At 52.9% G+C, this 57,671-nt stretch carries 55 protein-coding genes; 41 read left to right on the plus strand and 14 right to left on the minus strand.

Annotation, left to right across the window (positions count from 1 at the left end):
* Positions 1-47 precede the first annotated feature (47 nt).
* Together pheA and FH871_RS08000 are read right to left on the minus strand one after the other, a co-directional pair.
* The gene (gene pheA, locus FH871_RS07995; protein ID WP_138990900.1) at positions 48-1,124 is read right to left on the minus strand and encodes a prephenate dehydratase; all 1,077 of its coding nucleotides are present in this window, start codon (positions 1,122-1,124) and stop codon (positions 48-50) included.
* A 101-nt stretch (positions 1,125-1,225) separates the two neighbouring features.
* On the minus strand, positions 1,226-3,118 hold the full coding sequence (locus tag FH871_RS08000) for a DNA topoisomerase IV subunit B (protein WP_138990901.1): 1,893 nt from the start codon (positions 3,116-3,118) through the stop codon (positions 1,226-1,228).
* 319 nt (positions 3,119-3,437) lie between these two features.
* Here FH871_RS08000 and FH871_RS08005 point away from each other — a divergent pair, with 319 nt between their 5' ends.
* The 22 genes from FH871_RS08005 (at position 3,438) to FH871_RS08110 (ending at position 27,810) form a co-directional block, all read left to right on the plus strand.
* The gene (locus tag FH871_RS08005) at positions 3,438-6,014 is read left to right on the plus strand and encodes an SLBB domain-containing protein (protein ID WP_138990902.1); all 2,577 of its coding nucleotides are present in this window, start codon (positions 3,438-3,440) and stop codon (positions 6,012-6,014) included.
* A gap of 35 nt (positions 6,015-6,049) precedes the next feature.
* Positions 6,050-7,147, plus strand: a complete 1,098-nt coding sequence (locus tag FH871_RS08010; RefSeq protein ID WP_138990903.1) for a hypothetical protein — start codon at positions 6,050-6,052, stop codon at positions 7,145-7,147.
* Positions 7,148-7,228: 81 nt separating this feature from the next.
* Complete coding sequence (locus FH871_RS08015) at positions 7,229-8,068, plus strand: ABC transporter permease (protein ID WP_114405824.1); 840 nt, start codon at positions 7,229-7,231, stop codon at positions 8,066-8,068.
* Positions 8,069-8,161: 93 nt separating this feature from the next.
* The gene (locus FH871_RS08020) at positions 8,162-9,433 is read left to right on the plus strand and encodes an ABC transporter ATP-binding protein (RefSeq protein ID WP_138990904.1); all 1,272 of its coding nucleotides are present in this window, start codon (positions 8,162-8,164) and stop codon (positions 9,431-9,433) included.
* On the plus strand, positions 9,426-10,499 hold the full coding sequence (locus FH871_RS08025) for a DegT/DnrJ/EryC1/StrS aminotransferase family protein (RefSeq protein WP_138990905.1): 1,074 nt from the start codon (positions 9,426-9,428) through the stop codon (positions 10,497-10,499). The genes FH871_RS08020 and FH871_RS08025 overlap by 8 nt, the downstream gene beginning before the upstream one ends.
* Positions 10,500-10,643: 144 nt before the next feature.
* Positions 10,644-12,686, plus strand: coding sequence for a glycosyltransferase family 39 protein (locus FH871_RS08030; RefSeq protein WP_138990906.1), 2,043 nt, complete (start codon positions 10,644-10,646; stop codon positions 12,684-12,686).
* Positions 12,687-12,744: 58 nt separating this feature from the next.
* A complete protein-coding gene (locus FH871_RS08035; protein ID WP_138990907.1) occupies positions 12,745-13,443 on the plus strand; it encodes a WbqC family protein in 699 nt (232 codons plus the stop codon).
* 91 nt (positions 13,444-13,534) lie between these two features.
* Positions 13,535-14,188 (plus strand): acetyltransferase, encoded by a 654-nt coding sequence (locus tag FH871_RS08040; protein WP_138990908.1) that lies wholly within the window; start codon positions 13,535-13,537, stop codon positions 14,186-14,188.
* An 11-nt stretch (positions 14,189-14,199) separates the two neighbouring features.
* Entirely contained in the window at positions 14,200-15,396 is a 1,197-nt protein-coding gene (locus FH871_RS08045) for a glycosyltransferase family 4 protein (RefSeq protein ID WP_138990909.1), read from the plus strand.
* Positions 15,380-16,090, plus strand: a complete 711-nt coding sequence (locus FH871_RS08050) for an NAD(P)-dependent oxidoreductase (RefSeq protein ID WP_229317122.1) — start codon at positions 15,380-15,382, stop codon at positions 16,088-16,090. Before FH871_RS08045 ends, FH871_RS08050 begins: the two co-directional genes overlap by 17 nt.
* Positions 16,087-17,070 (plus strand): glycosyl transferase, encoded by a 984-nt coding sequence (locus tag FH871_RS08055; protein ID WP_138990910.1) that lies wholly within the window; start codon positions 16,087-16,089, stop codon positions 17,068-17,070. The genes FH871_RS08050 and FH871_RS08055 overlap by 4 nt, the downstream gene beginning before the upstream one ends.
* 102 nt (positions 17,071-17,172) lie before the next feature.
* Positions 17,173-18,006: a DUF5672 family protein gene (locus FH871_RS08060; RefSeq protein ID WP_138990911.1), complete on the plus strand. Its 834-nt coding sequence runs from the start codon at positions 17,173-17,175 to the stop codon at positions 18,004-18,006.
* Positions 17,990-19,018, plus strand: coding sequence for a glycosyltransferase family 2 protein (locus FH871_RS08065; RefSeq protein WP_138990912.1), 1,029 nt, complete (start codon positions 17,990-17,992; stop codon positions 19,016-19,018). The genes FH871_RS08060 and FH871_RS08065 overlap by 17 nt, the downstream gene beginning before the upstream one ends.
* 7 nt (positions 19,019-19,025) lie before the next feature.
* The gene (locus FH871_RS08070; protein WP_138990913.1) at positions 19,026-19,988 is read left to right on the plus strand and encodes a hypothetical protein; all 963 of its coding nucleotides are present in this window, start codon (positions 19,026-19,028) and stop codon (positions 19,986-19,988) included.
* Positions 19,989-20,145: 157 nt separating this feature from the next.
* A complete protein-coding gene (locus tag FH871_RS08075) occupies positions 20,146-21,495 on the plus strand; it encodes a hypothetical protein (protein WP_138990914.1) in 1,350 nt (449 codons plus the stop codon).
* Positions 21,496-21,512: 17 nt separating this feature from the next.
* Positions 21,513-22,673, plus strand: coding sequence for a glycosyltransferase family 4 protein (locus tag FH871_RS08080; RefSeq protein WP_138990915.1), 1,161 nt, complete (start codon positions 21,513-21,515; stop codon positions 22,671-22,673).
* A 17-nt stretch (positions 22,674-22,690) separates the two neighbouring features.
* Positions 22,691-23,869, plus strand: coding sequence for a glycosyltransferase (locus tag FH871_RS08085; protein WP_138990916.1), 1,179 nt, complete (start codon positions 22,691-22,693; stop codon positions 23,867-23,869).
* On the plus strand, positions 23,866-24,789 hold the full coding sequence (locus FH871_RS08090; protein ID WP_138990917.1) for a glycosyltransferase family 2 protein: 924 nt from the start codon (positions 23,866-23,868) through the stop codon (positions 24,787-24,789). Before FH871_RS08085 ends, FH871_RS08090 begins: the two co-directional genes overlap by 4 nt.
* Positions 24,749-25,327 (plus strand): WcaF family extracellular polysaccharide biosynthesis acetyltransferase, encoded by a 579-nt coding sequence (locus tag FH871_RS08095; RefSeq protein WP_138990918.1) that lies wholly within the window; start codon positions 24,749-24,751, stop codon positions 25,325-25,327. Before FH871_RS08090 ends, FH871_RS08095 begins: the two co-directional genes overlap by 41 nt.
* A complete protein-coding gene (locus FH871_RS08100; RefSeq protein WP_138990919.1) occupies positions 25,324-26,076 on the plus strand; it encodes a glycosyltransferase family 2 protein in 753 nt (250 codons plus the stop codon). Before FH871_RS08095 ends, FH871_RS08100 begins: the two co-directional genes overlap by 4 nt.
* A gap of 138 nt (positions 26,077-26,214) precedes the next feature.
* Positions 26,215-27,423 carry a glycosyltransferase family 4 protein gene (locus FH871_RS08105; RefSeq protein WP_138990920.1) on the plus strand — a complete coding sequence of 403 codons (1,209 nt, stop codon included), beginning with the start codon at positions 26,215-26,217 and terminating at the stop codon, positions 27,421-27,423.
* Positions 27,424-27,501: 78 nt separating this feature from the next.
* The gene (locus FH871_RS08110) at positions 27,502-27,810 is read left to right on the plus strand and encodes a hypothetical protein (RefSeq protein WP_138990921.1); all 309 of its coding nucleotides are present in this window, start codon (positions 27,502-27,504) and stop codon (positions 27,808-27,810) included.
* A 107-nt stretch (positions 27,811-27,917) separates the two neighbouring features.
* Here FH871_RS08110 and msrA read toward each other — a convergent pair whose 3' ends face one another.
* The 6 genes from msrA to FH871_RS08140 all read right to left on the minus strand — a co-directional run bounded on the left by msrA (position 27,918) and on the right by FH871_RS08140 (position 31,919).
* Positions 27,918-28,574 carry a peptide-methionine (S)-S-oxide reductase MsrA gene (gene msrA / locus FH871_RS08115; RefSeq protein ID WP_138990922.1) on the minus strand — a complete coding sequence of 219 codons (657 nt, stop codon included), beginning with the start codon at positions 28,572-28,574 and terminating at the stop codon, positions 27,918-27,920.
* A gap of 84 nt (positions 28,575-28,658) precedes the next feature.
* Entirely contained in the window at positions 28,659-29,219 is a 561-nt protein-coding gene (locus FH871_RS08120; RefSeq protein ID WP_138990923.1) for a YceI family protein, read from the minus strand.
* A 1-nt stretch (position 29,220) separates the two neighbouring features.
* The gene (locus FH871_RS08125; protein ID WP_138990924.1) at positions 29,221-29,943 is read right to left on the minus strand and encodes a hypothetical protein; all 723 of its coding nucleotides are present in this window, start codon (positions 29,941-29,943) and stop codon (positions 29,221-29,223) included.
* Positions 29,944-29,962: 19 nt separating this feature from the next.
* A complete protein-coding gene (locus tag FH871_RS08130) occupies positions 29,963-30,802 on the minus strand; it encodes a DM13 domain-containing protein (protein ID WP_138990925.1) in 840 nt (279 codons plus the stop codon).
* Between the two features lie 49 nt (positions 30,803-30,851).
* Complete coding sequence (locus FH871_RS08135) at positions 30,852-31,388, minus strand: DinB family protein (protein ID WP_138990926.1); 537 nt, start codon at positions 31,386-31,388, stop codon at positions 30,852-30,854.
* Between the two features lie 30 nt (positions 31,389-31,418).
* Positions 31,419-31,919, minus strand: a complete 501-nt coding sequence (locus tag FH871_RS08140) for a YHS domain-containing (seleno)protein (RefSeq protein ID WP_138990927.1) — start codon at positions 31,917-31,919, stop codon at positions 31,419-31,421.
* Positions 31,920-32,216: 297 nt separating this feature from the next.
* On the opposite strand from FH871_RS08140, the gene FH871_RS08145 reads away from it, so the two are divergent.
* The 6 genes from FH871_RS08145 (at position 32,217) to FH871_RS08170 (ending at position 40,671) form a co-directional block, all read left to right on the plus strand.
* Positions 32,217-36,074, plus strand: coding sequence for a hybrid sensor histidine kinase/response regulator (locus FH871_RS08145; protein ID WP_138990928.1), 3,858 nt, complete (start codon positions 32,217-32,219; stop codon positions 36,072-36,074).
* Positions 36,075-36,078: 4 nt separating this feature from the next.
* Entirely contained in the window at positions 36,079-37,554 is a 1,476-nt protein-coding gene (locus FH871_RS08150; RefSeq protein WP_138990929.1) for a sigma-54 dependent transcriptional regulator, read from the plus strand.
* A gap of 173 nt (positions 37,555-37,727) precedes the next feature.
* Complete coding sequence (locus FH871_RS08155; protein ID WP_138990930.1) at positions 37,728-38,474, plus strand: NRDE family protein; 747 nt, start codon at positions 37,728-37,730, stop codon at positions 38,472-38,474.
* A complete protein-coding gene (locus tag FH871_RS08160; protein WP_138990931.1) occupies positions 38,452-39,570 on the plus strand; it encodes a hypothetical protein in 1,119 nt (372 codons plus the stop codon). The genes FH871_RS08155 and FH871_RS08160 overlap by 23 nt, the downstream gene beginning before the upstream one ends.
* Positions 39,567-40,190 carry a LysE family transporter gene (locus tag FH871_RS08165; protein WP_138990932.1) on the plus strand — a complete coding sequence of 208 codons (624 nt, stop codon included), beginning with the start codon at positions 39,567-39,569 and terminating at the stop codon, positions 40,188-40,190. The genes FH871_RS08160 and FH871_RS08165 overlap by 4 nt, the downstream gene beginning before the upstream one ends.
* Positions 40,191-40,224: 34 nt before the next feature.
* Positions 40,225-40,671: a YHS domain-containing (seleno)protein gene (locus FH871_RS08170; RefSeq protein WP_138990933.1), complete on the plus strand. Its 447-nt coding sequence runs from the start codon at positions 40,225-40,227 to the stop codon at positions 40,669-40,671.
* 23 nt (positions 40,672-40,694) lie between these two features.
* Here the strand turns inward: FH871_RS08170 and FH871_RS08175 are convergent, their stop codons facing one another.
* Both FH871_RS08175 and FH871_RS08180 read right to left on the minus strand, forming a co-directional pair.
* A complete protein-coding gene (locus FH871_RS08175; protein WP_138990934.1) occupies positions 40,695-40,982 on the minus strand; it encodes a hypothetical protein in 288 nt (95 codons plus the stop codon).
* A 95-nt stretch (positions 40,983-41,077) separates the two neighbouring features.
* Positions 41,078-41,341 (minus strand): hypothetical protein, encoded by a 264-nt coding sequence (locus tag FH871_RS08180; protein ID WP_138990935.1) that lies wholly within the window; start codon positions 41,339-41,341, stop codon positions 41,078-41,080.
* 214 nt (positions 41,342-41,555) lie between these two features.
* On the opposite strand from FH871_RS08180, the gene FH871_RS08185 reads away from it, so the two are divergent.
* Positions 41,556-41,765: a hypothetical protein gene (locus FH871_RS08185; protein ID WP_138990936.1), complete on the plus strand. Its 210-nt coding sequence runs from the start codon at positions 41,556-41,558 to the stop codon at positions 41,763-41,765.
* A 61-nt stretch (positions 41,766-41,826) separates the two neighbouring features.
* Positions 41,827-42,303, plus strand: coding sequence for an FKBP-type peptidyl-prolyl cis-trans isomerase (locus tag FH871_RS08190; protein WP_138990937.1), 477 nt, complete (start codon positions 41,827-41,829; stop codon positions 42,301-42,303).
* Positions 42,304-42,320: 17 nt separating this feature from the next.
* Here FH871_RS08190 and FH871_RS08195 read toward each other — a convergent pair whose 3' ends face one another.
* Complete coding sequence (locus FH871_RS08195; protein WP_229317123.1) at positions 42,321-43,349, minus strand: dienelactone hydrolase family protein; 1,029 nt, start codon at positions 43,347-43,349, stop codon at positions 42,321-42,323.
* Positions 43,350-43,691: 342 nt separating this feature from the next.
* Between FH871_RS08195 and FH871_RS08200 the strand changes: the two genes are divergently transcribed.
* The 9 genes from FH871_RS08200 (at position 43,692) to FH871_RS08240 (ending at position 50,191) form a co-directional block, all read left to right on the plus strand.
* Entirely contained in the window at positions 43,692-44,591 is a 900-nt protein-coding gene (locus FH871_RS08200; protein ID WP_138990939.1) for a bestrophin family protein, read from the plus strand.
* A gap of 111 nt (positions 44,592-44,702) precedes the next feature.
* A complete protein-coding gene (locus FH871_RS08205; protein ID WP_138990940.1) occupies positions 44,703-45,533 on the plus strand; it encodes a phosphatase PAP2 family protein in 831 nt (276 codons plus the stop codon).
* A 155-nt stretch (positions 45,534-45,688) separates the two neighbouring features.
* Entirely contained in the window at positions 45,689-46,318 is a 630-nt protein-coding gene (locus tag FH871_RS08210) for a Crp/Fnr family transcriptional regulator (RefSeq protein ID WP_138990941.1), read from the plus strand.
* 126 nt (positions 46,319-46,444) lie between these two features.
* Positions 46,445-46,843, plus strand: a complete 399-nt coding sequence (locus FH871_RS08215) for a DsrE family protein (protein WP_229317126.1) — start codon at positions 46,445-46,447, stop codon at positions 46,841-46,843.
* A 22-nt stretch (positions 46,844-46,865) separates the two neighbouring features.
* Positions 46,866-47,039, plus strand: coding sequence for a DUF1059 domain-containing protein (locus FH871_RS08220; protein WP_138990943.1), 174 nt, complete (start codon positions 46,866-46,868; stop codon positions 47,037-47,039).
* A gap of 245 nt (positions 47,040-47,284) precedes the next feature.
* Positions 47,285-48,025 carry a methyltransferase domain-containing protein gene (locus FH871_RS08225; RefSeq protein ID WP_138990944.1) on the plus strand — a complete coding sequence of 247 codons (741 nt, stop codon included), beginning with the start codon at positions 47,285-47,287 and terminating at the stop codon, positions 48,023-48,025.
* 102 nt (positions 48,026-48,127) lie between these two features.
* A complete protein-coding gene (locus FH871_RS08230) occupies positions 48,128-48,823 on the plus strand; it encodes a siderophore-interacting protein (protein ID WP_138990945.1) in 696 nt (231 codons plus the stop codon).
* 10 nt (positions 48,824-48,833) lie between these two features.
* Positions 48,834-49,700, plus strand: coding sequence for an AraC family transcriptional regulator (locus tag FH871_RS08235; protein ID WP_138990946.1), 867 nt, complete (start codon positions 48,834-48,836; stop codon positions 49,698-49,700).
* Between the two features lie 125 nt (positions 49,701-49,825).
* Complete coding sequence (locus FH871_RS08240) at positions 49,826-50,191, plus strand: hypothetical protein (protein WP_138990947.1); 366 nt, start codon at positions 49,826-49,828, stop codon at positions 50,189-50,191.
* A gap of 68 nt (positions 50,192-50,259) precedes the next feature.
* Here the strand turns inward: FH871_RS08240 and FH871_RS08245 are convergent, their stop codons facing one another.
* A complete protein-coding gene (locus FH871_RS08245; protein ID WP_171062795.1) occupies positions 50,260-50,868 on the minus strand; it encodes a GDSL-type esterase/lipase family protein in 609 nt (202 codons plus the stop codon).
* A 151-nt stretch (positions 50,869-51,019) separates the two neighbouring features.
* Complete coding sequence (locus FH871_RS08250) at positions 51,020-52,075, minus strand: dihydrodipicolinate synthase family protein (protein WP_212768204.1); 1,056 nt, start codon at positions 52,073-52,075, stop codon at positions 51,020-51,022.
* Between the two features lie 399 nt (positions 52,076-52,474).
* Between FH871_RS08250 and FH871_RS08255 the strand changes: the two genes are divergently transcribed.
* Both FH871_RS08255 and FH871_RS08260 read left to right on the plus strand, forming a co-directional pair.
* Entirely contained in the window at positions 52,475-55,666 is a 3,192-nt protein-coding gene (locus FH871_RS08255; RefSeq protein ID WP_138990949.1) for a SusC/RagA family TonB-linked outer membrane protein, read from the plus strand.
* Positions 55,667-55,692: 26 nt separating this feature from the next.
* Positions 55,693-57,261, plus strand: coding sequence for a SusD/RagB family nutrient-binding outer membrane lipoprotein (locus tag FH871_RS08260; RefSeq protein WP_138990950.1), 1,569 nt, complete (start codon positions 55,693-55,695; stop codon positions 57,259-57,261).
* Between the two features lie 96 nt (positions 57,262-57,357).
* Here the strand turns inward: FH871_RS08260 and FH871_RS08265 are convergent, their stop codons facing one another.
* A complete protein-coding gene (locus tag FH871_RS08265; RefSeq protein ID WP_212768205.1) occupies positions 57,358-57,621 on the minus strand; it encodes a hypothetical protein in 264 nt (87 codons plus the stop codon).
* Between the last annotated feature and the right edge of the window lie 50 nt (positions 57,622-57,671).

Below are 57,671 nucleotides of genomic sequence, written 5' to 3' on the forward strand. Positions count from 1 at the left end.
ACTTTTACATTTAGCATTCATCATTTTACAGTTGAAATTATCTTTTATCACCCCAGCGATCGCACATAACTCCCCAGCCACTTCACATCCGCGCCGTGGTGTTCCAGAATTTCCTGAACGCCGGGGTCGTTGGCGTGGCCTTCAAACTCGATCAGAAACCAGTATTTAAACGTGGCCCCTTCCCGCAACGGGCGGCTTTCTATTTTGGTCAAATTGATGCTTCGGGCATCGAACTCCTGAAGAAACTGCGCCAAAACCCCCGGTTTGTTCGTGTTTGGCAGCCGGGCCACAATGGTGGTTTTGTCGTGACCACTTCTCTGGTTTTCAAAATCCTTCGCCAGAACCAAAAACCGGGTCCGGTTCAGGTCCGTATCTTCGATGTTGTCGAACAAAACCGGTACGCCGAACAGCTTGGACGCGATGTTGGAGCAAATGGCGGCCGCCCGGGGTTGCTGGGCCGCCAGCTTGGCCGCTTTGGACGTCGACTCGACCGGAATCAGCTCGGCGGGCAAGCCCTCGAAATAATCCCGCAAAAATTTGCTGCACTGACCAAATGCAATGTCCTTGGAGTAAATGTGCGTGATTTCGCTCAAAACGTCGGTTTGGGTGGCAAACGTAAAATGGATCGGAATCTGCGCTTCGGCGGCAATCAGCAGGTCTTTTTCGAAGAGTAAATCAATCGTCTCATTGACCACGCCTTCCTGGTTATTTTCGATGGGCACCACGCCAAACCGGCTGCGGCCCGTTTCAACACTTTCGAACACCGACCGGATGGTGGGTAGGGCAATGTAATCGCTCATGGCCCCAAACCGGCTTTCGGCGGCCTGGTGCGTAAAACTTCCTTCCGGACCGAGATACGCCACCCGCTCCGGCATTTCCAGATTCCGTGAAACCGCAAAAATTTCGAGGTAAATGGCGTCGATGGCTGCCGGGGTCATCAACCCCTTGTTCAATTCGTGCAGCCGGTCCAGAATTTGCTTTTCCCGCTCGGGGCGGTAGATGACGGATTTGCTCGATTTCTTTAATTCGCCAACCTGCCGCACCACTTCCATGCGCTGGTTTAACAAATGCAACAATTGGTCGTCGATGGAATCGATCTGTGTACGGAGGGATTCGAGGGTCACTTTTTAAAAAGTTATGAGTTAAGAGTTAAAAGTTAAGAGTTTCATGCGTCAGCTAACTCTTAATTTTTAACTCTTAACTCTTAATTCATAACTCATATCACTTATTCCAGAACCAGCGCCACTTCCTCCATATCTTTTTCGATGCGGAGGTTGTCGATGATGAAACGCTGGCGATCCGGGGTGTTTTTACCCATGTAATAGCTGAGCAATTTCGGAACGGACGTTTCTTTTTCCATAATCACCGGCTCCAGACGCATGTTGTCGCCAATGAACAGGCCAAATTCTTCCGGTGAAATCTCTCCCAAACCTTTAAAGCGGGTAATTTCAACTTTTTTACCGCCTTTGGTCAATTTATCGGTGGCCTGCTGCTTTTCCATTTCGGAATAACAGTAAACGGTCTCTTTGTGGTTTTTCGGATTCCGAACGCGGAACAACGGCGTTTCCAGGATGTAAAGGTGGCCATTTCGAACCAAATCCGGAAAAAATTGCAGGAAAAAAGTCATCAGCAGCAATCGGATGTGCATACCATCGACGTCGGCATCGGTTGCCACCACGATGCGGTTGTAGCGTAGCGTATCCAGTCCGTCCTCAATGTCGAGGGCGTGTTGCAGCAAATTGAACTCTTCGTTTTCATACACCACCTTCTTGGTCAGCCCGAAACAGTTCAGCGGTTTTCCGCGCAGACTAAACACCGCCTGGTTTTGCACATTCCGCGATTTGGTGATGGAACCGCTGGCCGAATCCCCTTCCGTGATGAACAGCGTGGTGTTATAGCGGTCGTCGGACTTGATGTCGGGCAGGTGGTTCCGACAGTCGCGCAGCTTCTTGTTGTGCAGGTTGGCTTTCTTCGCCCGGTCGTTCGCCAGTTTTTTAATTCCCGCCAGTTCTTTCCGTTCCCGCTCCGACTGCTCGATCCGCTTTTTGAGGGCTTCCCGCGTTTCGGTGTTCATATGCAGGAAATCATCGAGTTGGTTTTTCACAAAATCGATGACAAACGAACGCACCGTCGTGCTGTTGGAGTCGGGGGCCATGTTGATGGACCCCAGTTTGGTTTTGGTCTGCGACTCAAAAACCGGTTCCTGCACCCGGATGCTGATGGCTGAAATGATCGAAGCCCGAATATCGGCCGCGTCGTATTCCTTCTTAAAGTATTCGCGGATGGTTTTGACGAAGGCTTCGCGCAAAGCCGCCAGGTGGGTTCCGCCCTGGGTCGTATACTGACCGTTTACGAACGAATAGTATTCTTCCCCATACTGATTGCCGTGCGTCAGGGCAATCTCGATGTCGGAGCCCTTCAGGTGAATGATGGGATACCGCAGGGCATCTTCGTCGGTTTTATTTCGCAACAAATCGAGCAGCCCGTTTTGCGAAATAAATTTCTGGCCGTTGAAACTGATGGTTAACCCGGCGTTCAGGTAACAATAGTTCCAGATCATGTTCTCCAGAAACTGCGGGATGTAATGAAAGTTCTTGAAAACCGTGTTGTCCGGTTCGAAAACGACCAGGGTTCCGTTGCGCTGGTTGGTGGCATCTTCGCCCTGCCGAACCAGGATACCGCGTTCGAACTCAGCCCAGACGGTTTTCCCCTCCCGGTACGACTGCACGCGAAACAACGTGGACAGGGCATTGACGGCTTTGGTACCAACGCCGTTCAGCCCCACCGACTTCTGGAACGCGCCCGAATCGTATTTCCCGCCGGTGTTGATTTTGGATACCACATCAACCACTTTTCCGAGGGGAATTCCCCGGCCATAGTCCCGCACTTCAACGCGGTGGTCGGTCACTTTAATGTCGATGAGCTTGCCATTGCCCATCACGTGTTCATCGATACAGTTGTCTACTACCTCCTTGATCAATACATAGATTCCATCATCCGCGGCCGACCCATCGCCCAACTTCCCGATGTACATCCCGGGCCGAAGCCGGATGTGTTCCCGCCAGTCGAGCGACCGGATGCTGTCTTCTGTATACTGAACCTGATTACTATCTGCCATATGACTATTAAACTGGTGTTACGTGAGAAAACACCCCAAAAACCGTTTTTTAACGCATTCGTCAGCGGTCTGCGGTTTATCGGGTGTTCGCAAAATATGAAATTTTGACCTTTAAAAAGAAAATGTTTAAAAAGTAGTAAAAGTTCGTTTACTTTGTAGCGCAAAGTGCGTCAAAAACCGTCAATGCACGATTTACTACTGATAGCAAACCAACGCAAATGAGATTGAGCGCCGGAAACCGGTCGTATACTTTCTTAAAAATATGCAAAAATATCCACATTTCCATTGTTTTAGCTCAAATTTTTCCGCCTACTCTTCGATGCAATTTTTCCGCAAAACCATTCTTGGTGTATTGCTGCTCTGTACTGGCTTCAATGCGGCAGCGCAGGTCATTCAGGCTCCTTCAGCCCCCACGTCGGCCCCCTCTACGCTCCCTTCCGGTATGCCGCGCCCCACGCAGGGTCAGGCACCGGCCGGACAGCTTCCGGGACAAACCGGTAACGCCCCCCGCGGTACGCAAGGTACCACCGGTACCACGCAACAGGGAACCCGCGGAACAACCGGCACTACCGGCACTACGCAACAGGGCGGTAACCAACAGGGAACCCGGGGCCAAACCGGGACGACCGGTCAAAACGGCACGACAGGCACCAACCAGAACGGGCAGCAAACCGCTCCCGACGGAAGCAGCCAGAATGCAACCGAGCAACCCCTGGACGACCAGAACGAGACTCAATTAAAAACGGAAGCCGAACTCTTGCGGGAACGGGAACTGGCCGCTCAACGGCGTAAATTATTCGGGTATCAGCTTTTCAACGATCCGGCCAACGGCAGCGTTTTTCAGCCGAACATCAACATTGCCACACCAAAAGGCTATGTAGTGGGTCCCAACGATCAGTTGAACATCAACATCTACGGCTATTCGGAAGCCGTTTACCAGACCACGGTCAACCCCGACGGGTTTATCTACCTCCAGCGGGTGGGACCGGTTCACGTTTCCGGTCTGACCATTGAACAGGCCCGGGGTCGCATTCTGGATCGGCTGGCGAAAATCTATGTCGGCTTGAAAAGCGGGCCTTACGGGGCGGCCAACACGTATATGATCGTAACCCTGGGTGACATTCGCAGCATCCGGGTAACGGTAACGGGCGAAGCCGTCCGGCCGGGAACCTACACGGTATCTTCGCTTTCGACGGCCATGAACGTGATTTACCAGGCCGGTGGCCCCAGTGAAATCGGGTCTTTCCGGAACGTTCAGGTGATCCGCAACAACCGGGTTGTGGCCTCCATCGATTTGTATGACTTCCTGACGACCGGGATTCAGCGGAACGATATCCGCTTGCAGGATAACGATAACGTACGCTTCCAGACGTTCAAGTCGCACGTGGAAATTAACGGATCGACCAAACGCAACAACATTTTTGAAATGCTGCCCGGCGAACCCATGGCGCGATTGCTCGAACTGGCCGGCGGTTTTAGCAGCAATGCCTACAAAGCGCGCATCAAAGTGACCCGGTTTACGAACCGGGAATTGAAGGTCATCGACGTTGTAGAATCCGACTTTCCGACCTTCCCGATGGAAGACGGTGACCAGGTTGTGGTTGAAGGCGTATTGGTTCGTTACGAAAACCAGGTCGGTATTCAGGGCGCGGTTTTCCGTCCGGGCATTTATTCGCTGGATCAGAATAAAACCCTGAAACAACTGATTGCCAGTGCCGAAGGACTGAAAGGAGAAGCTTTTACGGGGCGGATTCAAATTGTTCGCACCCGCGAGGACATGGCGATCGAAAATATCTCCCTAAATTTGGTCGATATTATGAACGGCGTGAAACCGGATGTGGAATTGAAACGGGAAGATCAGGTTATTATTCCTTCCCGCTTCGATATGGCCGAATTTGCCGAAATCAGCATCACCGGGGAAGTGATTACCCCCATCGAGGCTACCCCGTATGTGGCCAACATGACACTCGAAGATCTGATTCTGCGGGCGGGTGGTTTGAAAGAGTCGGCTGCGGCTGCGCAGATTGAAGTTGTTCGTCGGAAAAAAGATGTCGATGTGAGTTCAAAATCAGCCCAGGTTTCGGAAATTTTCCGATTCAACGTCGATCGGGATCTCAGCATGAAGCCAACGGATACGCAGTTTCCGCTCTTTCCCTACGATCAGGTGATCGTACGACGCTCGCCAAATTACCGAATCCAAACCTTTGTCAATGTGGAAGGGGAAGTCGTCATGCCGGGTGAATATCCGGTGGTAACGAAAGACCAGCGCGTTTCGGATCTGGTTAAAATGGCGGGAGGCATTACGCCGTTTGCCTACGTCCAGGGGGCTACGCTGGTGCGGACGATCCAACTGAGCGAGGCCGAAAAACAGTTGCGTCAGCAAACCATTACCGAACTGGCCGACGATAGCCCAAAGGCGATTGTAAAGCCGGAAGTAACCACGGATGTTACGGAGCAACTGATCGGGATTAGCCTGCAGAAGATTTTAAGTAACCCGGGTTCCGCTGAAGATATGATTCTGGAAGAAGGTGATATTTTACGAATTCCGAAACAACTGGAAACTGTACGGGTTGGTGGAGAAGTATTGTTACCAACAACGGCGAAATACCGGAGAGGACAAACGTTCCAGGATTACATTTCGCAGGCCGGTGGTTTCACCAGCCGTTCAGCCCGGAAACGCGCTTACGTCGTGTATGCCAACGGGTCGGCCGACCGGACACGCCGGTTTGCCTTCTTCAATGTGTATCCACGCGTTGAACCCGGTTCCGAAATTATTGTTCCGCAGCAAACCAAGGGCGAATTGACCCCACAGCAGCTCATTTCGAACACCACCGGCGTGCTCAGTTCGATCATGACGTTGATCACGACAGTGTTGGCATTCCGGTTGCTTCGTTAATACAGACATAAATCGCTTTGGTAATCTGACTTCGTATGGAAACCATTGATTCAAAAAAAACAGACAAAAATCAACTGCCTCCCGATCAGGTATCGCCCAAGGAAGTTGTCAACCGGGTCATCCTGTTCAAAGACCAGCTAATACGCAGTTGGAAACTGCTGGCGGTCTTTATGGTGATCGGCGGAGCCATCGGCTTCATCATTGACTTCAATACCGACAAGCGGCCCACCTACACGGGATACATTACGTTTAACCTCGGGGGCGGTTCAAGCCAGGGTGGCTTGGGCGAACTGGGCAACCTGGCCGGCATGTTTGGTCTGGGCGGTGGCGCTCCGGATGCCAACATCTTCACGGGTGAAAACTTTATGTATTACGTGGTTTCCAAACCAATCATCACCCGGTCTTTGCTGAAAGAAGTGGACACAACCGCCAACCACAAAGACCTGATGGTCAACTACTACATCAACAAGAGCGGGATTCGTGACGATGAGTGGGAAGACGATGATACGTTGCGGAACTTCCGCTTTATCCGGGGAAAAGATCCGAAGAACTTTACGCGACTGGAAAACAAGGCGCTGGATGGGGTCTTCAACCGAATTAAGGGCGAGACTTCCATTGCGCAACTCGACCGAAAATCCTCCTTCCTGACCCTGAGAACCGGTATGCACGCGGAAATGCTGGCGGCAACTTGGCTGGATATTCTGCTGGAAACCGTACAGGAAGACTTTACGGAAAAACAAAACCGCAAAACCAGAGAAATGCTGGTGCTGATGGAAAACCGCCGGGATTCACTGGGACGCGTGCTGGGTCGGAATGATTCGAACCTGGCCCGTTACATCGACCAGAATCAGCAGGTTGTTGTAGCCGAAGGGCAGCTCCAGCAGTCGAAGCTAACCCGCAACTCGACCTTTCTGCAACAACTTTACTACGGGGCGGTTCAAAGTGTCGACAACCTGAAACTCAGCCTGATCAAGGAAGCGCCTCTGTTCACCATCGTGGAACCCGTGTCGCTCCCGCTGTTTAAAGAGACCCACGAACCGTTTGCCTTCCAGGCCGGTATTGTCATGGGGCTCATTCTCGGTCTGATCTTCATCTTCCTGAGACAGACCTTCCACAGCATCATGCAGAGCTAATATTGCCATTGAACCCTTCCTCACCAACCGCACGGTTCCGGAGGAAGGGACCTTACTTACACTCTTCATTTATTCAAGTTTGTGAAAACACACGAAGTGGTTATTGAACCCGGTCGGTCGGAAAAGAATTACTGGCGGGATCTCTGGAAAAACCGGGAATTGCTCTATATTTTGTCCATGCGTGACATTTCGGTCCGCTACAAACAAACGATTCTGGGTACCTCCTGGAGTCTGATCCGGCCACTGATTACGATGATGATTATGTTCTTCGTATTCAGTAAGGTAGCGAAACTGAAAGGCGACCCCGGCATTCCTTATCCACTCATGATTCTGGCTGGTTTGACGATCTGGACGTTTTTTTCCAACTCGTTTACCCAGATCAGCACCAGCATTACGGCCAACTCGAACCTGGTCACGAAGGTCTATTTTCCCCGGCTGATCATGCCGCTCAGTTCGTCGGTCGTGAGTTTCATCGACTTTCTGGTGGCGCTGGGGCTGTTTGTGGTCCTGACAATCTGGTACCAGTTCTGGCCCGACTGGCACATCCTGTTTCTACCGTTCTTTATCCTGCTGGCGTTGCTGGCATCCTTTGCATTTGGTCTTATCTTTGCGGTGCTCAACGTCAAATTTCGGGACATTGGCCAGCTCATACCGTTCATTGTTCAGATCGGTTTTTACGCCTGCCCGATTGCCTACAGCAGCCGGCTGGTGGAAGAAAATGCCGGCGAATGGTGGCACCCGATCTATTACATGAACCCGATGGTCGGCATTATCGACGGATTCAAATGGTCGTTATTGGGTGAGAAAGCCTTTTTCAATCCGACCAGTGTGATTAATTCAGTGGTGATTATTACGATCTTTCTCTTCATCTCCATTTATTTTTTCCGGAAACGGGAAAACTCCTTTGTGGATGATATTTAAAATTAAGTTGCTGGGTTTCGTTTTGAACAGAATGTGTTTATTTACGTTAGTTAACTGAAAACAAACAACTTACAACGGGCAACTTAGTAAGCTATGGCGGTCATTACAGCAGAAGATATTAGCAAACGATACATCATCGACCATAAACGGGGCAAGGGCAGCACCAGTATCAAGGATGCCCTGGGCGACCAGATACGGAAGATTTTTAATGGCAAGAAGTCTCCACACGAGGAGACCGAACACATTGAACATGAAGATTTCTGGGCACTGAAGGACGTTAATTTCAGCGTCGAGCAGGGCGACCGGATCGGGATCGTTGGTCACAACGGAGCCGGCAAGTCCACGCTCCTGAAAGTTCTCAGCAAAATTACCGAACCCACCACGGGCCGGATTCACATCCGGGGCCGCATTGCCAGCCTGCTCGAAGTCGGCACCGGTTTTCACCCCGAGCTGACCGGTCGCGAAAATATTTTCCTCAACGGCGCCATTCTGGGCATGACCCGGGAAGAAATCCGGAAGCAGTTTGATGCCATCGTCGATTTTGGCGGCATTGAGAAATTCCTGGATACGCCCGTCAAGCGGTATTCGTCGGGGATGTATGTCCGGCTGGGATTTGCCATTGCCGCCCACCTCGATCCCGAAATCCTTATCATCGATGAGGTGCTGGCAGTCGGCGATGCCGAGTTTCAGAAGAAAAGTCTGGGGAAGATGCGCGATGTTTCGGCCAGCGGCCGGACCATTCTGTTCGTAAGTCACAACATGACGGCCGTGCAGGCGCTCTGCAACCGGACGCTCTACTTCGAACGCGGGCAACTGATCGAACAGGGCGAAACCAACCAGGTGGTCGCGTCGTATCTGAGCAAAATTTCAAAAACGAAACTGATTCGGGAGTGGAATACACCGGAAGAGGCTCCCGGCAATGATCTGGTGCGGATCAAGAAAATCGAAATCCTGCCCGAATACGTTGACAATCAGATTTTTATCGACGTTCGCACCCCGTTCCGCGTTCGGTTCGAATACTGGAACTTCATGGACAAGGCCAACCTCAACCTGAGCCTTCACATGAACTCCATGACCGGCGAATGTATTTTCAACGTCGGTACGCAATCCCAACCGTATGCGAAGGGGCTCATCGCGGGCGAGTGTCTGGTGCCGGGCCACTTTCTGAACGATGGGACGTATAACGTATCCATGATGATTGTAAAAGATACCGTCACTCCGCTGTACAATATGGAAGAAGGACTTATCTTTGACGTTGCCGATTACCGCGACGGTGTGGCATGGTATGGCAAATGGCCAGGCTATGTGCGTCCGCAACTGAAGTTCCACACCGAAATGATGGAAGAAAACATTCTGAATGATTAACATCACCAAGTCGTACCTGCCTCCCCTCGAAGAATACGTCAAGCATCTTGAGGGAATCTGGGAACGTGTCTACCTGACCAACAACGGTCCGCTCGTCCAGCAACTGGAAAAAGAGCTGAAGGCGTATCTTGACATCAATCACCTGCTGTTTTGCGGAAACGGAACCATCGTTTTGCAAATGGCAATCAAGGCATTGGGGCTCACCAAAGAGATCATTACCACCCCATTTTCGTACTGTGCCAGTACGCACGCCATCCTGTGGGAGAACTGCACGCCGGTTTTCGCCGATGTCCGGGAAGATGATTTCACGATCGATCCGCTGAAGATCGAACCGCTGATCACCGAAAACACGGAGGCTATTCTGGCGACCCACGTCTACGGAAATCTCTGTCAGATCGAAGCCATCGAAGCCCTGGCGAAAAAGCACAATCTGAAAGTGATCTACGACGGAGCGCATTCATTTGGGGCTACTTACCAAGGCAAATCCGCCCTGTCATACGGAGACATCAGTACCTGCAGTTTCCACGCAACGAAGGTCTTTCATACCATCGAAGGCGGTCTGGTTACCTGCAACGACGACGCCATCGCCGAAAAACTCAACCTGTACCGCAGCTTTGGGCACCGCTTCGATGACTACATCGACATGGGAATCAACGGAAAAAACTCCGAATTCCATGCCGCGATGGGGCTTTGCAACCTGCCCGTGGTGCCGAAACTGATCGAAGCCCGCAAAGAGCGGTTTGCCCGCTATGATGCGCAGTTGAACCTTTCGAAGATTCAACGGCCCGTTATTCAGCCCGAAACCGGCTACAATTATGCCTATTATCCGATTGTTCTGGAAACTGAGGCCAAATTGCTGGAAATCAAAGCCGCCCTGGAACAGGTGAAGATCAATCCCCGACGGTATTTTTACCCCTCGCTGAATACCCTGCCGTTCCTGAAAACCACCCAACCCTGCCCCATTTCGGAAAGCATTGCGCTCCGGGCCCTCTGCCTGCCGATGTATCCCGATCTGGAGGAAGAAGTGATCGATCAGGTTTGCGAGATTGTGAATAAATACGTTTGAAAAATGAATGAAAAAGGTAAAGTGAAGAATTAGAAATGTAAAAATAGCTTACAGCATAGCCTTAAACCGGTTATCACTTTTAAATTTTACATTGATCATTTTACATTTTTCATTAATACGCTAATTCACTGCCAGCATTACATCATGACTTTCTTTTACCTGCTTACGTTTGCCCTGTTCGTTGTTTACATTGGCAACACCGCAGCCGGTATCAGCCGACGATCGCTGACCGAGTGGTTGCTGGTTTGCTTCATTCTATTTGCCGGCAGCGTTATCCTGACCGGGTATTGCCTCTCCGCATTCTATCTCACCGCTACCACACCGGTCTGGGCGTTTGCCGTTTTTCTGCCCTTAACGGTTTTGCGTCTGGTTTTTGGAAGGCTCGTCGATCAGCCGCGCTGGTCGGTCGGTTCGTTGCTGCGGGAAAGGCGGGCAACGTTTGGCAACTGGTACCGCTCCCTGTCCCTCTATTTCAAGGTTCTCTTTACGACCCTGCTGGCAACCTTATCCGTCATTGCCATCACCAACCTGCTGCTGGTGCTGCTCACACCCCCGAACGAATGGGACAGCATGACCGGCCACCTGAACCGGGTGATGCAATACATCCAGCGCGGCAGTATGCGGCATTTTGGCGGTACGAACTGGAACATCGACACCTACCCCAAAAGCGTCTGTACGATCCAGATTTATTCCTTTCTGATCACCGGCCGCTTCGAAAATGCCTTCAAACTCATCCACCATCTCTCCTACTGGATGGCCATTATAGCGGTTTTCGGTATTGCCCAACGCATCGCCCGGAACCTGTCCGCCAGTTTTTTTGCCGCCCTGTGTTACGCCCTGCTGCCCGATTTTCTAATGCAGGCCGTTACGACCGAGACCGATATTGTGCTGACGGCCTACCTGGGGAGTTTCCTGTATTTCCTGTTTGCCTACCGCGAATCCGGCACGGAAACCACCCGCGATGCCCGGTATCTGTATCTGGCCGGGATCACCTTTGGCATTGCTTACGGCCACAAAGTCACGTTTACGCTGCTCCTGCCGTCATTGTTCGTCCTGATGATCTACACGGTTTTCTGGGCACCCACACCCTCGATCTTTTTCCAGCGACTCAAACACGTCGTACCGGCTTTCATCGTCGGTGTTTGTTTGTGGATGCTGCCAACGGGCTACCTCAAGAACATCGAAGTATTCGGCCACCCCATCGGGCCGCCGACCGCCCTGAAACACCAGTCGGTGGAACGCGCCGGGCCTTTGCGGAATTTGCTGGAACAAGGCAGCCGGAATGTCATTCGGTACGGATACGATCACATCAACCTCGACGGTTTGCGCAACACGCAGTGGGGCCTGGACGCCAACGTAATCATGCGAAAACCGCTGGTCAAACTGGAGGAAGTCACCAAAATGCGGCTGGATGAAGAAACCGATTTTTCGATTTTCCCCTTCGTTTTCAGCCGACGGTTTGAGTTTTACAACGCCAATCCCTACTGGGGCATCATCGGTTTCGGCCTGATTCTGCCGCTGGTTGCGCTTTCGTTGCTGGGTCTGCTGCGTTCGAAAGCCCACTTTTTCCTGGCGGGTGCCTTTGTGCTGCACTTTCTGGCGCTCTCCTATTCGGCGCCGTATGATCCTTTCAAAGGGCGGTATTTCATCGAAACCGGTTTGCTGGGGTCGCTCTTTTTACCCATCCTCTTTACGAACCGCTGGCTCAATATTGTGAAACCGGGCCGGGTGATGCTCAAAACGTATGTGGGTTTCGTCATCATCGTCGGGTGTCTTTCCGCCCTGTTTACGGTTTTCCTGAACGAGCGCTGTTTGCCGCTTCCAGCCTATGGGCGACCGTCGGCGTTCATTGCCGAGCGCATGTATTCGCAGATGATGTTCCGGCCCGATAGTTACGTGCCCTACAAACGGTTCGATACGCTGGTGCCGGAAAACGCGACAGTTGCCCTGGGCACCATCAACGACGATTTTGAATACCCCCTGTACGGCAAAAACCTGTCCCGGCGACTGATTGTGATCAATCCCTTCGAAAAAGGAGTGCAGCCCATTCCGAAAGAAGCGGATTACCTGTTTTTCTCGAAAAACGTCATCAAACCGCAGCCGGGCGATGTGCGGCTGGGAACCGACACCACCATGACCCACCTGATCGTACCGGGTGAGGATTATTATTTGCGAAAATTGAAGTAGCCGGACTTTCGAAGCCGGATTCCACACAAAAGACGGTTTTTGAAAACCGTTTACTGAGATGACCATTGCCATCATGCAGCCCTATATTTTGCCTTACATCGGATACTTGCAACTGATGAACGAGGTCGATAAATTTATTTTTTACGACGACGTGGCTTTCATCAACCGGGGCTGGATAAACCGAAACCGGATTCTGGTGAACGGCAAGGATTTTATGCTCACGGTGCCGCTCAAGGATGCCAGCCAGAACAAACGGATTGCCGACATCCACCTGAGCGACGATCCGAAATGGCGGCAAAAATTGCTGCAAACCCTCGGTCAGTCGTATCGGAAAGCGCCTTTTTATAAAACGGTATTCCCCTTGCTGGAAAAAATCGTAAACTTGGAGGTTCGAACGATTGCCGAACTGGTTCGTGAAAGTTTTCCCTTGCTCAACGATTACCTGGGTATTCAGACGGAACTGGTGCCGTCGTCGGATGTGTACAACAACAGCGAACTCCGGGGGCAGGAACGGATTCTGGACATCTGTCTGCAGGAAAAAGCAACCCGGTACATCAATCCCATTGGGGGCATGGAACTCTATGACCGGCAGCGGTTTGCCGACGCGGGCATCGAGTTGTTTTTTATTCAGTCAAAACGGGTGGAATATCCCCAGTTTCAGAACGAATTTATACCCTGGCTCTCCATCGCCGACGTGCTGATGTTCAACGACGTACCGGCGGTACAGGAGATGCTGAAAGAGTTTGAGTTAATTTAATGGTTAGAGGGCTTGATGGTTTAACGGTTAATAGGGTTAGGAGCAACTCAACCATTTTAAACCGTTTAACCATCCAACAATTTTACTTTCTATGGCAAAAGTGATCATCTTCGGCGTACTGGATACCGCCGAACTCGCGCATTTTTATTTAACGCACGACTCTGAACACGAGGTGGTTGCGTTTGCCCTCAATCGGGATTATCTGAAAGAAACCGAGTTCAAGGGGCTTCCGGTGGTCGCTTTTGAAGAGATTGAAACGGTGTATCCCCCGCAGGAATTCAAATTTTTCGCGCCCATGACGGGCCGGAAAATGAACAAAAACCGGGAGAAGATCTACCTCGAAGCCAAGGCGAAAGGATACGAGTGCATTTCGTACGTCAGTTCCAAAGCAACGCTCTTCAACAACCCCATCGGCGAAAACTGCTTTATTCTGGAGGACAACACGATTCAGCCTTTCACCACCATCGGCAACAACGTCGTGTTGTGGAGCGGCAATCACATTGGCCACCACGGACAGATCAAGGATCACGTCTTTTTCACGTCGCACGTCGTCCTGTCAGGTCACTGCGTGGTTGATTCCTACAGCTTTTTCGGCGTCAACAGCACCATCCGTGATTACCTGCACATTGCCGAAGGCACGCTGGTGGGCATGGCCGCTGCCGTCATCAAATCGACCGAAGCCTGGGGTGTTTACATGGGCAATCCCGCCGAAAAACGCCCCATTCCGAGTCACAAAGTTTATTAACCATTTTTCTCTTGACCAGGATACTTTTTATCGGCCACGATGCCAACCGGGCCGGCGCACAATATTTACTGCTTCACCTGCTGACTTACTTACAAAAGTCGGGAGTCGAAACGGCCTTGTTGCTGGGGGATGGCGGACCGCTCCTGCCCGACTACGAACGGGTTACCAGGGTCTACGCCGGTTTTGTTCCGCCCGCGCCACCACAGCCCAATGGCCTGATTACCCGGGCTTTCAAGCGGCTCGGGGTTGGAAATTCGAGCCAGGACAACGATCCCAGAAGCGAGCTTTTTGCAGAACTGCTTCCCGTTTTACAAGCGCAGTCGTTTGATCTGATCTTTTCAAATACCATCGCCAACGGTGGTTTATTGCAGCGGCTTCAACCATTGGGATTGCCCTTTGTTTCCTACGTTCACGAACTGGAAACATCGATTCATATTTATACCAAACCGGATGAACTGCGCTACCAGCTCGACCACGCCACCTTGTTTCTGTGTGGTTCGGATGCCGTTCGGCAGAATCTGATTCAGAATCACGGGCTGGCCCCCCCAAAAACCAATGTGCTCAATTCGCTCATTCGCACCGAATCGCTGCTGAACACGCTGCAAAGCGTGGATCAACCCGCAATTCGCACCCGGCTGGGCATTCCGACCGATGCCGTGGTGGTGGGTGGCTGCGGCAATGCCGAATGGCGCAAAGGCGTGGATCTGTTCGTCCTGATGGCGCAGCAGGTGCTGAAAACGCACCCCGACACCTATTTTGTCTGGATCGGTGTTCCCAAAACGGGCGAAGAATACCGCCGGTTGACCTACGACCTGGAACGGATGCGACTCAACGAGCGCGTGATCCTGATCGAACCGGGGGGCGATTACCTGAACTATTTTGCCTGTTTTGACATCTTTACCTTAACCTCGCGCGAAGATCCGTATCCGCTGGTGATTCTTGAAGCGGGCCTGAACCGAATCCCGGTTTTGTGCTTCCGGGACTCGGGCGGCAGTCCGGATTTTGTCGGGGAGGATACGGGTTGTCTGGTGGCGTATTCCGACGTTACGGCCATGGCCGACGTAATCCGGCGGCTGGCCGACGTACCAGACGAACGCAGCCGGGTTGGGGCGATTTTTTACCAGCGGGCCATGAATCACGATGCCGGAGTGCTGGTGCCCCGTCTGCTGGCCATTCTTGAAACCGCATTGAATGAACACACTCCCTAGCATGGTCGTTGGAAACGGTATGATTGCCCGGCGTTTTTCAGCTTTCTACGACCGGGATGATGTTCTGATTTTTGCCTCCGGGGTTTCCAATTCCAAGGAAAACCGTGCGTCGGCGTTTGCCCGCGAGAAAAAGCTTGTGGAAGAATCCATCGCGTCGTCCGGAAACCGGCTGTTTGTTTATTTCAGTACATGCAGCGTCACCGACCCCACCGAGCAGGGTTCTCCGTACGTGACCCACAAGTTGTTTCTGGAAGATTACATCGCCGGAAATTGTAAAAACTACCTGATTATCAGAGCTTCGAACGTAGTGGGTGCAACGGAAAACCCGCACACGGTGTTGAATTTCTTTGTCAACCGCATCCGCAACCACGAACCGTTCGACGTCTGGCAGGGTGCCACCCGGAATCTGATCGATGTCGATGATGTATACCAGATTGTGACGGCGTACATCAGCCGTGGACCGGGCGAATGGAACCAGATGATCAATGTGGCCAATCCGTACAGCGTCAAACCGCTGGACATTGTGCAGGCCATTGAAGAGCAACTTGGCTTGCAAGCCCTTTACCGGCTGATCGATAAAGGCAAACCGTTTGAAATTGATACCACCCAAAGTGCGGCTGTTTTACAGGACCAACGCGCTGATCTTCAGCCCGAACGCTACCTGAAACACCTCTTGCAGAAATATTACGCATGACGCTAGCTTTCACGATTTGTTCGATCAACTACCTCGCTCAGGCCCGAACCCTGGGTGATTCGCTGCGGCAAACCAATCCCGACTGGCAGTATGTGATCGGTTTGGTCGATAAGCTGGATCAGGCCCACCTGCCCCCTGAGTTGGTTCCCGCCTATCCGATGCTGGAAATCGACCAGATTGACATCGAGGATTTTGCGGGCATGTGCGAGCGGTACGACATCACGGAGTTGAATACCGCCGTCAAACCGTTTTACATCGACTACTTTTTCAAACACTATTCCGACGCCACCGAAGTCATCTATTTTGACCCGGACATCATTGTTTTTCAGCCGCTTACCCGGCTGAAACAGCATTTGAGCGAATACAACCTGGTGGTGACCCCGCACATTTGCCAACCCATTACCGACTGGCTGATTCCCAATGAATTAAACCACCTGAACACCGGCACCTACAACCTGGGGTTTATTGGATTGCAGAAAAGCGAGGAGTCCAACCGGTTTGTACAATGGTGGAAAAAACGGCTCGTAAACGAGTGTCGCATCGACCTCTGCAACGGGTTGTTCGTCGATCAGCACTGGGTAAATTTTGCCCCGATCTATTACGATAAGGTCTGGATTGAAAAACATCCCGGCTACAATGCCGCCTACTGGAACCTCCACGAGCGGTTTTTCTCGGAGCAGGCTGGCGTCTGGAAAGTGAACGAAACGGCGGATTTGCAGTTTTTCCACTATAGTGGCTACGGGATTCATAAACCGCAGGAAATCTCCAAATACCAGAATCGGTTTACCTTTGCACAACGCCCCGATGTGGTCCCGTTGTTTGAACTCTACCGGCAGCGACTGTTTGATAATCAGAACGAAACGTACCGGAATTACCCTTGTTTTTACATCAAGCCACCGAAAACGCTGTATTACCAAAGCGTCCGAAAAGCCCTGAAATCGCCAATCGATCGTTTGATTTCAGTGCTCGAAAACCGGTGATTAGTTTACGGGTTTACGGTTTACAGTTTTCAGTTGGCTGACGGGTTCCAATACGTGCGTCAGCCAACCGAAAACCGAAAACCGTAAACTGAAAACCGAAAAATGAACAAATTACGTAAAAGTCCGCAGGTCGCCTGTGTGGTCATTCCGGTTTATCAATCGTCGCTGACGGCGTATGAACAAATTTCGCTCACGCAGTGCCTGCGCGTGCTGGGTCAGCACCCGATTATTCTGGTAACCCCCCGTTCCCTGGATGTATCGTACCTGACCCAGCCGCATCCGCAGCTTCAGGTGCGGACGTTCGACGATGCGTTTTTCAAGGACGTGCAGTCTTATAACCGGCTGATGCTTTCGGAAGACTATTACCAGGCCTTTACGGATTTTGAATACATGCTGATCTACCAGTTGGATGCGTTTGTGTTTCGGGATGAACTGACGGAGTGGTGCCGGAAGGGTTACGAATACATCGGGGCTCCCTGGCTCCGCGACCGCGATTTTACTGACTGGAAGGACGAAACCGTGTTCAACATCAAGAAAAAAATCGCCATCTGGCTGGATCTGAAGAAAGACGATGGGGTTACCCCGCGTGAAATTACCTCCCTCAACGGGGTGGGCAATGGCGGCTTTTCGCTGCGCAAAATCCCCTCGCTGCTGCGCTGGATTCGTTTTTATAAGAAGAAAATTGCCGATTACGAGAAAATTCACGCGCATCAATACAACGAAGATGTGTTCTGGGGCATTGAAATAAATCGGTATTTTCCCCTGATCAGCGTTCCGGATTTTCGGACGGCACTGCGGTTTTCGGTCGAGTTTTATCCCGAACGCGCCATTCAAACCTATAACAAAGGCCAGTTACCCTTCGGTTGCCACGCCTGGAACATTCACGGAACCGACTACTGGCGGCCCATCTTTGCAACCTATGGCTACACCATCTGATCCGACCCAGCCGACGATCTCGGTGGCACTTTGCACCTACAACGGCGAAGCCTATCTGGAAACCCAGCTAGGAAGTATCCTGAAACAGAGCCGGTTACCTACCGAGCTGGTCGTCTGCGACGATGATTCGACCGACCAGACGCGGGCGATCCTGGAAAAGTTTGCCGCCAAAGCGCCCTTTCCCGTCCAGATCATCCGGAATGCGACCCGCCTGGGATTCAATAAAAACTTTGAAAAAGCCCTGTCGCTTTGCAATGGTGAGTTGATTTTTATCTGCGATCAGGACGACTGGTGGTTGCCCGAAAAAATCGAAACACTCGCCAACTACCTGATTCAGCATCCGAAGATCGATCTGGTTTTTAGCAACGCTGTCATTGCCGACACCAGCCTGAACAACACCGGGCGTCTGTTTTGGGATGCCGTGCGGTTTACCGAACCCATCCGCGAGCGCTGGCGCCGGGGCGAAGCGGTGGAAGTGTTGCTGGACGGCAACCGGGTGATGGGCTGCACCTCGGCCCTGCGTCGGCGATTGCTGGCGTCGTTTTTGCCCATTCCAAACCTGCCCAATTACATTTATGACGGCTGGATGGGTTTGGTGACAGCCGCCAAAGGAACGATTGACTTTTATGAAAAACCGTTGGTTTGGTACCGAACCCATGAAAAACAGCAGGTTGGCACCCGTCCGCCGGAGGCCGGAAAACCGGTGCGGTTCAAAGACCGGTTTTCGCGCCCACACCAGGAGAAACTGGCCCCGCTGATTCGCAAGCACCAGGAATTGAAGGATTTATACACCCTGGTAACGCAACGAATCGCAGCTAAAACACCGGGAATCGAACAGTTTGAACGGCGGCTGGCGCATTATGCCCGGCGAAGCACGATGCCCGACGGGCGGTTTTCCAGGATCGGTTCGGTTGTTCGGGAACTGGTGGCGGGAAATTACCACCGCTATGCCGATCAGGAAGCGAATCAGTATGCGCCTTTTCTGGCGGCTTTGGGTGATTTAGTAGAGTAACCGACTTATGATAACATTTCTGACCGTTTGCACCATCCGACAACTGCCGCAAGCCCTCGCTCTGGGCGAAAGTTTGCAGCAACAGCATCCCGGCGAGTCGTTCGTCATTGGGCTTTGTGATGAAGCCTCTAACCTGCCGACCGGTTTTCAAATCCCGTATCCGGTGGTTTTGATCAGCGAGCTGGCAATTCCGGATCTGGCGCAGCTTTCGCAACAATACACCCCCGCCGAAATGGTGGCAGCCTGCAAACCGCTGTTTATCAGCCACGTCTATAAAAATCAGACGCAAAGCGACTGGCTGGTCTATCTCGATCCGTCTGTTGTTCTGTACCAACCACTGACGGACTTGCCAAACCGGTATGCCGATGCGACGCTTGTGCTGACGCCACATTTACTCAAACCGGTGACGGACAATGCCTTTCCGGACGAAAAGTACCTTCAGAATATCGGTTTATACACTTCCGGTTTTCTTGGTCTGAAACGGTCTGCCGAAGCTGCCCGGTTTCTGGGCTGGTGGAGTCAGCGGGTGCCCGAACGCGCGTTTGCCCGGCCCTGCGAAGGCATGTATACCGACCAGATCTGGCTGGCGCTCACCCCCGGATTGTTTGAAGGCGTTACGATCGTGAAAAACCCCGGCTGGCACCTTGGCTTATGGAATCTGCACGAACGACCCATGACGGAAAACACGCCGGTTATTTTCGTGAATTATAAAGGCATGGTCGATCAGGAAGGCTATTTTCAGGCGCAGGACCGGATTCGGATTTCGGCATTCCCGACGATTAAAAAGTGGCTGGGCGACTACCAAACCCGCCTGCGCGCCTTCGACCGGAATGGGCTGGCGTCAGTTGTGCCGGCCTATGGTCTTCAGCCCTTCAAACCGCCGGTGAAAGGCTGGCGCAAAAAAGCCGTCGAGACACTGCGGGAAACCGTTCAGTTTATCGAAACGGTCGATATTCCCCGGAAAATGTAAGTACTCAAAAACCCCATTGCTCATTATTCATTGTGCATTGTTCATTCTTGACTATTCTTTTCTCTATCTTTGTGTAGATATTAAAAAAATACAATTGCCTTCTTAATCGGATCAGGCCAATTGAGGTATTTTTAAAATCGTATAAAACGAATACGCTATGCTATCGTCATTGAAAGAATTATTTACCTGGCGGAGAATACACCTGATGCGGTATGTCGTCGGTATTTTAATGGTTATTGACGGCTATCCCCTGATTTTCTTCTTTAAGGAAACGCTTCGCATTGCACCGGGAAGTACGGCTTTTACGGCGGCTTTTCTGGCACTGGGTTTCGCGTTGATGATCCCTTTTCACTTTCTACGCAAACTTTACCGCCTGAACACCAACCTGTTGAACATGGCACTGCTGTTTTTTATCGTGATCATTTTCTACATGGCTTTTTACCGCGATCAGTGGTTTCGGGACGGAACGATGGATACGATTTATTACATTTACGTAGCGTTGTTTTTGTTTCTGCTGATCAACATACCAAACGATATCATTGAGGTTTTTGTACCGATTGTGATTGCCTTCACGGTGGTTTCCAACCTTGCTCTGGTGTATGCCCTGATGACCGACCCTACCTGGAACATTGGTCAACGGGCTGCTATTCAGTATGGTGAGGGCGAATACCGATCCGGAAACCCCCACGTTTTTGCCCGGAATGCGTTAATGTGCGTCGTAGCCTGCGGTATCTGGGCGTTCCGGCCCCAAACGGGTTTTGTCGTCCGGATTCTGGCCCTGGGTTCCTGTATTTTCAGTATGGGCATTCTGGTGATGACGCAAACCCGTTCGAGCATCGTGGCCCTGATCCTGATTATCGGACTGTTTTTCATGTTCAATATCCGCCCACGGCAGATCAAAGACGCCGTTCGTGGTATGACGCGCCCGGCTTCGCTGTTGCTGTTTTTCGTGGCATTCATGGGTATTTCCTATTTTATGCGCAAGAACGGTGATCTGATCGCCATCCTCTACGGTTATGCCGTCGCCTTCATTGAACGAAATCTGGAGAACGTGTATGCCGTTTTGGGGATGAAGGTTCAGAATCAGTTTGCAGCCACCCTGGATGCTTCGGCGGGCAACCGGGCCACCAGTTTTGTATACCTGCAAAACATCCTGGAAGGTCACATTCACGTTATCCTCGTCGGGCAGGGCTACAAGTCCACCTACCTGGATGTGCCGCTGATGGAAGCCCTGATCAACCACGGAATTCCCGGTTTTGTAACATTTACGGCCTTCTGTTTCTCGGCCCTCTTCTACAGCCTGAAGACCATCCGCGACAACCCCGACACCCTTTCGACCTTCCTGGCGTACTTCTACATGATGCTGTTCGTCCAGTTGTTTACGAACGGTCGTCCCTACGAAATCTCGTTCTGGCACCCGTTCTGTCTGATGATCCGGTTTGTGGGAATTAGTCATCTATACCCCCCCAACCTGCTCAATCATCCGGTGGTTAAACCGGCACTCTGAGGCCTTACCCCATCTCTATGAAGATTTTGATTGTTCACAACATCCTGTGGGCACACTATAAAGCAACCGTTTTCAGTGAACTCCATCGGCTGGCTTCGGCCTTTGGCAGCACTGTTCATGTGTTGCAGATTGCTCAAAGCGAACAATCCCGGGCACTGTTGGGAAAACCGGATCAATTGCCGGATCAATACAGCTACGAACTGTTGTTTGATACGGACATCGAGCAGGTCAGCACCTCCGCCAAAAGCAGGGCGCTGGTCAGCCGGATGCGCGCCTATGCTCCCGATGTGCTGTTGCTGACGGGTTACTACGACCCCGCCCAGTTGATCCTGCTGGCAATTGCCAAAGTCAGCGGCATCAAAGTCATCATTCAGACCGAATCCACCCCCGTCGATCTGGTGCGCAACGGCCCACGAGAGTGGCTGAAAAGGCGCATTATTTCGCTGGCCAACGGTTTTTTCTGTTTTGGAACTCCCCAGGCGCAGTACCTGATGCAATTGGGTGCCCGACCGGAACAGATTCTGGTGAAAAACAACGCCGTTGTCGACAACGCCAAACTGCGGCAGGTCTACGAACAGGCTTTTCCGACGCGGTTAGCGAAACAACGGGAGTTGGGTCTGAAACCGGCCAATTTTGTGTATGTGGGTCGCCTGGCCCCCGAGAAAAATCTGACGGCTTTGCTGGACGCTTTTCATCAGGCCCGGCAACAGGCTGCGGAGTCGACCGACTGGGGGTTGCTGCTGCTCGGCGACGGCAACGAGAAAGCGGTTCTTCAAACGCAGATTGAACGGCTTCATCTTCAGGAATTTGTCAAAATATTGCCCAATCAACCCTGGTACCGCGTTCCCGAAACACTGGCGCTGGCCGATGTCCTGGTGTTGCCCAGTTTGTCGGAGCCCTGGGGACTGGTGGTCAACGAAGCGATGGCCTGCGGGATGCCGGTGGTGGTGTCGGACCGCTGTGGCTGCGCGACCGATCTGGTGAAAAACGGTCAGAATGGCTACGTTTTCGACCCGCAACGGCCGGACGAACTCGTGAAAAGCCTGTTGAACTTTATGAACGAACGAGTTGACCGGAAAGCCATGGGGCGGGTTTCGGCCGACATCATTGCCGGTTTTACCCCGGAAACCGTTGCCCGGGAAATGCTGTCCGGATTTGTGAAAGTGACCCGTACTTAGTTATTTCGAACCATCGTATGCGAATCCTCCACATTTGTGCTTATACCTGGTCCATCGGTGGCCCGGCCCGGATGATTTACGACCATACGCAGGTTGCGGTGGCGGCAGGCCATCAGGTCGATATTCTGAGTCCGATGTCACCCGGCGACAAACTGTATCCGGCCCCGGAAGGCAGCCGGGTCATTCCCTGTCTGCGAACACCGTTCATCAGCCGTTTTTTTCGGGAAGTTTCGCTGGACCTTTACCGGTATCTCAAAGCCCACAGTGCCGACTACGACATCATTCATTGCCACGGTTTGTGGCATTTTGGCAGCATCGCCCCTTTTCTGGTCGACAAAACCGTGCCGAAAGTGATCACCATTCACGGTGTTCTGGATGCCTGGGCGCTGCGGCAAAGTCGCTGGAAAAAACAAACGATGGATTTTCTGGTCCAGAAGAAATTCATGGCCCGCGCCGATCTGATTCACATTCTGAACGAAGACGAGCGGCAGGATGTGGAAACCTATCTGGGCTATAAACACCCGCGAATCGTTCTGATTCCGAACGGAATTGAAGTAGCAGACTTTGCGGTTTTACCACCCCAGGGCCAGTTCAAGAAGGAATTCAACCTGGACGTCAACCAGCGAATGGTGCTGTTTATGAGCCGGTTGAACATCAAAAAGGGACTGGATCTGTTGTTACCGGCTTTTAGAGACTATTGCCGCCAGCATACGGATGCGGTGTTGGTGCTGGCCGGGTCCGACGACGGCTACCTGCTACAGACTCAGCAATTCATCAGCCAGAACGGACTGGAAAAACAGATTCGGCTGGTGGGAATGCTCACCGGCGAAACCAAACTGGCGGCTCTTTCCGATGCCGATGTCTTTGTGCTGCCTTCCTACTCCGAAGGCTTGTCGATGGCGGTTTTGGAAGCGATGGCCGCCGGGGTGCCGACGGTGATTTCCGACCGCGTGGGCCTGGGCCGCCATGTGGGCCAAATTCAGGCGGCTTGTCTGACCGATCTAAACCCGGAAGCGATTGGGAAACAACTGGATGCGGTTTTACACCAGGCCGACTACGCCGAAACACTGCGAAAAAATGCCCGCAAACTCGTCCGGAGCCAGTATGAAATCAAGGTAGTTGGTCATCAACTGCTTCAGGAATACCAAAATCTGGTTTTCAGTTCTCACCAACGCTCTGAATCCCATCCCGCATGAGTTCGATCTCCGTCATCATTCTGACCCACAACGAAGAAAAACACATTGGCCGGTGCATTGCCAGTTTGCTCCCGTTTACCAAACAGATTTTCATCGTCGACTCCTTTTCAACCGATCAAACCGTTGAAATTGCCCGGGCGATGGGGGCCGTTGTCGTTCAGAATCCCTGGGTCAATTACGCGACGCAGTTCAATTATGGTATCCGCCACATTCCGTTCCAGACCTCCTGGCTCATGCGGATGGATGCGGATGAGTACGTTTTGCCCGAACTGGCAACCGAAATCAACACCCGGCTTACCACCCTGCCCGATGATGTCAGCGGTATTTACGTCAAACGCCGGGTGATGTTCATGAACCGCTGGATGCGTCACGGCGATTACTACCCGATCTGGCTGCTCCGAATCTGGCGCAGTGGTCAGGGCATTTGCGAGGAAAGCTGGATGGACGAACACATTAAGCTGTCGACGGGCCGTTCCATCCAGTTCGAGCATGATCTGGTGGATCACAACCTTAACAATTTAACGTGGTGGACACAAAAACATAACCTGTACGCCATCCGCGAAGTGATCGATATTCTCAACATTCGCTTTAACTTTGACCAGTCGATTCGGGTTGAACCGAAGTTTTTTGGAACGCAGGAACAACGCAAACGGTATCTGAAGCAGCGGTATGCGTCGCTGCCGCTCTTCACGCGGCCGGTGGTGTATTTTCTGTACCGGTACATCGTTCGGCTGGGTGTGCTGGACGGACGCCCCGGACTGATGTGGCATTTTTTGCAGGGACTCTGGTACCGGTTTCTGGTCGATGCCAAACTGTATGAAGTCTATCACCGGGTAGGTACGGATAAACAAGCGATTATAGATTTTTTCCGAACAGAATATGGAAAAGACCTCCAGGCCCGGCAGCCGGGTCAGCACTGACCTGTCGGTTTACAACAACAGTTGGTGGAACCCCGGCGGCTCCCGGCTCAAAATCATTCTGTGGTTTTTGGTGAGTTCGGTCTCCATCAATTCGTATCTGCCCCTTCCGGTACGGCTCAAAAAGTGGATTCTCACCCTATTTGGGGCCAAAATCGGGGTGGGGCTGGCCATCAAACCGGCGGTCAACATCAAATTCCCGTGGCTGCTCACCATCGGCGATTATGTCTGGATCGGCGAAGGCGTCTGGATCGATAACCTGGCTCCGGTCACGATCGGCAACCACGTCTGCATTTCGCAGGGAGCCATGCTCGAAACCGGTAATCACAATTACCGGAGCCGAACGTTCGATTTATTTGTTAAACCCATACACCTGGACAACGGCGTCTGGATCGGTGCGAAATCAGTCGTATGCCCCGGGGTTACCTGCCACTCTCACGCCATTCTTGCGGTGGGATCGGTGGCCACCCAGCCGCTCGAAGCCTACGGAATTTACCAGGGCAACCCGGCCGTCTGGGTTAAAAACCGCGAAATTCAATGAAAGTAACGATCATAACGGTGGTGTTCAATGGCGCAGGAACGGTTCGTGACAGCATCGAATCGGTGCTGAACCAGACCCATCCCGATATTGAATACATCGTCATCGATGGCAATTCGACCGACAACACGGCCGAGGTAGTCCGCTCCTACGGTTCCCGCATCACCCGCTTCGTGTCGGAGCCTGACAAGGGTTTGTACGATGCGATTAACAAAGGCATCCGGCTGGCGACGGGCGACATCATCGGTCTTATTAACGCCGACGATTTCTACCACCATTCCCAGGTAGTCGAAAAAGTGGTCCAGCTTTTCGAAAAAACGAACTGTGATGCCGTGTATGGTGACGTCATTTACGTCAATGCGGAAAATACGCAGAAAATTGATCGATACTGGAAAGTGGGCGAATACAAAGAGGGTGCCTTTCTATGGGGCTGGATGCCCCCCCACCCGACCTGCTTCATCCGTCGGTCGGTGTATGAAAAACTGGGCGGGTATACGCTCGAACTGAAAAGCTCGTCCGATTATGAACTGCTGCTGCGGTACATCCACAAACACAAAATCAAACTCAGTTACCTGCCCGAAGTACTGGTGACCATGCGTTCGGGCGGCATGAGCAACGCAACGCTAAAACACCGCTGGCGGGCCAATCGCGAAGACCGTCAGGGCTGGAAATTAAACGGTTTGCGTCCTTATTTTTTTACACTTTTTCTGAAACCATTAAGAAAACTTGACCAGCTTCTACCAAAGCTGTGAAAAATAAACGTTTTTTGCACCGCATGATAAAAATACTATACCACTTAGTCAGTTTTGATTGTACCAAAATTATAAAACAGTAACATTTACGCTCTGTCCCTGTGATTTTATAACCAACGTATCATCACACCTGTCCTTATGAATCTGGAATTGCTTCTTTCTTATATCCAAAATAAACTTACCGACGATTTGTTCCAACTGGGACTTTACCAGTGCCTACTGTCGTTTCTGGTCGCTTGTTTTGTAGCCGTCGTATCCATCCCTGTCGTCATCAAAATTTCGGAGTTGAAGTTTCTCATGGAGAAACCCGGCTCGCGCAGTTCCCACAAAACGGCCACCCCAACTTTCGGCGGAATTGCCATCTTTGCCGCCATTCTGATCAGCTATTTTCTCTGGCCGGCCATCGACCAGACCGATATTTACCGGACCAACCTGTCCATTGTCGGCATGTCGATTTTGTTTTTCATCGGGATCAAAGACGACATGGTGGGCATCGACCCCAACAAAAAGATTTTCTTCCAGGTGTTGCCATCCCTGATTCTGATTTTCTTCGGCAAACTGCGGATCGATTACCTTTACGGCATCTTCGGCCTGTATCACATCAATGATGTGTTTTCGGTGCTCATCACCTGCCTTATTTTCATCACGATCATCAACGCCATCAACCTCATCGACGGCATCGACGGCCTGGCGGGGGCCATTTCTACCCTGGCAGCGTTGACATTCGGAAGCTGGTTTCTGCTCACCAATCACTTTGCCATGGCGTGTCTGGCCTTCACCTTGTCGGGCGCACTGGTCGGTTTTCTGCGGTTTAACTTTTCGCACACCAGCAAGATTTTCATGGGCAACACCGGCTCGCTCATTCTGGGCTTCCTGCTGTCGTTTTTTGCCGTCCGGTTCATCAACCTGAACAACTCCTTCCGGTTCGATCCCACGTCGTTTTTCAACGCGCCGATCATTGCCATCGTGGTGCTGATCGTACCGATTTTCGACACCCTGCGGGTTTTTCTGGTGCGGATCATGGCTGGTCGTTCGCCTTTCTCGGCCGACCGCAACCACATGCACCACATCATGATCGACAACGGTCTGACGCACGCAGCGGCCACGGCGGTGCTTTGCACGATTTCGCTGGTGAATACGGTTTTGTTTTTCCTTTTTCACCGCGACATCACCAACACGGTTTCGCTGTTTATTCTGATCGGGATGTTTTTCCTCTATATGGCCACCGGCGTTTTTCTGAAGATGCGGGCGCGCGTTCAGGCTATTGACAAACAACGCCGGAAAGGTCTCTACGCCAGTCAATTGGTCAATGCCCTGTCCGGAAAAAACTTTTTGAGATACCTGTAACCAGCAACTCCGACGACGGTCTTCGCCAACAAACGGGATTCTCTTTTGTTATACGTCCATACTTAAAATGGACGAACCATGGAAAATCAGACCAAAGGAGACTCGGCCGCCGATTCCCCTAAACCCGGCAATTATCGTCAATCCCAATCAATGGAAAATGAGGACGGCCTGCCGCCCCTCTCCGAAGCCGATACGGCTCCGATGTACACCGATCTGGGTTTAGGCTCCGAAGATACCTACAACAAAGGCGACGACGAAGCCACGGACACACTGCTTTACACCGACACCCACACCGCCATCAACACTGCCGAAAACCGCTCCAACTCTCTGGCCTACGAGGGCGATATCGACGACTTGACGACGGAGATTGAGCCGGAACAAGAGTAAGTTTTCAGTATTCGATTTATCGTTTACGGGAGCTGGCGCATGTTTCTGGCCTAAGTTGTCAAATGTGTTAGCCCCCGTAAACGATAAATCGAACACCGTAAATCCACTTACGAATTCGTCTTCCCTTCACTCTTCAACTTCCCCTTCATGGCTTTCCGAAGCTTTTCTACTTTGGGCAGTGACACGCTCTGAATGTAGGGCTGATTGGGGTGCAGTCTGCAATAGTTCTGGTGATAGTTCTCCGCCGGATAAAACTCCTTCAACGGCAGGACTTCCGTTACCACCGGGTTTTTGTAGTGTTTGGAGGCATTGGTCCGCTGAATAGCGGCTTCAATGGCCTGTTTCTCCGCAGGAGTGCGGTAAAAGGCCACTGAACGGTAATCACGACCGACATCCGGTCCCTGGCGATTGAGGGTCGTGGGATCATGACCAGCGAAAAAAGCCTCTAACAGATCGTTGTAACTGATCACAGCCGGATCATAATATACCTGAACTGATTCGGCGTGGCCGGTTTCGTCGGTTCCTACCTGCTCATACGTCGGGTTTTTCACGAAGCCCCCGGCGTAACCCGAAATCACTTCCCGAACACCTTTCAGTTGGTCGAAGCCTTCTTCCTGCGCCCAGAAACAGCCGCCGGCAAAGGTCGCTACCGCTTCACCGGGTTTCAGAACCGGTAGTTTAGCCGGGTTGGTATCCTGTGTTTTTGCGGGCGTACATCCCACCAGGAACAGCAGACTCAACGCAACAATTTTAATGGATTTCATAACAAAGATTGGTTTATACTTTCTGAACAAATTCCAGCGAAACGCCGTTCAGGCAAGCCGGACGGCAGAGACCAGACAACTACCTTATCGGGTCGTCACCGGCGTTGTGACTTGCTGCGTCTGCACCACCACCCGAACGGTTACTTCATTTCCCATCAGCAGACCGGATTTTCCGACCTCATAATCCAGCCGGTTGAGCGTAAACTGACCTGAGAACGTAGCTGTCATTCCTTTCTGAACAATGGTGAGCGGGATCGTTACGGCGCGGGTGGTGTTTTTAATCGTCAGTTCAAACATGCCGGTATAGGCGTCGTTTTCCTGCCGTTCGACGCGGGTGGAGCGCAAACTGATCCGGGGATAGGTGGCTGCGTCGAAATACTCCTTTTTTTTCAGGTGATTATTCCGCAGACCAATACCCGTTTCGAGGGTCGCGGTTTCCACACTGGCCGAAAGCTGCGTCTTTTCGGGCAGGGCCGGGTCGAAAATCAGGTCTCCCGAAAAACCGCCGAAGGTACCGGTGACGGTCAGACCCGCATTCCGGATGCTGAACGTTACCGTTGCCTTGGTAGGTTTCCAGTGGATCTGGGCGACCGCGCTCAGGTCGATCACCAGAGCCGTTATCAGGGTTAGAAGGACGGTTTTCATCTTAAAAATGGTAGGCTAGCGCCAGCATCGGCATGGCATTTTTGCTGCGAAACCGGTCATTCTCGAAGGTTAATGTGCGGTCGGTAGTATACTCGACAAACTGAAACCCGATTCCGCCCCGTACACTCACTTTCGGCGTAAACCGATACCGGACGTACGCTTCGGAGTTCAAGCTCCCCCGGTCGCTGTCGCTGATCAACAGAATGTTAAACCGGGTCGGGCTGGCCGACTGCACCGTTCCACTCAGCGACGACCGCACCGGGGCATTGGCGTAGAAAACCCCGCTTTGCGACCCACCCAGCGTCACCCCAATGGCGTCGATGTTGATACCGACCTCAAACCGTTGCGTCAGGGCAAACTCGATGTGAATGCTGGCGTTGAGCGAGGTGGTACGGGTGCGGTTGAGTTGGAGTGTGTCCAGGTTGGCGAGAATGTTCTCGGTAAACAACGCGACAATGCTTTCGGTGCCGGACGTGAGCCGGGCTGGGGCCGTAATGTAGTCGAGCCTGCCGCCAAAAGCCGAGGTGAGCCGCAATCCATAGCCCAAACGAAACCGGTTTGAACGGCCGATGCCGTGCAATTGGTTGACCGTCAGAGCCGCCGTGCCGAAATCACGTTTGGCCGCAACGCCCAGATCGACGGTTCGGGTCAACGGTTTGTGGGGTGACTGTGCCCGACAGATGACCGGCAACGACAGGAGTAAAAAGACAAGGAATCGATTCATGACGGTTCGGGTTAAGAGACTATTGCAGTTTGGCGTGGCCGAATAAAACGCTGTAGGCCTTACACCAGATCAGGATGGTTCGCTGGCGGGCGGGATCGAACGAGGCTGGTGCTTCCAGAAAGAAGGAACCGGTATTGGTTAGTTTCTGTACTTCGATAAAATTGGTCAGGCTGGTATCTTCAGCAAGGTAAATCCGCAGATCCGGTCCGCCATCCGTACTGAAATTCTCAAACAGTATCGTTCGTTTGCCGGCTTTGTCATACACTTTTACCGTTCCTTTCACCGTATGGACATTGTTCATAAACATGCCTTCCACGAGCAGTTGCTGCCCCGTCGCGTCGAATATTTTGGTGTTATCGGTTGTGCTGACCGGCTTGTCAACCGTCCCGACCGGCGTCAGTTCCGGGTCTTGGGTACAGCCCGACAGTCCCCCCAAAATCACTACCCAAACCACAAACTGCCGCCAGCGCCCCGGGTACCGGATGGTGGCCACTACCTGTCGGTAGCTGACGGCCAACACGTACAGACAGGTGACCAGTACCGTCAGGGCGTAGGCAAACAGCAAGCCGCCATCGCCCTGAATTTCAACCCCTAAAACCGTCAAATGGGCACCAATGGCCCCGATCATGATGCCGACGCCCAGCAACGCCCCCATCCAACTGGTTCGGGGAATCAGCAGCAAAACCGACGCGAGGAGTTCGGCCACCCCGCTGGCAATCCGTCCGCCGGGTTCCATGTTCAGGGTTGAGAAGATATAAACGCTTTCGGGAGCGGCTGTAAATTTGAAAAACAGCGTCTGAAGCATGATGCCAGCGGCCACAAGCCGGGCCAGCCAGAGTACAAGGGATGTGAGTTTCATAGTGAATAAGAGATGGAGTGAATGAGATAAAATGGATCGTGGCCGACGGTTAATTCACCAGGGCTTTTTCCGACTGAGCGGGCGACGGTCTTTTTTGGTGGGCAACGGTAGCGTAGGCGACTCCGAAGTGGGCCGGTATCTGAACGTGCGGAAAAACCGCTTCCAGGCCAATGCGGATGATGGCACTGTGGTGAATGGCGTGTTCGATGTTGTAGAGCAGTTCGCGGTAAAACGTCGTCAGGATGGCCACATCCGGGATCGCGTCCGGCAAATACGACGCTTCCAGGTCCAGCAGGCGGTCTTCCGTACAACAAGCCAATTGTCCCATCATCTGCTGAATGGCAGCCACGGCTTCTGCCGGGCTGTTTTCCAGTGACTCCTGCCGAATCCGGCGGTCGTAATTGAGGTAACCGGTGTGGTAGGCCGTCAGCGAAAGCGCGTAAAATTCGATGATGTGCCGCAGGTGTTTCCCCACCGAACTCCCCATCAGCAAATCGAGCGGACGCGTGTATTCGTGGGGTTCAAGTTGGGCGATCACCGCCGTGAGCTGGCCCAACAGATGGGCCGAAGTGTCCTGCAATTTCATAAATAGGAAGGTCAGGCGTGGAAAAGTCGGTTAGTTGCTTAGTAGTTTTTGCCAGTTTTGATCGGCTTTGCGCTGCAGATTCGTCTCGTCTTTCTGCCACTTGGGCAGCGTATTGTTGAAAAAAGTGTGGTAGAACAGGTACAGCCGACCGTCGCGCACCTCGAACGTTTCCGGATCGATCTCCACTTTTTCGCCCGACTCACCCATCGCGTAGGCACACCAGCCGCCGTAAGCCGGGGCATACGATCCGGGGGCTTTCAGGAACCGGTCCCGGTTGGCAACCGACGCAAACCGGTACGTGGCTCCCTGATACTGGGTGGAAATCGTTTTCTGTCCTTTTGTGGCTTTTTTCACCGTGAAATAGGCTACCGGGTCGTAGCCCTGAATGGCCAGCCCGTCGTCCAGGTTGGCGTGTTTGGCAAGCGTGGCGTCCCGTTGTGCCTGTGCCGCCGAAAGCGTCAGGAGCCAAAGCAGGCTTCCTAAAATGAGTGGGGCAAACGGGTTCCGCGCCCGGATTAGGTGGGTGTTCATGTTTTTCAAGATTCGTCATCAATCAGGTAAACTCTCTATCCAGTAGCCAATAAACATGCCCCAGCGTGCCAGGTCCCTGAAAACACCGCCAGCAGTGCGGAAAGCGGTTTTTTAGAACGTTGTCCTGTGTTCCCGGCCGGCCGACCGGTTTTGATATGTCGGGAGAGTCACGCTATTTCGGGAATTTGAACCGGAATTACGGCACCTCCGACAGCCTGCTTTAACCCGATGCAACGAGTAGAAGCGTATTTGTGGCCGGAAAGGGCAACGGAATGAATTTTGCGGTTAACTTGGTCAATGAAATCGTTAGTCCTCCTGCTGATCATCATTCTGGGTGTCCTGACGCGGTCGGTTTACAGCCAGCCTGCGGGGGTGCCGTTTATCCAGCACTATGCCCCCAAGGTCTACCAGGCTCACCCCGAAAACCGGGCCATTGCCCAGGACAACCGTGGCATTTTGTACTTCGGCAACCAGCACGGTTTGCTGGAATTCGATGCCAGTACCTGGAAACGGCTGCCCGTCACCGGCACCAACGCCCGCGCGGTGGCAACCGACACCGCCGGTACGGTTTACATCGGTACCGACACGAATTTTGGTTACCTGAAAACCGATGAGCGGGGTATAAACCGTTACGTTTCCCTCAGCGATCAGTTGCCCCCGGCCGAGCGCACGCTGCCCAAAGTAGCCTGGGTGTTCTGCACGGATCAGGGCGTTTATTTTAGCACGGCACAAAAGATCTACCGCTACCAGCCCGGTCAGCCCATGACCATCTGGCCCATCCCGGCCGGCATCCGGCACGTCAGCGTTGTGAACAATACAGTATTTTTACAAACCCGGAACGGTGGCTTTTTCCGCCTGAACACCGCCCGGCCCGGATCTGATGCCCTGGAGGTGCCCCCCGGAACCGGGCGACTGACCGCTCAAACCATCGAGTCGGTTTTGCCGTTTCCCGGCGATCATCAGTTGCTGGTGGTTACGTGCCAGGGTGGGCTTTTTCGCTATGACCCACTGAAAACCAGCCTTTCACCGTTTCCAACGCAGGCCGACGACTGGCTGCACCAGGCTCGTGTCAGCCGGGCCATTTACATTCCCAATCCCGAAGCAGGTACCCACCAGTACATCATTGGGACGGCCCGGGGCGGGGTCCGGATTCTGAACCACCAGGGGCAGGAACTGCAGCGGATCGATGAAAGCAACGGGCTGCGTCGGAATGCCGTCCTGAGTTTGTTTCAGGACCGTGAAAAGTCGCTCTGGATCGGCACCGGCAGTGGCCTCGACCGCGTGGAAACCAACCTGCCCGTCAGCCGTTTCGAAAGTAGCCTGAACGTCCGTTCCACGGTTTGGGCCATTCGCCGGCACGCGGGCGTGCTCTACATTGGAACCGGTTTGGGCGTGTTTTACTGGAACAACCCGACCCACCGTTTTGAAATGGTGTCCGGTACCGACGCATCCAGCACAACTTTGCTGACCGACGGAACGGATTTGCTGGCGGGTGCGGCAGGCTTCATCTGGCGAATTCGGCAGAACCGGATTGTGGAAACCCTTTTGACCGAAAACCAGACCGTTCACACCCTGCTTCGGCCCCGCCAGAAACCGAAACTGCTGCTGGCAGCTCTGGGCAATGGGCTTTGGCTCTACCGACGCGAAGCCAACCGCTGGCAGGAGACAGGCCGGGTGCTGAACCTGCGGGACGAATGTGTTTCGCTCGCCGAAGCAGCCGATGGAACCATCTGGGTCGGAACCCGGCACAACGGTTTCTTTCAACTCGACAAAGACTTGAGTCAGATCCTCTTTCACGCGAATTCCGGCTTACGTGCGGCAACCGGAAGCTACGTTTTTCCGACCTCCGACGGATTGCTGTTTGCCGCCGGTGGCCGTCTATCCCGTTTTGATGACCGCACCAAACAGTTTGCCGCCAATCAGAAATTCAGCGCGATTCTCGCCAAAGCCTCGTCCGATGCCCCGGCCCTTGCCGAAGACCGCCAGCGCAACCTGTGGTTTGCCACGCCTTCGGTGGCCCTCCGCCGAAACACAGCCGGAACCTGGGAGTGTGACAGCCTGAGTCTGAAACCGATCAGCCGGGGTGGCTACGCCATCTATCCCGATCAGAACGGGCTGGTCTGGCTGGGCAATGACGAGGGACTGTTCCGCTACGACGGTGCCCAGATGACCATGCCCCCCGATTATCCGGCGTTGATCCGGGCCGTCCGGTTGCAAGCCAATGATTCCCTGCTGTATGCCGGGGGCAGCATCCCCGCAGGTCAGGGCCGGTTGACGTTGCCCTATCGGTTCCGGGCGTTGTCGTTCCAGTTTGCGGCCACCAGTTTTGTGGGCGACAATGAAAACGAGTTTCAGTATAAACTCTCCGGAAATGCCCAGATGGCCGACGATACGGTTTGGTCGAAATGGGGTCGGGAAACGCGCAAAGACTACACCAACCTGCCCCCCGGCCCGTATACCTTCCTGGTTCGCGCCCGCGACTCCTACGGTCAGTTGAGCCGGGAAAGTCGTTTTTCGTTCGAAATCACCCGCCCCTGGTTCCGCGAACCCTGGGCCTACGCGCTCTATATTCTCATCGGGTGTTTCCTGATCGCGGTCTTTGTCCAGTATTATACCCGGCGGTTGATGCGGGAGAAGCTGAAACTCGAAGCCCTGGTGGACGACCGCACCGCGCAGGTGGTTCAGCAAAAAGAAGAACTGGTGGCGCAATCGGCCCGTTTGCAGATGGCGAAGGAAACCGCCGAAGCAGCCAATCGGGCGAAAAGCGAATTTCTGGCCAACATGAGCCACGAACTCCGGACGCCCCTCAACGGCATTCTGGGTTTTACGCAACTGCTCCAGCGCGACACCAACCTGAGCAGCGGTCAGCAACGCGGTTTGGGCATTATTCGCACCAGTGGCGAACACCTGCTCACGCTGATCAACGAGGTGCTGGACATTGCCAAAATTGAAGCCCGGCGGTTCGACTTTCAGCAGTCGGCGGTGGCCCTGCCCGCGCTCCTGGCGAACGTGTCGGCGTTCTTCCGGATTCGGGCCGAAGAGAAAGGGCTGGCGTTCACCTACCGGGTGGAGACGCCCCTGCCGACGGTGGTTTCCGGCGACGAAAAACGCCTGACGCAAATCCTGAACAATCTCCTGAGCAATGCCGTAAAATTTACGGAACAGGGAACCGTCGAGCTGGTTGCAGGCAGTCAGGAAATGCGTCCCGGCCAATTCCGGGTGGTTTTTCGGGTCAGTGATTCGGGGATCGGCATTCCGGAAAACCGCCTGACCGAGATTTTTCAACCTTTCTACCAGGTGCGGGACGGCAAACAGTTTATCGAGGGCACCGGACTCGGCTTGGCCATTTCGGATAAACTGGTCGAGTTAATGGGCGGCAAATTGAGTGTCGCCAGCACGCCCGGAAAAGGCAGTACTTTCACCGTCAGCCTGCCGTTGTCGGCGGCTCAGCGTGGCCCTGCACCGGAAACTTCCTACCCGGATCGACGCCGGATTCTGGGCCACGAGGGTTTGCAACGGCGGGTGCTGGTGGCCGACGACAATGCCGACAACCGGCTGGTGGTGGTGTCACTGCTGGAAACGCTGGGTTTCGTCGTACTCGAAGCCATCGACGGACGGGTAGCCATCGAGCTGGCGATCAGCCAGAAACCGGATCTGATTCTAATGGATCTGGTGATGCCCAACCTCAACGGTTTCGAAGCCCTGCGCCAGCTCCGCGCCCGGGCGGAACTGGCGCACACCCGAATCATTGCGTTTTCCGCCAATGTTTTCGAACAGAACCAGCAGCGTTCGCTCAGCGAAGGCTTCGATGATTTTGTCGCCAAACCCGTCGATGTGGATAGTTTGCTGGCTAAAATCGGGGAGCAACTCGGTTTGCACTGGCAATACGCGGCTGATGAATCCGAAACCGGAAAGCCGGTAATCTCCCCGCCGACAGACAACGCCGAACTGGTCATTCCGGGCACCGATGACCTGACGGCCCTGCTGGACAAAGCCCGGCAGGGTGACATTCGAAGCATCCTCGATACCTTATCCGACCTTGAAGCACGCCATCCCGCTTCCGGTCCGTTTGCCAATCGCTTACGCCATTGGGCCGCAGAGTTTAATACCCGACAAATCCGGGATTATTTAACCCAACTCCTTGACAATCCCTAACCTTATGTCCGCCAGTATTCTTGTTGTTGACGATACGCCCCACAACATCAGCATTTTATTCGATGCGCTGACCCATTATGGGTACCGTGTGCTGGCCGAGCGCGACGGCAAAAGCGCCCTCGAACAGGTTCGCCACGCCCGGCCCGATCTGATTCTGCTCGACGTGATGATGCCCGGCCTGAACGGTTTCGAGACCTGCCGCCAGCTCAAAAACAACCCCGCAACCGTCGACATTCCGGTGATTTTCATGACCGCCCTGACCGAATCCATCGACAAAATCAACGGTTTCAACATGGGTGCGGTGGATTACATCACCAAACCGTTCCAGTTGCCCGAAGTGCTGGCGCGGGTTCAAACGCACCTGGCGCTGCGGCAAATGCGTCATGATCTGGAGAAGCTCAACGAACAACTCGAACAGCGGGTTCAGGAACGAACCGAGGCCCTCAGCCGCGCCCTGGCCGAACTGGAAACGTTGAAAGATCAGTTGCAGGCCGAAAATAGGTATCTCCGCGATGAAATCAGCCAGACCAGTGGTTTCAGCGAAATCGTAACCCAAAGTGCCCCCTTCCGGCGTGTATTGACCAAAATAGAGCAGGTGGCCCCCACCAATACGACGGTGCTGATTCTGGGTGAATCCGGAACGGGCAAAGAACTGCTGGCGCGGGCCATTCACGAACACAGTAGTCGGAAAAACAAACCGCTGGTGAAGGTCAACTGCGCAGCTTTGCCGCCCACACTCATCGAGAGCGAACTGTTCGGGCACGAAAAAGGAGCCTTTACGGGTGCAACGAACCAGAAAACCGGGCGATTTGAACTGGCCCAGAACGGCACCATTTTTCTGGATGAAATTGGGGAAATGCCCCTCGATCTGCAATCCAAATTGCTGCGGGTGCTGCAGGAAGGCGAATTTGAGCGCGTCGGCGGCACCAAAACCCTGCGCGTCAATGTTCGGGTGCTGGCGGCCACGAACCGCGATCTGGAAGTTGAAATTGAAAAAGGCCGCTTTCGCGAAGATTTGTATTACCGGCTGAATGTGTTCCCGGTTAAAAGCCTGCCCCTTCGCGAGCGAAAAGAAGACATTCCGCTGCTGGTGCGGCACTTTTGCGACAAACACTGCCCCGAGCTAAACCGCCGGATCGAGGTCATTCCGAGCCGCGTGATCGATAGCCTGACGGCGTACAACTGGCCCGGCAACATCCGCGAACTGGAAAACATCATTGAACGCTCATTGATCAGTTCGACCGGCCGACAGCTCGAACTCGGCGACTGGACGGGCAACGACTGGCGCGACCGCAAGAATCCGCTGGCCCGTAAAGTAACGCCCCTGACGCTGGAAGAATGCGAGCGCAACCACATCATCGCCGTGCTGGAATCCACCCACTGGAAAGTCAGCGGAGATCACGGGGCCGCCCGGATTCTGGATGTCATTCCCACCACGCTCGAATCGAAGATGAAAAAGCTTGGCATCACCCGACCCTGATCCCCTTCACTCCTCCTGAAATGTCCTGACATTCCTGAAATACCGTAACCAACGCTGTACTACCCCAGTCACAGAAAACTACCTAACCATTTAACCATCAAACCATTACATAAATCACAAACGACTGGCATACGGCTTGATTACCAGATAGTATCTATTAATTACGTTGCGCCATGTGTACCGTTTCCTACCTTCCCCTGGCAATGGGTGAGTATTTGATCACCGCCAGCCGCGATGAAAAAACCGCCCGGCCTTCGGCACGCTTTCCGGTCAAAGCGACCCTCAATGGACAGACGGTTTACTTCCCACAGGATCCGCATGGACACGGTTCGTGGATTGCCACCGCCCACGAACCCGGTTTTACGCCCACTACGGTTTGCCTGCTGAACGGTGCTTTCCAGGCGCATACGGCCCGCCCGCCCTACCGCCACAGCCGGGGTCTGGTGGTTCTGGAGGTGTTCCGGTATGCCTCTCCGGGCGAATGGCTCGCCGGTTTTAATTTTGAAAACCTCGAACCCTTTACGCTGCTCATCCTGCAACCGGGGCAACTTTGGGAGGTTCGCTGGGATGGAAAAACCGCCCACAGCCGCCAGCCCGACCCGGCCCAACCCGCCATCTGGTCGTCTTCGACGCTCTATACGCCCCCGGTCGTTGCCCGTCGCGAAGCCTGGTTTCAGACGTGGCTCCGGCAACAAACGCAGTTTACCGTGGCCGGTATTCGCCAGTTTCACAAGCAGGCCGGCCGGGACGACCCACAGAATGCGGTGTTGATGAACCGGGGAAACGGGATGCAAACCCTCAGCCTGACCACCGTTCGGCACCACCCGGACCACACCGAGATTTTCTACGAAGACCTGACAACGTCCCGATTCCTGTATCAGCAACTAACGCCATCCCATGAGCTTCGCTACGCCCACTGAACGTCTCCGCCCCCCGGTTTTCGCTGCAGTTCCGGGCTGGGCCGACCGGCTCAGCCAACGGCTAGACCGGTTTCTGATTCGGCTCCGGCACTGGGAATACTGGCCGTTTTCCGTGGTCTATTTCCCGGTAATCATCTATTACGGCTGGCTCGCGCTCAAGGCCCGTTCCTGGTTTTTCTTTTCAGCCAGTAACCCCGGCATTGAATCGGGCGGGATGCTGGGTGAATCGAAAATGGACATTCTGAACCGCATCGACGCACAGTACAAACCGAAAACCCTGTTTTTCCCCCAACCCACCATCGATGCGGTTCTGGATCAGATGCTGCTGGCCGATTGCTGGTTTCCCGTCGTGGCCAAGCCCGACCGTGGGGAGCGGGGATGGCGGGTCGAAAAAATCCATTCCGTCGCCGAATTGACGGCCTATCTGCACGATAGCCCGGCGGATTTGGCCCTGATTGTGCAGGAATATGTCGATGAACCGCTGGAACTGGGCGTGTTCTACTACCGGATGCCGGGCCAGCCGACGGGAACGGTTTCTTCCATCGTGGTCAAGGAGTTTTTGTCGGTGGTGGGTGATGGAACGTCTACATTGCGGGAACTGCTCCGTCGGAATCCCCGCGCCCGGCTTCAATTACCGACTTTGATCGAACGGTATGGCGAGCGGTTGAACTCCGTGCCGGAACCCGGAGAAAATCCCGTTCTGGAGCCCATTGGCAACCACTGCCGGGGTACGAAGTTTCTGGATGGCCATTACCTGATTACGCCGGAACTGGTGGCGGTTTTCGACCGGATCAGTCAGTCGGTAGACGGTTTTTACTACGGTCGCTACGACCTCCGCTGCCGCTCAATTGACGACCTCCACCGGGGACAAACCATCCGGATTCTGGAACTCAACGGCGCCGGTGCCGAACCGGCGCACATCTACCAACCCGGTTCTTCGATCCGGACGGCCTGGCGGGTGTTGCTCCGACACTGGCAGGTGCTGTATGCCATCAGCCGGGCCAACCACCAACGCGGTGTCCCGTATATGACCTTCCGGGAAGCCCGAACCATTTACCGGCGAATTCAGCGTGACAAAGCCGCCAGACCGTCATGATGCTGTTCGCCGGAAATTTTGTGGTGGGCTGGGTGGTTAGTTTTCTGGGGTCTCTGCCGCCGGGTGTTCTGAACCTGACCATCGTTCGGGTGTCGTTGCGGCAGGGGCTCCGGGCGGCTCTGAAATTTGCGCTGGCCTGTACCCTGATCGAGTTCCTCTATGGCTACATCGCGGTGTGGCTCACGGAACAGATCTCGCAATATGCCTTTTTTAAATATCTCACCGACGGATTCACCCTACTCCTGCTGTTGATTCTGGGGCTTTACTACCTCCGGAAACAAAGCCGCCAACCGTCACCCACCGACCAGCCAGTAACCAGCGCGTTCGGGTTGGGTCTTGGCCTGAGTGTTGTCAATGTGGCGGCTTTTCCGTTCTGGCTTTTTTATACGGTATTGCTCACCCAGAAAGGCTGGGTCAGTCTGACAGGCTCACCGTCGGTTCTGGTGTATGTGCTGGGGATTGCGCTGGGAACCCTGACCGGTTTGTGGTTTTTTGTTGGCCTAAGCCAGCGTTTGAATGCCGTTCTGGCGGCCCACCTTCACCGGTTCGACCGTGCCATGGGCTGGCTGTTTCTCGGCCTGGCCCTTGTCCAGGGCCTGGTACTGGCATCGAACCGATGATTTTTTAACGATTGATTACTAACCCCCATTCATCATGCAACGCAATTTTGTCCGTTTAACCGTCGTCTTTTTATTCTTTTCCGCTGCGGCTTTTGCCCAGAAACCCGTCATTTTTTCAACATCCGACAAAGCCCTGGGCGGCTATGACCCGGTGGGTTATTTTACCGAAGGAAAACCGGTCGTAGGGACCGATTCGCTGACCTGGACATGGCAGGGTGCCCACTGGCATTTTGCCAGTGAAAAAAACAAAACGGCTTTTCAGGCTGAACCCGAACGGTTTGCGCCCCAATACGGCGGGTATTGTGCCTTCGGCATGTCGAGAGGCTACAAAGCTCCCACCCAACCCGATGCCTGGACGATCGTCGATAACAAGCTCTATCTCAATTACAACCAAAAAGTGCGGACGGAATGGAACAAGGACCGGCCTGGCTACATTCAAAAAGCGGATACGAACTGGGTTGAGGCAAGGGAGAAGAAATAGGGTCGCTGTCCGGGACGAAACGGCTACGTGGTTTCGTCCTGGTATTTTTTTAGCAGATTGTGAAACCATACGCGGTCGTTGTCCACCAGTTTGATGTACAGCCGGAGATTCCCGACGGCACTTTCGTACGTAAATTTCCGGCTGGCATCGCCTTTTCGGAGCGCGTATTTTACCATTTTATCGACTACTTTAAAAAACCGGTCTTCATCGTCTCTCGCAAATTTTTCATCCCAGAACAATACCGTTGGGGAAGCCTCCGACGGCTTAAATGACAACCTGAATTTTGCCAAACCCATTTCTAATGTTTCCATAGCAGTTCACCACTTCGGCGATTTTTTCATCGTTTCCCAGAAGGTAGGCAATTCATTTGGCATAACCTAATAATCAGACTTTTAACGGTGCCGCCCTATTCACACAAAGGGGTTGTCAAGGCTCGTTGATATTCTCTTTCCAGCCCGTGCATGACACTGGTTACCGGTAAGCCATCGAAAGCGGTCAGCGGCAGGTCGGTCCGTTTCCCCTCGTTATCGACCAGAAACGCCGAAAGAAGCCGACATCCTGAACCGGCAAAATAATTTAAAACCTCCATCAGGTGTTCCAGCTCATTGGAGTAGAGTCGGCAGGAACGGTTTTTTCCCTGTGAATAGCAAAGCGAAAAGTAAAGCCACATGTGTTGAGCAGAATTAGTAGACAAGCTAACCGGGGTATTATACGTTTGTCGGCCGTAAGATAGTAGAAACTCCCGGAACGCGTATCCAACGGCCCTTTTTTTTGTAAATAGAACGAATCCCCGGAAAAACTTCCCCATTCTAGTAGCACCTACACCTGATTGCAATTCCCCAAGAATCGACTATATTTAGAGACGCAAAAAACCTTCTTCGATCATGAAAAAAGCGGCCGGTATTGGGTTAATTCTTCTCTCCTTCTCCTTCGTCTACATGTCGGTTCAGGTCTATGCCAATGAGGAGGCCATGCGGGTGATCGATGAATACGGCTGGATGGCCGTCGTGGCCAAAATCGGTAGCGTCATTCTGTTTACCTACCTGGCTTTTACGTCGCTGATGCGGGGAATTGCCCTGATTCGCGAAGAGTAAAATGCGTCTGGCCGTAGCGTATGTTCGGCGAATGCTGTAGCTTGCGGCCCATTTGTTTGCTATGAAAAGATACGGATTTATGTTACTGGCCTGGGCCCTGCTAGCCGGCAGTTGCCAGCAGGCCGAGCAGGCTCCCTGCGACCCAACCATTCCTACCCTCAAGGCACCCGATTCGGAAATTACCGCTTTGAAAAAATACATTGATTCCAGCGGCATTTCCGCGATGGCCGATGGGCGAGGATTTTATTACAGCATCCAGGCACCCGGTTCCGGAACCAAACCAACGCTGTGTTCCGCCGTAACCGTCAATTATGTGGGGAAACTGACCAACGGAACCACTTTTGACAGTGCCAACAACATCACTTTTGGCTTAAACCAACTCATTGTGGGCTGGCAGGAAGGCATTCCGCTGATTGCTCCCGGTGGCAGCATTACACTGTATGTACCCCCCAGTTTGGCTTATGGCGCACAGGCCCTGAACGGGATTCCGGCCAATTCGATTCTGGTGTTCACGATTGACCTCATCCAGAGCAATTAAAAACGCCTTCGACCGGCTTAGCCGCCCTGAAGGTGTTGTGCGAAAACCGCTTTGGCCTTCGCCCACATGGCGTCGGACAGCACATGGCCCTGGCCCGGTTCAATAAAGGAAGTAAAATTACCGGCGGCACCGGCTTTCTGGTACGCCTGTGCAATTCGGGGAATGGCCTTCCGAACAAAGTCGATCGGTGAACCCGAGTCTTCTTCTCCAAAGTTCAGGTGCAGAACCCGGGGGGCAATAAGGGCCGCGATGTCGGGCGTATCGCCGTATTGAAGCCAGCCCGGCACAAAGTTCGGAAAGCAATGCAGCAGGTGTTCGTGCTCAATGGCGGCATAGGATGGCAGACAACAATTTCCGACGATGCATTTCAGCCGGTTTTCGAGCGGCCCCACCAGCCAGGAGTGCGTCGATCCCATCGAATGCCCGTAACAGCCGATCCGATTGGCACGTACTTCCGGACGGCTACTGAGATAATCGACGGCCCGGCGCATTTCCAGCACATTCTTCCAGGCCATACTTCGTCCCCGAACCACCTGGCGCAGAAACTCGAAGCGTTCGTAATCGCCTTTTTTCAACTTCCCAGTCGGGTCCTGCCTTTCCTCAAAACAAAGTGCATCCGGACACAGCACGACGTAGCCTTCGCGCACCAGTGCCACGGCGGTATGGTGCATCGGGTTGCCGGCCAAACCGGCTGGCTCGGATTTGCCCAGGTGATACTCACCGTTGTGCTGGTGCCAGACGGCGATGGCCGGGGCCGGTTTTTGAGCTGTCGCCGATTCGGGGATCAGCAACAGCGCCGGAACCCGGTCGCCGGGCTCCACCTCGTAGGTGATCGATTCGATGCGGTAGCCGTCTTTTGGCATCGTTTCCCGAAGCTGCGGCAGCAAGGGCGTGGGCTTGGGGAAAGGCCCGCCCAGGCAGGCCTGGTAGTGTTTCCGCAAGGTCTCGGCCGACAAAACCGGGGGGGCAGGTTGCAAACCGTCCACCATTGGCAAACTTCCGGCGGTGGATAGCACGCCCAGCCCGCCCATCAGTTGCGACTTCATAAAATTTCGTCTTGAGTGTTTCATTGTGAGGAAAACCGGTTTACCTGGTCCCGATCTGGAACGGGGTGAATTCCTGAAATTATTACAAAAAGTGACTAGTCGATTCATTGGTGAAGTTTTCCAGTAAAAAAAATCCATCCTTACAAACATTTTTTTTCAAGGCGGGTTTTGTAAGTGTAAATCGCGCCAAAGCGGGGTTGCTGTGAAAAGTGCCTAATTGAAAAAATAACCGTTTCAGTAGCGATATCATAGGGCCAGGGGACTTCCGTCGTCTGGCTTTTTTTGTACGATTTTATTCAAAAAATACAGTCACCAAAACCGTATTCCTTAGCTGCCAGAATCATGTTACTTGACAAATCAATTCCGTTCACGTTTTTGTTTCGAAAAATTCGCCGGGAGGCTATGCTGGTATTTCTGTTTGCCAATGTGGTCGTTTTGGCCAAGTACTTTTTTCACCTTCGGTATTTGACCATTCCCATTGCGATTCCGACTTTGCTGGGTACCTGCATTTCGCTGCTTCTGGCTTTTCGCACCAATCAGGCTTACGACCGCTGGTGGGAAGCCCGGATTATCTGGGGAGCCATCGTCAACGACAGCCGCAGTCTGATCCGGCAGCTTCAGATGTTTCTGCCCATGACACCCAACCAGCAAATGATCATTCACGCCTTTGTGCAGCGGCAATGCGCCTGGTGTTTTGTGCTGGGCGATTCGCTGCGGGGTCATGAAGTCGAACGGCGGTTGCAGGAATTTCTGACCCCGGCCACCGTCGAGGCCATTCTGGCAACCGACAACCGACCCAATGCACTGATGCTCGAACACGGTTTAGCCGTTGGCCAGCTGTATCGAACCGGGCAACTAACGGATTATCAAATGGTGCAGATCAGCACCACCCTGAACACCCTGACCGACTCGATGGGGCGCTGCGAACGGATCAAGAACACGCCTTTTCCCCGTACCTATACGTTCAACTTGCAGTTGTTCATCTATCTTTTTGCCGCCGTTCTGCCGTTCTGTTTCGAAGCCGATCTGTATTACCTGGATGTGCCGCTGGTGACGCTGATTTCCTGCGCCTTTCTGCTACTCGAAAAAAGTGCCGTTCAACTCCAGGACCCGTTTGAAAACCAGCCAACCGACACCCCCATGACGTCCATTGCGCGCACCATCGAGATCAACCTCAAAACCATGACGGATTATAAAGAAATACCGCCCAAACTGCTGCCCTACGATTATTACACCATGTAGCTTCGCCATTGGTCCGGGAACTCATCTTCTCAATTCGGACGCGGACAAAACCCTGGCCATGCCGTCAATGCATCTAAAATTTGGTATACTTGCTGTCATGCCTGCCAAACTATGAAAGTATACCTGTCCATCCTTGTGCTGTGGGTCCACTGTTTGCCGGTTTTCGGGCAGTTGGATTCTGCCAGCCGTTCACCCTACCGGGTATACCGGGCCTACGAACTACCAGCTTCACTGGCGGTGCTGGGCGCTTCGATTTTTGGATACCGGCAACTCGACCGGTACGCCCGTTTCAACGCCGACGACATTGCCCAACTCGACCCGACCCGCATCAACGCCTTCGACCGGCCCGTCGCCTATTTCGACCCGGCCCGGTTTGAAGCGGCCCAGCAACGATCCGACCGGTTTCTGAATCTGTCGATTGCCAGCCCGCTGCTGTTGATGCTGAGCAACCGAATCCGGCACAAAGGGCTGGATGTGTTGACCTTGTATACGACGGCACACGCGGTCAATAACCTGCTCTATTTCGCCACAGCTTTCTCGATCCGGCGGGCCCGGCCCTTAACCTACAATCCGGCGATTCCGGTCTCGGAAAAAATCGGGAATGCCAAAAGCAATTCGTTCTACAGCGGTCATGTTTCTTTCAGCACCACGGCCACATTTTTTGGAGCCAAAATTCTGACGGATTTTTACCACATCAGGGGCTGGAAACGGGTAGCGGTGTTTTCGGGGGCCGCCATCCCACCGATTCTGGTCGGGTTCAACCGGATGAACGCCGGCAAACATTTTCGGACGGATGTGCTGACGGGTTTTCTCGTTGGTGCCGTGTGCGGAATCGGAATTCCGGAGATTCATCGCATCCGCCAAAAAACCGGCCAATTCAGCCTGCAACCGGCGTTCACCTTTACCGGCCAGAAAGGAATCGCGTTTACGTACCGGTTTTAAATGGCTAACGAATTCTACTAGTAGGCAACTTATTACTTATCAGCCCGATTATCCCGCGAATAACCGCTAAGATTCGTGCAGATTGTTATCTTTGGTAACCGGGCTTTCCGGGCGAATCCGAACCCATCTGTCCTCATCCTAATCGACCCATCTGCATGGAAGAAAGCGAAATTCTAGCCAAACTGCCCAAGGCTTTTACGGAGTCGGCACTTCGTCAGGAAATGCTAACCCACGGAAAATTCATCACGGTCAACAAAGATGATACCCTGGTTCGGGAAGGGCAATACCTGGATTTTCTGCCCATCGTTATCAAAGGCGAAATCCGGGTATTTCAGCAAAAAGAAGACCGGGAAATTCTGCTCTACTACGTTCGGGAAGGCCAGACGTGCATGATGTCGCTTTCGGCCGCGTATTTCAATCACACCAGCACATCGTATGGAGTGGCCACCAAACCGTCCGAAATCTTTGTTTTTCCCACCCGGCTCGTCAACGAATGGCAATTGAAATATTCTTCCTGGAATGCTTACCTGATCCAGACCTTTCGCAGTCGCTACGATGAATTGCTGGGATCGTTTGAAAGCGTCGCCTTTGATCCGATCGACAAACGGGTTCTCTCCTATCTGACCGACCGGGCTAAAAAAGAAAACACCCCACAAATCGCCATTTCCCACCAGAATCTGGCGTATGAACTGGGCACAACCCGGGTGGTTATTTCCCGCATCCTGAAAGGGTTTGAACAACAGGGTAAAGTCAAACTGTTCAGAGGTTCTATTCAGCTAAAATAATTTTTGCTTTATGTATCTTTTGATACCGTTTTTTGGCGGTAGGGTGGTATAGATTTGTCCTGACCAACCGCTAAAGGGATGAAAACGTATTGTATCCACATCATTTTTCTCCTCTCCTTTTCCGTTATGCAAGCGCAATCGAACCCTGGCACCCCTCCGCCAAAGAGGCTGACGTTTCTCATTCACGTTACCCAAAGCCAGGACCCTACCCGGGCTGCCCTGGCGTTTCTGGTCGCCAAAACCGCCCTCGACGAAGGCCACGCGGTCAATCTGTTTCTGGCGGGCGACGGCGTGAAGCTGTTACAGGAAGAAACCCTGAACCAGTTAACCGGTGTAGGGACCGGAAACCTCCGAGAGCATTACGATGCCATTGTGAAGGGAAACGGACGGTTTTACCTATCCGGCAACTCCGCGAAAGCCCGGGGAATGACCCCGGCTGACCTGCAAGGCAAACCGGCCGAATTTGCCTTGCCCACCGTGCTGATCAGGTTGGCCACGGAGAGCGACCGGATGTTCACGTATTAACCATTACAAACTCCATAAAACCATGAAAACTCTCCATTGCCGGGACGTTGGCTTCGATTGTGCAGGCGTTATCAAAGGCACCACCGACGACGAAGTATTGCAACAGGCGGCTGAACATGCCCTGACGGTTCACGGCCTGACGGTTACGCCGGAATTGGCCGAGCAGGTCAAAACGTTGATTAAAGAGGAAGCCTGATAACCGGTCGGAAGGGTCCGTAAAAAGTTACAGCTGCTGAACGAGCAGGAAGCCTTTTTCTACTTAGCAATCCGACGAAACGGGGCACGGCTAGTTTCCCTGTTTCGTCCTTTTATTTCGCCGGCGCAGGGTAAAACCCAGAACTGAAGTGAATCGGAAGCCACTGAATTTGATTTTGAGTAGAAATAATTAAGCAAATATGATACATTTGTCCTGCTCTTTTCGATTCTGTAGCCTTCTTTCTCATGACCATTACGCGTGCCGAACTTGTCCGGCAAATTCATTCGGCCTATCCTGGGGATGGGTATACCCTTTATCATGCACACCGATACGCAACGACACTGGAATTACTCAACCGGTTTTCGGCCTCTGACACGCCCCTCCTCGACATCGGAGTTTCCCGCCTGACAGACCTTTTGAAAACCCGCTTTAAACGCCCCATCGATACACTGGGATTTGAAAAAGAAGGACCAACCCCCTACGGACACCACTATTTTTATAACCTCAACGACTGCCAGTTTCCCGACCGCTACCGAACCGATTTGCCCCAATACGGAGCGATCGTGATGGCCGAAGTGATTGAGCACCTATACACCTCACCGTTATTGGTATACCCATTTTTAAAATCGTTGTTGCAAAAAGACGGTATTTTAATTGTCCAGACTCCGAATGCGGTAGCCCTCCACAAAAGGGTAAAGATGATGCTGGGCCAGAATCCGTATGAACTAATCCGAACGCAACACGACAACCCCGGTCATTTTCGGGAGTATACGGCTGAAGAGTTATATCGGTATGGGCAACAGGCAGGATTGACTCCTGTACACGTTTCATTCAACAATTACTTTGATTACCGATACCGACCGATCAACGGAGAACACCCCCCTTTTCCGCAAAAAAAGTGGAGTTATCTGAACCGTTTCTTCAGCCTGATGCCCGCCGGATTCCGACCCGGCCTGACGGTTGTGTATCAAAACAAGATAGCTTGAACGAATTTCAAAACTGCCGCCATTCGTCCACCTATTCAGGTCATTTGTTGGACAAAAGCCCTGTCATTTTGCGATACTTTTGCCAAAACAAATGACTGATTGATGGCAAATGTTCTCAAAAAAGCCGTATCGCAGCTAATCGATAAACTTTCAACGCCTTCACACGTCGTGGCCATTCGGGCCTGGCAACCGGCAACGCTGTATGAAGTCGACGTTCATCTTCCTACCACGGCGATGGAAAAATGGACCACCATCCAGCGCTTAAAATGCAAAGTCGCGGAGTTTGAATACCGGGATTATACACCGGCCACCTGGAACGCAGAAGAAAGAATTTGCACCCTCTATATCGAGGCCGGACACGACGGAGCCGGAAGCCGCTGGGTTCAGCGGCTAAAAAAGGGCGACAAGATTCCCTTAGGCGTTGCCCACGCAGCCCAGGTACCCACGAGAGAAGGGAAAATCCTGTGCCTGGGCGATGGCACCGCAATCGGGCATTTTTTAGGAATGAAGCAGTTAACCGACCGAAAGCGGTTTCCGATGGAAGTAGTGATTATACTGCCTGAAATTTACCAGCTACCATCCTCTCTGGTAGCGAATAATCCCGAATTTGAATTTATCTTCAACCCGCACGGAAACAGCCTGGAAACCCTGGAACAATGGGCGGTATCAAAAGAGTTAAGCGCGTATACCTCGGTTTATCTGGCAGGCCATACACCCCTGGTGAAAAGCTTGCGGAAAAAGCTGAAGGCAATACCGGACGTCCGGGCGACATTCCAGGCCCACGGGTTCTGGTCATAAAAAAAGCAGCATGGCGACCCACGATATTCCCTTCTTTCACCTGGAAGAAACGCCGTTTGGAATAGGAATTCTTTCCCTGGAAGACACGACCACACCGGAGCATCTGAGTGACAAAATCATGGCTCCCCACCGCCACGACCATTATTGCTTTTTTTTCATGGAAAGTGGTTCCCTAAATTTTAGCGTTGATTTCCAGAATATAGACATCCAACCCTCCTCTCTGTTGATAACCCGGCCCGGACAGGTTCACGAAGTCGGGTTTGCCAACGATCATCTGACCGGGTGGATGCTTGCCATTGATGCGCACTTTATTGACGAAAAGGTCCGCAGTGTTATCGACCAATCCTTTGTGAAGGTCATTTTACTCCAGTTGGACGAGGCTGAAAAAACAGCGGTATGCACCCTTTTCAATCTGATCCATTCAACCGAACGCGAGAAATCATCGGCAAACTTTCACCAGCAGCTTCTCCAAACGTTGATCAATGCCCTTTTTTACAAAACCGTACTGATTTTTCAGGCGCAGGAGGATCAACGCATTCAGCACCATTCATCCCGGAGTCTGGAGATTACCAGGCGGTTTCATCAGTTGGTGAAAGACCATTTTCTCCTTCTGAAAAAACCCGCTGATTATGCGTCAAAACTCAATATAACCGTCAGTTATCTGAACGATACCGTCAAGGCGGTCACCGGGTTTTCTTCAACCTACCTCATCCAGCTTGAAATTTTTCGGGAAGCCCAGCGATTCCTGGTGTATACCACCAAAAGCGTCAAGGAAATTGCGTTTCAGTTGGGCTACGAAGATGAGAAATACTTCATCCGGTTGTTCAGTAAAACGATTGGGACATCGCCGGCCAGTTTTAGAAAAAAGTATCGATGACGTTCACCGTTATTTTTTTCAGATAAGGCAACAGGGATTCGAAGCCTATGCAAAAGATGGGTATCTTGGACGCCTGTTTCTCCCATAAACCGGTAAGCAGGAAACGTCTTTTATTACCCAAAATCATGGAAGCTCCTTTCGATACGCACTGGGCCGACGAGGCCCGGCTTACGTTCAATCAACTCCCCACGGAGGTACAGAACGCTTTTTTGCGGCAACTGCCGAATCTGGTGGCCAGTTATGCCAGCCTCTACGCCCAACGCCCGGAAGACTCAAAAGTGGTCGGGACCATTTCCCACATGCAGGCCCCGGACTGGAATTTATGGCTGCGAATGGGTACGGAATATGCGGAAGCCGAAACCGGCCCGATCCTGTTTGTCAACGAGTTCTCGTCATTGTCTCCGGAAGACTTTGAACAATCGGTAGCGACAGCCCGGCAGTCGGCCGACCGGGTCAATGAAGACGGGAACGCGGCCGGGTCGCCGATGTGATGAAGTGAATTGAACAGATTTTTATCTGCCTCAATCCGCCCCATTCGTGTGCTCATTTTTAGTTTCAATCATCCTTTTTTAGGCCGTGGCAAAACCCTTTTTAAAGCGTCGAACCAGGTCTGGGCTATTTTTTCGGCCCCCTGTGCGTTCGGGTGGACTTTATCGGCGATTGCATCGGTTTGCCAGTCCCAGCCTTTCTCCTGATTAACCAGTATTACATTCCTGCTGTTCAACTCTTTAACCATCACTCCGATTTGCTCGTTGAGGGCTGGAATGTAGCTGTACTTCGGGAGTTTACCACTGGAAATAACCTGAGCCACCAGGATGACAACCCGCGGATTGATGGCCATCAGTTGGGCAATGATGGATTTCTGAGCTGTAACAATACCGGCTACCGGATTTTCAGTATCAAAATGGTTGTGACCGGTGTGCAGCAAAACGATGTCCGCAGGAAACCGGCTGTAAAGGCTATCCGCACTGGCTGCCAGAAACTCGGCATTTTTGCCCCCGTAACCGGCGTTATAAACCGTGTCCGTTGGGGTGGTACTGACCTTGGGGCCAATAAATTGGACGGAATACCCCGCCTTCCGTAGTTTTTTCTGAAGCGGAAAAAGATAGGAAACAAAATCAGCACCACCCTGAGTAATCGAATCACCAAAACCCAGGATCGTGACCACTTTCGTGGTCGTGTCCTTCTGGCTTTGCGGTGAATGTCTTTGAAAAGCAGGGTGATCAGTCAACCGGGCCGACACGGGAGTTGAAAGGAATAAAACGAGAGAAATCAAACAAGCCTCAACCGATCGCATCATAACTTTTAAGTAACGTCTCCTACCCTTTGATGTCCAGTCGGTCGCACCAGCCGAGGAAAGTCGTGTAGGTATCATCCAGAATTTTTATTTGCTCCGCCGGAATTGCCTGGGCCTTCGCCCGGCAGACCAGTTCCAAAGGTACTCCTCTTTTCTTCAAAAAGTATTTGGCGCTAAGCGGATAAAATTTCGAGATAATGGGTTCGGTTCGGGTAATTTCGGCCTGAATCCAGTCGAGATCCGCTTTTTTCGAGGGATCGTTGGCATTCCGGCACAACCAGCTATGGATTTCGGGGTAAAAATTACCGGAGATCGGCGACATGCCCCGCGCTCCTTTTTGCAGCGATGCCACGGCGGTAGCGGTATGCGCATTGTAAAATTCCAGTTGGGAACCGCGGGCGATTTCCAGTTTGGTTTCAATGTTTTTCAGATCTTCGGAGGTGTCTTTGTGGTAGATCATCCGCTTATTGGAAACCAGGGATTTGAACACACCGGGCGAAAGAAGCCGCTTGTAGGGATTCGGGCATTCATACGTCCCGACTTTCATAGTACCCGTTTGCGAAAGAAACTTTTCAAAATTCTCCGTCAAAACCGCATCGCTTTCTTCTTTCCCCGCAAAATGACTCGAAATCAGAATCACGCCATCCACGCCGGTATCGTGGATTTTTCGGGCAAAATCGGCTTTTGCGTTTAGCGTATCCCCGAATGAGCCCGTCGACACCACCGGGACTTTTCCGTTGACCCGCTTCACCACGTGCCGGGTCAGGGCAATTCGCTCCTGGTCGGTCAGAAAGTACATTTCACTGCTCAGGCAATTGGCAAAAAAACCTTTGGCTCCGGCCTTCAGGTAAAAATCGATCAACCGGGAAAGCCGGTCGTAATCAATGGCGGAACTGGAATCGAAGGGGGTAATCATCACCGGAACGAACTTTTTTTCGTCCCGCCCGATTCCGCTGGCTACGGTTTTTGCCTGGGTCGTTGCGGGCAGAAGTGTCTGGGCACCGGCGAGAACGGCCACGGCGGCCGGGGTCATTTTTTCCAGAAATTCCCGTCGGGAAAAGGGAGTAAGCGGTTTCATTTATCATCAGGGTTTAGATTGGGATGGGAATGCTGATGTGACGGATCGAACGGATTCACACAGATAAAAAATCCGTTTTAATCCGTTCGATCCGCCACATCAACGTTCCCTGGCTTAAGAATTAATACTCCAAACCAGGGCAATTGGTACTCCCGATCCGCCCTCTTTTTTTTCAAGTCCTTCCAGAACCGCCTTCCGGGCCGAAAATAGGCGGATTTTGAGAGTAAATATCCCTTACCAAAGCACCCAAACGACCGTTTTGCAATTTATTTTTTAAAAATAGAAATAATCGTAGTACACTATTGGCATAGGAACGTATATGTAATGATTAAACCGACGCATCCCATCTCTATGACGTCCCTGTAACGATTCCTGATTATTCCAAACCCTATTTATTGCATGAAAGGATTAGTTTTACCAGACACTGGTACACCCTTCGCATGGTTCAGCAAGCGGTGTACCCTGCTCACCGCTATGGCCCTTGTGGCGACCACGGCCCATTCGGCGCCGGTTCTGCGGTCGGCAACCCCGGAACGAAAAACCGGAACGATCGAGCGGAGCCGGTCATTGCCCAAACCGGTTGAGGGCATCAAAGGGAAAGTCACCGACGAAAAGGGCGATGCACTGCCCGGCGTCAGCATTTTGCTGAAAGGCACCCAGAAAGGAACCACCACCGACGCGGGGGGCAACTTTTCGATCGATGTGCCTTCGATGAATTCGGTGCTTGTGTTTTCGTTTGTGGGATACACCGCGCAGGAAGTCCCGCTGGCCAACCGCACGAACCTGGAAATCAAACTCCTGGCGGAAAGCAAGGCCCTGGACGAAGTGGTGGTGACCGCCCTTGGGATTCGTAAGGAGACCAAATCCCTCGGCTATTCAGTCACCAAAGTAGATGGCGAAAGTTTTACCAAAACCCGGGAAACCAACTTTGCCAATTCATTGAACGGCAAGGTAGCGGGAGTCAACATCAGTCCGGCAGCTACAGGTCCGGCCGGTTCCAGCCGCGTAACCATCCGTGGTAATACCTCGATTTCGGGGAACAACCAGCCGCTATACATCATCAACGGGCTGCCGATGGACAACACCCAGTTCGGAGGACCGAAAAATGACAACCCGGACTTTGGCGACAACATTTCCAGCATCAACCCCGACGACGTCGAAGACATCACGGTTTTGAAAGGAGCCACGGCTGCGGCTTTGTACGGTTCCAGGGCCAAAAACGGGGCCATTGTCATCACGACCAAATCGGGCAAAGGCAACAAAGGACTCGGCGTTGAATTCAATACCAACAACACGTTTGAAGTTCCCTTTTTTCTCTGGGAGTTACAAAAGCAGTACGGCCAGGGCTACGGCGGGGTAAAACCGGCCAGCCAGCAGGATGCCGCCAACCACGGGCAAAACCACTGGGGCGCGTTGTACGACGGTTCCGAAACCATTCAACTGGATGGAGTGAAACGGCCTTATTCCTACGTGAAAGATCAGGTGCTGGAGGATTTTTACGGTGTAGGACAGACCAATACCAACAACATTTCGTTTTCGGGCGGTGGCGAAAAGGGCAGTTTCCGGCTGGGGATCACCGACATGCGGAACAAAGGCATCATTCCCAATGCCAGCATGAGAAGGAACAACATCAGCCTGGGGCTCAACCAGAACATTTCCAAAAATCTGAACCTGGCGGCCAATGTCGATTACATCAACGAGCGCGTCGATAACCGCTACGTGTTTACGGGCAACTCGGGGAACAGTGCCGGAACGATCCTGTATGTCAACAGCAACATGCCGACCAGCGCCCTCTCGCCGGGCTACGATGACAATTACAAGGAGAAGGTTCTAGGGACGGATTTGAACGCAACCAACCCGTATTACACCCTCAACCGGATTAAAAACCAGACGAACAAAGACCGGTTTATCTCCACCGTGAACCTGCGGTACAACCTCTTCGACTGGCTTTTTATTCAGGGAAAGGTCGGGCAGGATTACTACGGTTTCATGACCAACAAAATTGTACCCGAAGGAACGGGCTACCGGCCGGCGGGCCAGATCGACCAGTCGCAGCAGACGTTCTGGGAGCGGAACTTTGAAGGGCTGATCGGTTTGAACCGGAGCCTGAACAAGGATTTCGACCTGTCGGTGAATCTGGGTGGTAACCTCATGGCGCAGCACCGGTATACGACGACGATTCTCGGCTCCGGTTTCGTGGTTCCGCAGTTGCACGTGATCAACAATACCGCCAACCGCAACACCACGACGGCCACGTACGACAAAAAGATTAACTCGGTTTTTGCCACGGCGGAACTGAGTTATCGCAACTACCTGTATCTGAACCTCACGGGCCGCAATGACTGGTTCTCGACCCTGAACCCCAAGTCGAACAATTTCTTTTACCCGTCGGCGGGGGTGAGTTTCGTGTTCTCGCAGGCGTTTGACATGCCCCGGGCCATCAGCTTCGGCAAGCTGCGGGTTGCCTATGCGGCCGTGGGCGGTGATACCGATCCGTATCTGCTCAACCTGACGTATGGATTGCTGCCCTACAATTACGACGGTCGTTCGCTCGGAACCATCAACCAGTTTACCGTACCCAACAGCAGCCTGCGGCCACTGAGTGTCAACGAGTTTGAAGCGGGCCTGGATCTGCGGTTATTCAACAACAAGCTTGGTTTTGACCTGGCCGTTTACAACAAGCTGACCACCAACGACATTGCCGTCGAGAGTATTTCCTCCACCACCGGGTATTCGGGGGTGTCGGTCAACGTCGGCGAAATCCGCAACCGGGGGGTTGAATTGCTGGTTACAGCCAAACCGGTGACGACCAGCAACTTCCGCTGGGACGTGTCGTTCAACCTGGCGTATAATAAAAGCAAGGTGCTGAAGATCTCGAATACGTCCAAAGAACTCATTCTGGCGACCTCCACGAAAGCGTTCATCAAGCATGTCGAAGGCGAGGAATATTCGCAGATTGTCGGTCGGACGATCAAACGGGATGCGCAGGGTCGGGATGTGATCGATGCGACCGGACTGCCGATCGTTCCCACCAATGTGGTTTCCTTCGGGTCCGGGATCAACAAATACACGACCGGGATCATCAACAATTTTGCGTACAAAAACTTCACGCTGTCGGCGCAGGTGGATGGCAAATTTGGCGGTAAGATCTACTCCGAAACCAACTACAGCCTCGACCACCGGGGTATGTCACCGCACTCACTGCTGGGACGGGCAGCGGGTGCCGTGCTGCCGGGCGTGACCGAAAGTGGTGAAGAGAACAAGGTTCTGGTGACGGCGGACCGGGTGAATAACCGGGCCATCATCGTCCGGCGACGGGATGCGCTGGACGACTACATTTACGACGCCAGTTTTATCAAGCTGCGGTATGTATCGCTCACCTACGCCCTGCCGAAGTCCCTCTACGAAAAAATCGGGTTTGTCAAGGGTGCCAGTGTCTCGCTGGTGGGCCGGAACCTGAGCATTCTGATGAAACACACCCCCGGACTTGATCCCGAAACGAATCTTTCGGCCGGGAATGATCAGGGGATCGAATCCACGCCTTTGCCGCCAACCCGGAGCTACGGGTTTAATGTGAATTTGAAATTCTAGTTTCGTACCGGTTATCCTAAATTGACATGAAAAAGAGCATTTATATAGTTTTCACCGGCTGCCTGTTTTTTCTTTCGGCCTGTGACAATGGGTTTGAAGACCTGAACAAAGACCCCAACGCGGTTACCGCCGACCGGTTCAACCCCGCGTATCTCTTTACGACCGGACAGTATAACACGGCAAAGGGCGATGAAGCCACCAGCCTGAATTATGCCGAACCGTTTGTTCAGCACATGGCGACGCTGAGCAACGTGGGCATTTTTGATTTTCAGGGCGATAAGTACGTCTACCACAAGGGCAATAACGAGGCCATGTGGAAAGGCACCTACAACGCCATTGCCGGTTCGTCCAAACTGATCGAGGATGTGATTACGCTGTCGAAAGACAAACCGCAATACCACAATCTGTACCACATGGCCCGGATCTGGAAAACGGTAATTTTCCACCGGCTGACGGATATGTACGGCGACCTGCCCTATTTTGAAGCCAATCAAGGCTATTACCAGCAGATTTACAAACCCAAATACGACCCGCAGAAGGACATTTATGCCCACATGCTGAGCGAACTGGAAGATGCCACCGCCAAACTTGACGCCAGCAAGACGCTCTACACCTCGTCCGACATCGTTTACGCAGGGAACATTGCCAAATGGAAACGGTTTGGCTATTCCATGATGCTTCGTCTCGGCATGCGGATGTCCAAAGTAGACCCGGCGGCTGCCGAATCCTGGGTCAAAAAGGCGTTTGCGGGGGGTGTTTTTACGGCCATCGACGACAACCTGTTTATCAAGGGAACCGACAAAGCCGGGACGCAGGAAGTGCTGACCAACGGACAGAGCTGGACGTTGAGCGTGTCGGGCCGAAGTCCGGGTAAAATCGCCAAGACGTTTTTCGACTACATGAAAAGTCACAACGATCCCCGGCTGAAATACACGGTGGCGGTGTATACCGATCCGACCAATGTGGCGACCAAAAACACCGACCCGGCGGTTCAGAAAGGTATGCCCAACGGTCTGGACCGGATTACGCTGCCCAAAGACCCCAGTTATAACCCGACGGCTCCGGGCCAGGAACACCAGTTTTCGGGCGTTAACCGGGATGTGTTTGCCAAGCTCGACGGGCCGCGGATGTTGCTGACGTATGGCGAAGTCCAGTTGCTGCTGGCGGAAGCCGCCGTCCGGGGCTGGATTCCCGGCGATGCTGCCCAGTTCTACCGGAACGGGGTGACGGGCGCGATGAAGACGCTCCAGCAATACGACGTGTCGGCCACCATCCCGGATGCGGACATCACGGCTTACTTAACCGCAAATCCGTTTGTCGGTGTTGCCGATAAGGAAAAAGCGTTCGAGCAGATCAATTCCGAGTATTGGGTGGCCACCTTTCTGAACGGCTACGAGTCGTATGCCAATGTCCGTCGTTCCGGCTATCCGAAACTAACCCCCGTCAATTATCCCGACAATGAAACCGGTGGCACCTACCCCCGCCGGTTGCGCTACCCGGACGACGAACCGGTTTTGAATGCCGCCAACTACAATGCCGCCGTGGCCCGTCAGGGAGCGGATAATTACAAAACCCGGGTGTGGTGGGATAAATAGGAAATCGAAATACAACGCAGGGTACTGGATCGTTGCGAACCTGCTTAAACTAAAAACCCGCTAACATCCTGTTGGCGGGTTTTTCGTTGGCGTCGTCTACCGATAGGGTTGATCCTTAATCAGCCGGATGTTGTTCAATTCGGGCAAATCCTGAACGGCATCACCCGGAATGACACCCCTGGCAATCCAACTGGTAATGGTGCTTTGCGGGATAGCGTATTTTTTGGAATACCGGGCGATGGTCAGCCATTCGGCCATGTCGAGTTCAAAGCCGTGTCCCTTGATGATTTTCAGGCTTTCATCGGATGCTTTTTCAAACGCAGCCAATGCTTTTTCTTCACTTACTTTTTCCGTTATCATATTCGATCGGGTTATCGTGGGCGCGTGGCTCCCGGTTTTAGTCATCATCT

The organism is Larkinella sp. C7, assembly GCF_006149005.1.
In the GTDB taxonomy this organism is placed as follows: Bacteria; Bacteroidota; Bacteroidia; order Cytophagales; family Spirosomataceae; genus Larkinella.

Coding starts and splice junctions, on each gene's coding strand:
- FH871_RS08000 (WP_138990901.1), bottom strand. CDS start 3,118: ATGGCAGATAGTAATCAGGTTCAGTATACAGAAGACAGCATCCGGTCG.
- FH871_RS08005 (WP_138990902.1), top strand. CDS start 3,438: ATGCAATTTTTCCGCAAAACCATTCTTGGTGTATTGCTGCTCTGTACT.
- FH871_RS08010 (WP_138990903.1), top strand. CDS start 6,050: ATGGAAACCATTGATTCAAAAAAAACAGACAAAAATCAACTGCCTCCC.
- FH871_RS08020 (WP_138990904.1), top strand. CDS start 8,162: ATGGCGGTCATTACAGCAGAAGATATTAGCAAACGATACATCATCGAC.
- FH871_RS08025 (WP_138990905.1), top strand. CDS start 9,426: ATGATTAACATCACCAAGTCGTACCTGCCTCCCCTCGAAGAATACGTC.
- FH871_RS08030 (WP_138990906.1), top strand. CDS start 10,644: ATGACTTTCTTTTACCTGCTTACGTTTGCCCTGTTCGTTGTTTACATT.
- FH871_RS08035 (WP_138990907.1), top strand. CDS start 12,745: ATGACCATTGCCATCATGCAGCCCTATATTTTGCCTTACATCGGATAC.
- FH871_RS08040 (WP_138990908.1), top strand. CDS start 13,535: ATGGCAAAAGTGATCATCTTCGGCGTACTGGATACCGCCGAACTCGCG.
- FH871_RS08050 (WP_229317122.1), top strand. CDS start 15,380: ATGAACACACTCCCTAGCATGGTCGTTGGAAACGGTATGATTGCCCGG.
- FH871_RS08055 (WP_138990910.1), top strand. CDS start 16,087: ATGACGCTAGCTTTCACGATTTGTTCGATCAACTACCTCGCTCAGGCC.
- FH871_RS08060 (WP_138990911.1), top strand. CDS start 17,173: ATGAACAAATTACGTAAAAGTCCGCAGGTCGCCTGTGTGGTCATTCCG.
- FH871_RS08065 (WP_138990912.1), top strand. CDS start 17,990: ATGGCTACACCATCTGATCCGACCCAGCCGACGATCTCGGTGGCACTT.
- FH871_RS08070 (WP_138990913.1), top strand. CDS start 19,026: ATGATAACATTTCTGACCGTTTGCACCATCCGACAACTGCCGCAAGCC.
- FH871_RS08075 (WP_138990914.1), top strand. CDS start 20,146: ATGCTATCGTCATTGAAAGAATTATTTACCTGGCGGAGAATACACCTG.
- FH871_RS08080 (WP_138990915.1), top strand. CDS start 21,513: ATGAAGATTTTGATTGTTCACAACATCCTGTGGGCACACTATAAAGCA.
- FH871_RS08085 (WP_138990916.1), top strand. CDS start 22,691: ATGCGAATCCTCCACATTTGTGCTTATACCTGGTCCATCGGTGGCCCG.
- FH871_RS08090 (WP_138990917.1), top strand. CDS start 23,866: ATGAGTTCGATCTCCGTCATCATTCTGACCCACAACGAAGAAAAACAC.
- FH871_RS08095 (WP_138990918.1), top strand. CDS start 24,749: ATGGAAAAGACCTCCAGGCCCGGCAGCCGGGTCAGCACTGACCTGTCG.
- FH871_RS08100 (WP_138990919.1), top strand. CDS start 25,324: ATGAAAGTAACGATCATAACGGTGGTGTTCAATGGCGCAGGAACGGTT.
- FH871_RS08105 (WP_138990920.1), top strand. CDS start 26,215: ATGAATCTGGAATTGCTTCTTTCTTATATCCAAAATAAACTTACCGAC.
- FH871_RS08110 (WP_138990921.1), top strand. CDS start 27,502: ATGGAAAATCAGACCAAAGGAGACTCGGCCGCCGATTCCCCTAAACCC.
- msrA (WP_138990922.1), bottom strand. CDS start 28,574: ATGAAATCCATTAAAATTGTTGCGTTGAGTCTGCTGTTCCTGGTGGGA.
- FH871_RS08120 (WP_138990923.1), bottom strand. CDS start 29,219: ATGAAAACCGTCCTTCTAACCCTGATAACGGCTCTGGTGATCGACCTG.
- FH871_RS08125 (WP_138990924.1), bottom strand. CDS start 29,943: ATGAATCGATTCCTTGTCTTTTTACTCCTGTCGTTGCCGGTCATCTGT.
- FH871_RS08130 (WP_138990925.1), bottom strand. CDS start 30,802: ATGAAACTCACATCCCTTGTACTCTGGCTGGCCCGGCTTGTGGCCGCT.
- FH871_RS08135 (WP_138990926.1), bottom strand. CDS start 31,388: ATGAAATTGCAGGACACTTCGGCCCATCTGTTGGGCCAGCTCACGGCG.
- FH871_RS08140 (WP_138990927.1), bottom strand. CDS start 31,919: ATGAACACCCACCTAATCCGGGCGCGGAACCCGTTTGCCCCACTCATT.
- FH871_RS08145 (WP_138990928.1), top strand. CDS start 32,217: ATGAAATCGTTAGTCCTCCTGCTGATCATCATTCTGGGTGTCCTGACG.
- FH871_RS08150 (WP_138990929.1), top strand. CDS start 36,079: ATGTCCGCCAGTATTCTTGTTGTTGACGATACGCCCCACAACATCAGC.
- FH871_RS08155 (WP_138990930.1), top strand. CDS start 37,728: ATGTGTACCGTTTCCTACCTTCCCCTGGCAATGGGTGAGTATTTGATC.
- FH871_RS08160 (WP_138990931.1), top strand. CDS start 38,452: ATGAGCTTCGCTACGCCCACTGAACGTCTCCGCCCCCCGGTTTTCGCT.
- FH871_RS08165 (WP_138990932.1), top strand. CDS start 39,567: ATGATGCTGTTCGCCGGAAATTTTGTGGTGGGCTGGGTGGTTAGTTTT.
- FH871_RS08170 (WP_138990933.1), top strand. CDS start 40,225: ATGCAACGCAATTTTGTCCGTTTAACCGTCGTCTTTTTATTCTTTTCC.
- FH871_RS08175 (WP_138990934.1), bottom strand. CDS start 40,982: ATGGAAACATTAGAAATGGGTTTGGCAAAATTCAGGTTGTCATTTAAG.
- FH871_RS08180 (WP_138990935.1), bottom strand. CDS start 41,341: ATGTGGCTTTACTTTTCGCTTTGCTATTCACAGGGAAAAAACCGTTCC.
- FH871_RS08185 (WP_138990936.1), top strand. CDS start 41,556: ATGAAAAAAGCGGCCGGTATTGGGTTAATTCTTCTCTCCTTCTCCTTC.
- FH871_RS08190 (WP_138990937.1), top strand. CDS start 41,827: ATGAAAAGATACGGATTTATGTTACTGGCCTGGGCCCTGCTAGCCGGC.
- FH871_RS08195 (WP_229317123.1), bottom strand. CDS start 43,349: ATGAAGTCGCAACTGATGGGCGGGCTGGGCGTGCTATCCACCGCCGGA.
- FH871_RS08200 (WP_138990939.1), top strand. CDS start 43,692: ATGTTACTTGACAAATCAATTCCGTTCACGTTTTTGTTTCGAAAAATT.
- FH871_RS08205 (WP_138990940.1), top strand. CDS start 44,703: ATGAAAGTATACCTGTCCATCCTTGTGCTGTGGGTCCACTGTTTGCCG.
- FH871_RS08210 (WP_138990941.1), top strand. CDS start 45,689: ATGGAAGAAAGCGAAATTCTAGCCAAACTGCCCAAGGCTTTTACGGAG.
- FH871_RS08215 (WP_229317126.1), top strand. CDS start 46,445: ATGCAAGCGCAATCGAACCCTGGCACCCCTCCGCCAAAGAGGCTGACG.
- FH871_RS08220 (WP_138990943.1), top strand. CDS start 46,866: ATGAAAACTCTCCATTGCCGGGACGTTGGCTTCGATTGTGCAGGCGTT.
- FH871_RS08225 (WP_138990944.1), top strand. CDS start 47,285: ATGACCATTACGCGTGCCGAACTTGTCCGGCAAATTCATTCGGCCTAT.
- FH871_RS08230 (WP_138990945.1), top strand. CDS start 48,128: ATGGCAAATGTTCTCAAAAAAGCCGTATCGCAGCTAATCGATAAACTT.
- FH871_RS08235 (WP_138990946.1), top strand. CDS start 48,834: ATGGCGACCCACGATATTCCCTTCTTTCACCTGGAAGAAACGCCGTTT.
- FH871_RS08240 (WP_138990947.1), top strand. CDS start 49,826: ATGGAAGCTCCTTTCGATACGCACTGGGCCGACGAGGCCCGGCTTACG.
- FH871_RS08250 (WP_212768204.1), bottom strand. CDS start 52,075: ATGAAACCGCTTACTCCCTTTTCCCGACGGGAATTTCTGGAAAAAATG.
- FH871_RS08255 (WP_138990949.1), top strand. CDS start 52,475: ATGAAAGGATTAGTTTTACCAGACACTGGTACACCCTTCGCATGGTTC.
- FH871_RS08260 (WP_138990950.1), top strand. CDS start 55,693: ATGAAAAAGAGCATTTATATAGTTTTCACCGGCTGCCTGTTTTTTCTT.
- FH871_RS08265 (WP_212768205.1), bottom strand. CDS start 57,621: ATGATAACGGAAAAAGTAAGTGAAGAAAAAGCATTGGCTGCGTTTGAA.